The sequence below is a fragment of the Arsenicicoccus dermatophilus genome, from assembly GCF_022568795.1.
Classification (GTDB): domain Bacteria; phylum Actinomycetota; class Actinomycetes; order Actinomycetales; family Dermatophilaceae; genus Arsenicicoccus; species Arsenicicoccus dermatophilus.
In genome coordinates this window covers 2392568-2450238 of record NZ_JAKZHU010000001.1, presented here as the reverse complement: position 1 = coordinate 2450238, position 57671 = coordinate 2392568, and the positions used below count along the sequence as shown (strand labels likewise).

52 protein-coding genes and 4 pseudogenes (2 of these 56 running past the window's edge) are annotated in these 57671 nt (G+C 72.2%); 34 read left to right on the top strand and 22 right to left on the bottom strand.

All coding sequences use genetic code 11. The features are described 5' to 3' along the window. From MM438_RS11320 to secA, 13 genes are all read left to right on the top strand, one after another. On the top strand, positions 1-425 hold the 3' portion of the coding sequence (locus MM438_RS11320) for a DUF3499 domain-containing protein (protein ID WP_241452590.1). The gene continues 118 nt to the left of window position 1, outside the view; the window shows 425 of its 543 coding nt (coding positions 119-543); its start codon lies off the left edge, out of view; it ends in the stop codon at positions 423-425. Between the two features lie 38 nt (positions 426-463). Beyond that, entirely contained in the window at positions 464-1915 is a 1452-nt protein-coding gene (locus MM438_RS11315) for a phosphomannomutase/phosphoglucomutase (protein ID WP_241452589.1), read from the top strand. A 3-nt stretch (positions 1916-1918) separates the two neighbouring features. Further along, on the top strand, positions 1919-2104 hold the full coding sequence (locus MM438_RS11310; protein WP_241452588.1) for a Trm112 family protein: 186 nt from the start codon (positions 1919-1921) through the stop codon (positions 2102-2104). A 20-nt stretch (positions 2105-2124) separates the two neighbouring features. Next, positions 2125-3300, top strand: coding sequence for an SIS domain-containing protein (locus MM438_RS11305; RefSeq protein WP_241452587.1), 1176 nt, complete (start codon positions 2125-2127; stop codon positions 3298-3300). Between the two features lie 110 nt (positions 3301-3410). Beyond that, positions 3411-4868 carry an adenosylhomocysteinase gene (gene ahcY, locus MM438_RS11300; RefSeq protein ID WP_241452585.1) on the top strand — a complete coding sequence of 486 codons (1458 nt, stop codon included), beginning with the start codon at positions 3411-3413 and terminating at the stop codon, positions 4866-4868. Between the two features lie 181 nt (positions 4869-5049). Next, a complete protein-coding gene (gene mtrA / locus MM438_RS11295) occupies positions 5050-5730 on the top strand; it encodes an MtrAB system response regulator MtrA (protein WP_338155546.1) in 681 nt (226 codons plus the stop codon). 17 nt (positions 5731-5747) lie between these two features. Continuing rightward, positions 5748-7547, top strand: a complete 1800-nt coding sequence (gene mtrB / locus MM438_RS11290) for an MtrAB system histidine kinase MtrB (protein WP_241452584.1) — start codon at positions 5748-5750, stop codon at positions 7545-7547. Then, positions 7544-9304: an LpqB family beta-propeller domain-containing protein gene (locus MM438_RS11285; protein ID WP_277627963.1), complete on the top strand. Its 1761-nt coding sequence runs from the start codon at positions 7544-7546 to the stop codon at positions 9302-9304. Before mtrB ends, MM438_RS11285 begins: the two co-directional genes overlap by 4 nt. 164 nt (positions 9305-9468) lie before the next feature. Next, positions 9469-10284 carry a ComF family protein gene (locus MM438_RS11280; protein WP_241452583.1) on the top strand — a complete coding sequence of 272 codons (816 nt, stop codon included), beginning with the start codon at positions 9469-9471 and terminating at the stop codon, positions 10282-10284. Between the two features lie 73 nt (positions 10285-10357). Beyond that, entirely contained in the window at positions 10358-11065 is a 708-nt protein-coding gene (gene hpf, locus MM438_RS11275) for a ribosome hibernation-promoting factor, HPF/YfiA family (protein WP_241452582.1), read from the top strand. Between the two features lie 137 nt (positions 11066-11202). Beyond that, positions 11203-11895, top strand: coding sequence for a response regulator (locus tag MM438_RS11270; RefSeq protein ID WP_241452581.1), 693 nt, complete (start codon positions 11203-11205; stop codon positions 11893-11895). 4 nt (positions 11896-11899) lie between these two features. After that, positions 11900-13102 carry a winged helix-turn-helix domain-containing protein gene (locus MM438_RS11265; RefSeq protein WP_241452580.1) on the top strand — a complete coding sequence of 401 codons (1203 nt, stop codon included), beginning with the start codon at positions 11900-11902 and terminating at the stop codon, positions 13100-13102. A gap of 167 nt (positions 13103-13269) precedes the next feature. Then, on the top strand, positions 13270-15942 hold the full coding sequence (gene secA / locus MM438_RS11260) for a preprotein translocase subunit SecA (RefSeq protein WP_241452579.1): 2673 nt from the start codon (positions 13270-13272) through the stop codon (positions 15940-15942). A 139-nt stretch (positions 15943-16081) separates the two neighbouring features. Here secA and MM438_RS11255 read toward each other — a convergent pair whose 3' ends face one another. Both MM438_RS11255 and MM438_RS11250 read right to left on the bottom strand, forming a co-directional pair. Beyond that, entirely contained in the window at positions 16082-16591 is a 510-nt protein-coding gene (locus tag MM438_RS11255; protein ID WP_241452577.1) for an Rv3235 family protein, read from the bottom strand. Then, positions 16588-17328: a LysM peptidoglycan-binding domain-containing protein gene (locus MM438_RS11250; RefSeq protein ID WP_241452576.1), complete on the bottom strand. Its 741-nt coding sequence runs from the start codon at positions 17326-17328 to the stop codon at positions 16588-16590. The genes MM438_RS11255 and MM438_RS11250 overlap by 4 nt, the downstream gene beginning before the upstream one ends. A 238-nt stretch (positions 17329-17566) precedes the next feature. Here MM438_RS11250 and MM438_RS11245 point away from each other — a divergent pair, with 238 nt between their 5' ends. Then, on the top strand, positions 17567-18109 hold the full coding sequence (locus MM438_RS11245) for a hypothetical protein (RefSeq protein WP_241452575.1): 543 nt from the start codon (positions 17567-17569) through the stop codon (positions 18107-18109). A 15-nt stretch (positions 18110-18124) separates the two neighbouring features. Here MM438_RS11245 and MM438_RS11240 read toward each other — a convergent pair whose 3' ends face one another. Further along, entirely contained in the window at positions 18125-18355 is a 231-nt protein-coding gene (locus MM438_RS11240) for a helix-turn-helix domain-containing protein (protein WP_241452574.1), read from the bottom strand. 203 nt (positions 18356-18558) lie between these two features. On the opposite strand from MM438_RS11240, the gene MM438_RS11235 reads away from it, so the two are divergent. The 5 genes from MM438_RS11235 (at position 18559) to MM438_RS11215 (ending at position 24275) form a co-directional block, all read left to right on the top strand. Then, a complete protein-coding gene (locus MM438_RS11235) occupies positions 18559-19266 on the top strand; it encodes an SAF domain-containing protein (protein WP_241452573.1) in 708 nt (235 codons plus the stop codon). Continuing rightward, complete coding sequence (locus MM438_RS11230; RefSeq protein WP_241452572.1) at positions 19263-20528, top strand: CpaE/TadZ family protein; 1266 nt, start codon at positions 19263-19265, stop codon at positions 20526-20528. The genes MM438_RS11235 and MM438_RS11230 overlap by 4 nt, the downstream gene beginning before the upstream one ends. 227 nt (positions 20529-20755) lie before the next feature. Next, positions 20756-22348, top strand: a complete 1593-nt coding sequence (locus MM438_RS11225) for a sugar transferase (RefSeq protein ID WP_241452571.1) — start codon at positions 20756-20758, stop codon at positions 22346-22348. A 76-nt stretch (positions 22349-22424) separates the two neighbouring features. Further along, positions 22425-23837 carry a WS/DGAT/MGAT family O-acyltransferase gene (locus MM438_RS11220; protein WP_241452570.1) on the top strand — a complete coding sequence of 471 codons (1413 nt, stop codon included), beginning with the start codon at positions 22425-22427 and terminating at the stop codon, positions 23835-23837. 18 nt (positions 23838-23855) lie between these two features. After that, positions 23856-24275, top strand: a complete 420-nt coding sequence (locus tag MM438_RS11215) for a DUF6912 family protein (RefSeq protein WP_241452568.1) — start codon at positions 23856-23858, stop codon at positions 24273-24275. 8 nt (positions 24276-24283) lie between these two features. Here MM438_RS11215 and MM438_RS11210 read toward each other — a convergent pair whose 3' ends face one another. Together MM438_RS11210 and MM438_RS11205 are read right to left on the bottom strand one after the other, a co-directional pair. Further along, entirely contained in the window at positions 24284-24604 is a 321-nt protein-coding gene (locus MM438_RS11210) for a hypothetical protein (RefSeq protein WP_241452567.1), read from the bottom strand. Continuing rightward, positions 24601-24870 (bottom strand): hypothetical protein, encoded by a 270-nt coding sequence (locus MM438_RS11205; RefSeq protein ID WP_241452566.1) that lies wholly within the window; start codon positions 24868-24870, stop codon positions 24601-24603. The genes MM438_RS11210 and MM438_RS11205 overlap by 4 nt, the downstream gene beginning before the upstream one ends. A gap of 244 nt (positions 24871-25114) precedes the next feature. Between MM438_RS11205 and MM438_RS11200 the strand changes: the two genes are divergently transcribed. Then, positions 25115-29989 carry an NAD-glutamate dehydrogenase gene (locus tag MM438_RS11200; RefSeq protein ID WP_241452565.1) on the top strand — a complete coding sequence of 1625 codons (4875 nt, stop codon included), beginning with the start codon at positions 25115-25117 and terminating at the stop codon, positions 29987-29989. Between the two features lie 109 nt (positions 29990-30098). Beyond that, positions 30099-31604, top strand: a complete 1506-nt coding sequence (locus tag MM438_RS11195; protein WP_241452564.1) for a sensor histidine kinase — start codon at positions 30099-30101, stop codon at positions 31602-31604. A 177-nt stretch (positions 31605-31781) separates the two neighbouring features. Here MM438_RS11195 and MM438_RS11190 read toward each other — a convergent pair whose 3' ends face one another. Further along, complete coding sequence (locus MM438_RS11190) at positions 31782-32030, bottom strand: WhiB family transcriptional regulator (RefSeq protein WP_241452563.1); 249 nt, start codon at positions 32028-32030, stop codon at positions 31782-31784. A gap of 346 nt (positions 32031-32376) precedes the next feature. Between MM438_RS11190 and MM438_RS11185 the strand changes: the two genes are divergently transcribed. Further along, entirely contained in the window at positions 32377-32760 is a 384-nt protein-coding gene (locus tag MM438_RS11185; RefSeq protein ID WP_241452562.1) for a hypothetical protein, read from the top strand. 13 nt (positions 32761-32773) lie between these two features. On the opposite strand, the gene MM438_RS11180 is transcribed toward MM438_RS11185, so the two are convergent. From MM438_RS11180 to MM438_RS11170, 3 genes are read right to left on the bottom strand one after another with little or no spacing between them, the layout of a single operon-like run. Next, positions 32774-33151, bottom strand: a complete 378-nt coding sequence (locus tag MM438_RS11180; protein ID WP_241452561.1) for a fluoride efflux transporter FluC — start codon at positions 33149-33151, stop codon at positions 32774-32776. Then, the gene (locus MM438_RS11175; RefSeq protein WP_241452560.1) at positions 33148-33669 is read right to left on the bottom strand and encodes a FluC/FEX family fluoride channel; all 522 of its coding nucleotides are present in this window, start codon (positions 33667-33669) and stop codon (positions 33148-33150) included. Before MM438_RS11175 ends, MM438_RS11180 begins: the two co-directional genes overlap by 4 nt. A 44-nt stretch (positions 33670-33713) precedes the next feature. Next, positions 33714-37814: an FtsK/SpoIIIE domain-containing protein gene (locus MM438_RS11170; protein ID WP_241452559.1), complete on the bottom strand. Its 4101-nt coding sequence runs from the start codon at positions 37812-37814 to the stop codon at positions 33714-33716. 181 nt (positions 37815-37995) lie between these two features. Here MM438_RS11170 and MM438_RS11165 point away from each other — a divergent pair, with 181 nt between their 5' ends. Continuing rightward, the gene (locus tag MM438_RS11165) at positions 37996-38244 is read left to right on the top strand and encodes a hypothetical protein (protein ID WP_241452558.1); all 249 of its coding nucleotides are present in this window, start codon (positions 37996-37998) and stop codon (positions 38242-38244) included. A gap of 1011 nt (positions 38245-39255) precedes the next feature. Here the strand turns inward: MM438_RS11165 and MM438_RS11160 are convergent. The 11 genes and pseudogenes from MM438_RS11160 to MM438_RS11115 form a co-directional block, all read right to left on the bottom strand. Continuing rightward, positions 39256-39882, bottom strand: coding sequence for a hypothetical protein (locus MM438_RS11160; protein ID WP_241452557.1), 627 nt, complete (start codon positions 39880-39882; stop codon positions 39256-39258). Further along, on the bottom strand, positions 39879-40043 hold the full coding sequence (locus MM438_RS11155) for a hypothetical protein (protein ID WP_241452556.1): 165 nt from the start codon (positions 40041-40043) through the stop codon (positions 39879-39881). Before MM438_RS11155 ends, MM438_RS11160 begins: the two co-directional genes overlap by 4 nt. Before the next feature lie 1097 nt (positions 40044-41140). Next, positions 41141-41458: pseudogene (locus tag MM438_RS11150) on the bottom strand (integrase core domain-containing protein); the annotation flags it as partial. Between the two features lies 1 nt (position 41459). Further along, complete coding sequence (locus tag MM438_RS11145; protein ID WP_241450126.1) at positions 41460-42878, bottom strand: IS30 family transposase; 1419 nt, start codon at positions 42876-42878, stop codon at positions 41460-41462. A gap of 67 nt (positions 42879-42945) precedes the next feature. Next, positions 42946-43260, bottom strand: a pseudogene (locus MM438_RS11140) (DDE-type integrase/transposase/recombinase); the annotation flags it as partial. 12 nt (positions 43261-43272) lie between these two features. Next, positions 43273-43461, bottom strand: a pseudogene (locus MM438_RS17105) (IS3 family transposase); the annotation flags it as partial. Between the two features lie 182 nt (positions 43462-43643). Further along, positions 43644-43955: a transposase gene (locus MM438_RS11130; RefSeq protein WP_241450127.1), complete on the bottom strand. Its 312-nt coding sequence runs from the start codon at positions 43953-43955 to the stop codon at positions 43644-43646. An 83-nt stretch (positions 43956-44038) separates the two neighbouring features. Then, positions 44039-44485, bottom strand: a complete 447-nt coding sequence (locus tag MM438_RS16945; protein ID WP_420914033.1) for a helix-turn-helix domain-containing protein — start codon at positions 44483-44485, stop codon at positions 44039-44041. Between the two features lie 297 nt (positions 44486-44782). Then, the gene (locus MM438_RS11125; protein WP_241452555.1) at positions 44783-45157 is read right to left on the bottom strand and encodes a hypothetical protein; all 375 of its coding nucleotides are present in this window, start codon (positions 45155-45157) and stop codon (positions 44783-44785) included. Continuing rightward, complete coding sequence (locus tag MM438_RS11120; protein WP_241452554.1) at positions 45148-45429, bottom strand: hypothetical protein; 282 nt, start codon at positions 45427-45429, stop codon at positions 45148-45150. Before MM438_RS11120 ends, MM438_RS11125 begins: the two co-directional genes overlap by 10 nt. A 295-nt stretch (positions 45430-45724) precedes the next feature. After that, complete coding sequence (locus MM438_RS11115) at positions 45725-45895, bottom strand: helix-turn-helix transcriptional regulator (RefSeq protein WP_241452553.1); 171 nt, start codon at positions 45893-45895, stop codon at positions 45725-45727. Positions 45896-46240: 345 nt separating this feature from the next. Between MM438_RS11115 and MM438_RS11110 the strand changes: the two genes are divergently transcribed. Both MM438_RS11110 and MM438_RS11105 read left to right on the top strand, forming a co-directional pair. Next, positions 46241-47296 carry a hypothetical protein gene (locus MM438_RS11110; RefSeq protein ID WP_241452552.1) on the top strand — a complete coding sequence of 352 codons (1056 nt, stop codon included), beginning with the start codon at positions 46241-46243 and terminating at the stop codon, positions 47294-47296. Positions 47297-48485: 1189 nt separating this feature from the next. Beyond that, positions 48486-49022 carry a phage terminase small subunit gene (locus MM438_RS11105; protein ID WP_455769214.1) on the top strand — a complete coding sequence of 179 codons (537 nt, stop codon included), beginning with the start codon at positions 48486-48488 and terminating at the stop codon, positions 49020-49022. An 845-nt stretch (positions 49023-49867) separates the two neighbouring features. Here the strand turns inward: MM438_RS11105 and MM438_RS11100 are convergent. Further along, on the bottom strand, positions 49868-51391 hold the full coding sequence (locus MM438_RS11100) for a recombinase family protein (protein WP_241452550.1): 1524 nt from the start codon (positions 51389-51391) through the stop codon (positions 49868-49870). Between the two features lie 27 nt (positions 51392-51418). Between MM438_RS11100 and MM438_RS11095 the strand changes: the two are divergent. The 7 genes and pseudogenes from MM438_RS11095 to MM438_RS11065 form a co-directional block, all read left to right on the top strand. Next, positions 51419-52411: pseudogene (locus MM438_RS11095) on the top strand (CpaF family protein); the annotation flags it as partial. After that, positions 52408-53274: a type II secretion system F family protein gene (locus MM438_RS11090; protein ID WP_241452549.1), complete on the top strand. Its 867-nt coding sequence runs from the start codon at positions 52408-52410 to the stop codon at positions 53272-53274. The pseudogene MM438_RS11095 and the gene MM438_RS11090, both read left to right, overlap by 4 nt. Continuing rightward, on the top strand, positions 53271-54206 hold the full coding sequence (locus MM438_RS11085; RefSeq protein WP_241452548.1) for a type II secretion system F family protein: 936 nt from the start codon (positions 53271-53273) through the stop codon (positions 54204-54206). The genes MM438_RS11090 and MM438_RS11085 overlap by 4 nt, the downstream gene beginning before the upstream one ends. 26 nt (positions 54207-54232) lie before the next feature. After that, on the top strand, positions 54233-54469 hold the full coding sequence (locus MM438_RS11080; protein WP_241452547.1) for a hypothetical protein: 237 nt from the start codon (positions 54233-54235) through the stop codon (positions 54467-54469). 1 nt (position 54470) lies between these two features. Then, entirely contained in the window at positions 54471-54860 is a 390-nt protein-coding gene (locus tag MM438_RS11075) for a TadE family protein (RefSeq protein ID WP_338155545.1), read from the top strand. Then, complete coding sequence (locus MM438_RS11070) at positions 54857-55327, top strand: pilus assembly protein (RefSeq protein ID WP_241452546.1); 471 nt, start codon at positions 54857-54859, stop codon at positions 55325-55327. Before MM438_RS11075 ends, MM438_RS11070 begins: the two co-directional genes overlap by 4 nt. Continuing rightward, a complete protein-coding gene (locus MM438_RS11065; RefSeq protein WP_241452545.1) occupies positions 55324-55785 on the top strand; it encodes a pilus assembly protein TadG-related protein in 462 nt (153 codons plus the stop codon). The genes MM438_RS11070 and MM438_RS11065 overlap by 4 nt, the downstream gene beginning before the upstream one ends. Positions 55786-55834: 49 nt before the next feature. Here the strand turns inward: MM438_RS11065 and MM438_RS11060 are convergent, their stop codons facing one another. Beyond that, the gene (locus tag MM438_RS11060) at positions 55835-56614 is read right to left on the bottom strand and encodes a FadR/GntR family transcriptional regulator (RefSeq protein WP_241452544.1); all 780 of its coding nucleotides are present in this window, start codon (positions 56612-56614) and stop codon (positions 55835-55837) included. A gap of 152 nt (positions 56615-56766) precedes the next feature. Here MM438_RS11060 and MM438_RS11055 point away from each other — a divergent pair, with 152 nt between their 5' ends. Continuing rightward, complete coding sequence (locus MM438_RS11055) at positions 56767-57318, top strand: gluconokinase (RefSeq protein ID WP_241452543.1); 552 nt, start codon at positions 56767-56769, stop codon at positions 57316-57318. Positions 57319-57333: 15 nt separating this feature from the next. Then, positions 57334-57671, top strand: the 5' end (the start) of a protein-coding gene (locus MM438_RS11050; RefSeq protein WP_241452542.1) for a GntP family permease. The gene runs 1048 nt beyond the window's last position; only the first 338 of its 1386 coding nucleotides appear in the window; the start codon lies at positions 57334-57336; the stop codon falls past the right edge of the window.

Genomic DNA, 57671 nt, shown 5'->3' with positions numbered 1-57671 from the left:
CGCACTCCTACGACCTGTGCGCGGACCACGCGCGTCGCCTGACCGCCCCGCGCGGCTGGGACGTCGTGCGCCTCGTCCCCGACTTCGCGGACCCGGCGCCCGCGCCGGACGAGCTGGTGGCCATCGCCGACGCCGTCCGTGACCGCCGCGAGCAGGCTGCGCCCCAGCCGGAGCGGCAGACCTCCCCGCCGCGGGGCACCGGCTCCACCCGGCGCACCGACTCCACCCGGCGCACCATCGTCGCCGCCACCGGCGGCCCGACCCAGGGCGCTCGTCCGATCGGGCAGGTGACCTCCGTCGAGGTGGGGCGCCGGGCCCACCTGCGCGTCCTGCGCGAGGAGGCGGACGGCGCCCCCCGGGGCAGGCCGCGCCGGTCCGAGGACGGCGAGGTCGTCACCGATCCGGGTCCAGACGGCCCACGCTGACCGGGCCCCGGCACGGGCTCGCCCGGTAGGGTGAGGTCGTGACCTCTCGCACCGATCTCACCACCTTCGTGAAGGCCTACGACGTGCGTGGCCTCGTCCCCGACCAGCTGGACGCCAGGGTGGCTCACGCCCTCGGGTCCGCCTTCGCCCGCGTGGTGGCCCTGCCCGACGGTGCCGCGGGCATCGTCATCGGGCACGACATGCGACCCTCCTCCCCGGAGCTGGTCCGGGCGTTCGCCGAGGGGGCGGCACAGCACGGCGTCGACGTCATCCTGATCGGCCTGTGCTCGACCGACGGGCTGTACTTCGCGTCCGGCCACCTGGGTCTGCCTGGTGCGATGTTCACGGCCAGCCACAACCCCGCGGCATACAACGGCATCAAGATGTGCCGCTCCGGCGCCCGCCCGGTGGGCCAGGACTCGGGCCTCGCGGCCGTCCGCGACCTCGCGCAGGGCCTCCTCGACGGCGAGCCCGACCAGGCTCCTGCTGCCACCCCCGGCGAGATCCGCGAGCAGGACCTGCTGCGGGCGTATGCCGAGTTCCTGCGCGGGCTGGTCGACCTGTCGGCGCCGCGGCGCAGCACCCCGCTGCGGGTCGTGGTGGACGCCGGCAACGGCATGGGTGGGCTGACCGTCCCCGCCGTGCTCGGCGACGCGGCCGGCCTGGACGCGCTGCCGCTCGAGGTGGTGCCGCTGTACTTCGAGCTGGACGGGTCCTTCCCCCACCACGAGGCCAACCCCCTCGAGCCTGCCAACCTGGTCGACCTGCAGCGCGCGGTCGTCGAGCACGGGGCCGACCTGGGCCTGGCCTTCGACGGCGACGCGGACCGCTGCTTCGCGGTGGACGAACGGGGGGCGGCGATCAGCCCGTCCGCGGTCACCGGCCTGATCGTCGAGCGCGAGACCGCCCGCGCGGTGGCAGGGGGTGCCGATGCGGGCGAGCTGGCCTTCGTGTACAACGTCATCACCTCCCGGGCGGTCCCGGAGGTCATCGCCGAGGCCGGCGCCCGCGCGGTCCGCACCCGGGTGGGTCACTCGTTCATCAAGGCCACGATGGCCGAGCACGACGCGGTCTTCGGCGGCGAGCACTCGGCGCACTACTACTTCAAGGACTTCTGGTTCGCCGACACCGGGATGCTCGCCGCGATGCACCTGCTCGCGGCCCTCGCCGAGACCGACGACCCCGCCTCGCGGCTCGTCGAGCGCTTCGACCGCTACGTCGCCAGCGGAGAGATCAACTCCACCGTGGCCGACCAGGCCGCCCGCAGCGCGCTCGTGCGCGAGTGGGCCGTCGGGCGGGGGCTCGACATCGACGAGCTCGACGGCCTGACCGCCACCCACGAGCCGGGGCAGGACGGCGGCCTGTGGTGGGTCAACGTCCGTCCCAGCAACACCGAGCCGCTGCTGCGGCTCAACGTCGAGGCCGCCGACCGCGCCACCATGGAGCAGGTGCGGGACGAGGTCCTCGCGATCATCCGAGGAGAGGCCTGACCCATGAGCGACACCACCATCCAGCCCTGGCTGCGCGAGATCCTGCGGTCCCCGGGAGGCGAGCACGAGCTCGTCGACGGCACCGCCCCCGACGGCAGCCCCGAGCTGCGCTGTCCCGCGCTCGGCGTGGCCTTCCCGGTCGTGGACGGCATCCCGGTGCTGCTCATGGACGAGGCCCGACAGCTCTGACCCCTGCCGAGGAGGCTCCCATGCCCCAGCTGGACGAGCGGCTGCTCGACGACCTCGACGAGCTGCGCCGGCTCGACTCCCGCGACCACGTCCGGGCCCTGGCCACGGCTGGGGCGCAGGTGCGCGCCGGGATGACGATGGCCGAGGAGGCCGGCGCCACGCGGCTGACGCTGGACGACCGCCCCCGCGCGGTGCTGGTCTGCGCGCTGGGTGGCTCGGCCGTGGTGGCCGAGGCGCTGGGGGTCCTCGCCGAGGACCACGGCCCGGTGCCGGTGGGGCGCCGCTCCACCGCACCGCTGCCCAGCTGGGTGGGTCCCCTGGACGTGGTCGTGGCCGTGTCCCTGTCCGGCCGTGCGCCCGGTCCGGTGACCCTGGCCGCCGAGGCCTCCCGCCGGGGCGCCCAGCTGCTCACCGTCGGGGCCGCCGAGTCGCCCCTGGCCGACGTGTGCCGTCAGGCGCGCGGCGTCCACGTCCCGGTGCCGCCGGAGGTCGTCGCGTCCCGCACCTCCCTGTGGGCCCTGCTCACCCCGGTGCTCGTCGCCTGCCACGCACTCGGGGTCGTGGACTGCGGCCCCGACGTCCTGGCCACGGTCGCCGACGAGCTCGACGCCCAGGCCGAAGCCTGCCGTCCCAGCTCCGAGAGCTTCGTCAACCCCGCCAAGGTCGCGGCCGTCCAGCTCGCCGAGACCGTCCCCGTCGTGCTCGGCGACGGTGCCGCCATGGGGGTCGCCGCCCGCCGCGCGGTCGCGGGGCTCGCCCGCACCGCGCGCATCCCCGCGATGCCCGGCTGGCTGCCCGACGACGCCTCGCAGGTCGTCGCGACCTTCGGCGGGCCGTTCACGGCCGCGGGCGGCCAGGGCGTCGGCGGTCACGCCACCGGCCCGGCCCGGGACATCTTCGCCGACCCCTTCCTCGACGCCGCCCAGACCCCGCCGCTGGGGCTCCTCCTGCTGCGCGAGCAGGGCGCCGACGTCCCGCCGACCCAGACGGCCCTGGCCGAGGCGGTCCTGCAGGAGGCGCGGGACACCGGGGTGCGGGTGCACGAGGTCACCGGCAGCGGCGGCTGCCAGGTGGTCCGGCTCGCCACCGTCGTGGCGCTCACCGACTTCATGGCGGCCTACGCCGCGCTGGGTCTGGGGCTGGACCCTTCCACGAACCCGCACGTCGCCGCCCTGCGCACCGCGACGATCCGCTGACCTGCGCCGGTCGGCGACCCCGCGGATCACCTAGACTCGGGCGGTCGGCCCTTGCCGCCTGCGGGTGGGCGGGCCGTTCTTCTCGCCATACCGATCGAAAGGCTCGTCACGTGACGATCGACCACAAGGTCCGCGACCTCTCCCTGGCCGAGGCTGGGCGGCACCAGATCCGCCTCGCCGAGCACGAGATGCCGGGCCTCATGGCGCTGCGCGAGGAGTATGCCGAGGCCCAGCCCCTCGCGGGCGCGCGGATCGCCGGCTCCCTGCACATGACCGTCCAGACGGCCGTGCTCGTCGAGACCCTGGTGGCGCTGGGCGCGCAGGTGCGCTGGGCGAGCTGCAACATCTACTCCACGCAGGACGAGGCCGCGGCGGCGATCGTGGTCGGGCAGGGGACGCCGGAGGACCCGCAGGGCGTGCCGGTCTTCGCCTGGAAGGGCGAGACGCTGGAGGAGTACTGGGACTGCACCGACCAGATCCTCACCTGGCCCGGTGGCGAGGGCGCCAACATGATCCTGGACGACGGCGGCGACGCGACGATGCTCGTGCACAAGGGCCGCGAGTGGGAGGCCGCGGGCCAGGTGCCGCCCACCACCGACGAGGACTCCGAGGAGCTCGGCGTGTTCAAGGCGCTGGTGCGCCGCACCCTGGGCCAGGACCCGCAGAAGTGGACCCGCGTCGCCGAGCAGATCCAGGGCGTCACCGAGGAGACCACCACCGGCGTCCACCGGCTCTACGAGCTGGCGCGGGCAGGCGAGCTGCTGTTCCCGGCCATCAACGTCAACGACTCGGTCACCAAGTCCAAGTTCGACAACAAGTACGGCTGCCGTCACTCGCTGATCGACGGGATCAACCGGGCCACGGACACCCTCATCGGCGGCAAGGTGGCCGTGGTCTGCGGCTACGGCGACGTCGGCAAGGGCTGCGCCGAGTCGCTGCGCGGCCAGGGGGCACGCGTCGTCGTCACCGAGATCGACCCCATCTGCGCACTGCAGGCGGCGATGGAGGGCTACCAGGTCGCGAGGCTGGAGGACGTGGTCGGCCAGGGCGACATCTTCGTCACCACCACGGGATGCTTCGACGTGATCCGCACCGAGCACATGGTCGCCATGAAGGACAAGGCCATCGTGGGCAACATCGGCCACTTCGACAACGAGATCGACATGGCCGGGCTGGCCAAGGTCGCCGGGATCACCAAGACCGAGATCAAGCCGCAGGTCCACGAGTGGACCTTCACCGAGGCCGGCCCGAACGGTGAGCCTGCAGGCCGGTCGATCATCGTGCTGTCCGAGGGGCGGCTGCTCAACCTCGGCAACGCCACCGGGCACCCGAGCTTCGTGATGAGCAACTCCTTCGCGAACCAGACGATCGCCCAGATCGAGCTGTTCACCAAGCCGGGGGAGTACGCCAAGGACGTCTACGTGCTGCCGAAGCACCTGGACGAGAAGGTCGCCCGCCTGCACCTGGACGCCCTGGGCGTGCGGCTGACCGAGCTGTCCAAGCCGCAGGCGGAGTACCTCGGCGTCGACGTCGCGGGCCCCTACAAGCCCGAGCACTACCGCTACTGACCGACCGCCTGGAGGGCGGCGGCGCCTGCCCGGACGAGGGCAAGGCGTCGCCCTCCGTGGTCCTGCTGAGCCGCGCGGGTGGGCAGGGGCGGACACGCGCAGCCGCCCATGACCCCTGCGTGATGGGGGCTGGCTCGTGTGTGAAGATGACGGACGACGTCCTGCAGTGAGGAGCAGCCCCGTGAAGCACCGGATCCTGGTCGTCGACGACGACCTCGCGCTCGCCGAGATGCTCGGCATCGTGCTGACCAGCGAGGGCTTCGACGTGACGCACGTGGCCACGGGCACGGCAGCGCTCCCGGCCTTCCGCGAGGTCAAGCCCGACCTGGTGCTCCTCGACGTCATGCTCCCCGGCATGGACGGGATCGAGGTATGCCGCCGGCTGCGCGCCGAGTCCGGCGTGCCGGTCGTCATGCTGTCCGCCCGCACCGACACCACCGACGTCGTCGTCGGCCTGGAGTCCGGGGCGGACGACTACATCGTCAAGCCCTTCAAGCCCGCCGAGCTGCTCGCCCGCATGCGGGTCCGGCTACGGCGCGGCGAGGAGGTCGAGCAGGAGCACCTGACCATCGGCGACCTCACCATCGACGTGGCCGGCCACGCGGTCCGCCGTGGCGACGAGACCCTCTCGCTCACCCCGCTGGAGTTCGACCTCCTGGTGGCGCTGGCCCGCAAGCCCTGGCAGGTCTTCACCCGCGAGGTCCTGCTGGAGCAGGTCTGGGGCTACCGTCATGCTGGCGACACCCGCCTGGTCAACGTGCACGTGCAGCGGCTGCGCTCCAAGATCGAGCACGACCCGGAGCACCCGGAGATCGTGGTGACCGTGCGCGGCGTCGGCTACAAGGCCGGAACCAGCTCCTGACCGGCGCCCGGCAGCCCATGGCCCGCACCCTGCGCTCCGACCTCGCCGCGCTGCGGGTCCGGGTCTCGCGTGCGGCGGCCGGCGGGCTGTCGCGCACCTGGCCCTGGCTGCGGGCCGCCGTCACCCGCCTGATCGAGCTGTGGCGGCGCTCGCTGATGATCCGCACCGTCGCCAGCACCATGCTGCTGAGCACGGCCATGCTGCTCATCGTGGGGTCCTACCTGCACGGGCGGGTCGCAGAGGGGCTGACCGACGAGAGGCGCGCGACGGCCGGCAACGACGCCGCGGCCCGGCAGCGGGCGGCGCAGGCGCAGTTCGACCACGCCGACAAGACCGACGAGTCCAACCTGCGGCAGATGGTCACCGACATCGTGCAGCAGGACCACGCCCCGGACCGCTCCCGGGACGTCCTGATCACCCCGGCGGTGGGCAACACCCGGGCGCCGCTGCCCACCGTGGCGGCGGGTGACATCTCCCTGGCCGAGGTGCCGGGGACGCTGCGCACCCAGGTGCGGGCGGACCGCACCCACCAGCAGCTGCAGATCGTCACCCTGCGCCGGGACGGCACCAGCGTGCCCGTGATCCTGGTGGGCGCGCAGGTGCAGCTGCCCCCCGGCGCCGGCAGCTACGACCTCTACTACGCCTATCCCATGCGTGCGGAGGCGCGGGCCCTGGAGATCGTCACCCGCAACCTGCTCCTCGCGGGCGGGCTGCTCGTCGTCCTCATCGGCGGCGTGGCGTATGTCGTGACCCGGCTCGTCGTCGACCCCGTCCGGCGGGCGGCGCAGGTGGCCGAGCGGCTCGCTTCCGGCAAGCTCGACCAGCGGATGGCGGTGCGGGGGACCGACGACCTGGCGGTGCTCGGCCGATCCTTCAACCGGATGGCGTCCAGCCTGCAGACCCAGATCGTGCAGCTCGAGGGACTGTCCACGGTGCAGCAGCAGTTCGTGTCCGACGTGTCCCACGAGCTGCGCACCCCGCTGACCACGGTGCGGATGGCCGCGGACCTGCTCTACGACGCCCGCGAGGGCTTCGACTCCCCGGCGGCCGCCCGCAGCGCCGAGCTGCTCACCGGCCAGCTGGAGAGGTTCGAGAACCTCCTCACCGACCTGCTGGAGATCAGCCGGATCGACGCGGGCGCCGCCAGCCTGGACCCCGAGCCGCTGGACCTGCGCCAGCTGGCGCAGGAGGTCGTGGACGACTCCGCGGCCCTCGCCGCGCACCGCGGCAGCGAGGTGCGCGTGGTGGCTCCCGAGGTGCCCGTCATCGCGGACGGCGACCGCCGCCGGATCACCCGGATCCTGCGCAACCTGGTCGTCAACGCCATCGAGCACGGCGAGGGCGAGCCGATCACCGTGGAGATCGCCCGCAACGTGGACGCCGCGGCCGTGGCCGTCCGGGACAACGGCGTCGGCCTCAAGCCCGGCGAGGCAGCCAAGGTCTTCACCCGCTTCTGGCGCGCGGACCCGGCCCGCGCCCGCACCACCGGAGGCACCGGCCTGGGGCTGTCGATCTCGATGGAGGACGCCCACCTGCACCACGGCTGGCTGGAGGCCTGGGGCCAGCCGGGGGTGGGGTCCTGCTTCCGGCTCACCCTGCCGGTGACCTTCGGCGAGCCCTTCGGCGAGTCGCCGCTGCCGATGCAGCCTCGCGGCGTCCGGGTCAACCCGCCGGTCCTCGCCCGGCCCGCTGACCTCGGGGGCGTCCGCGGGACGGCCGACACGGTGCCGGGCACCGCCCTCGACGTCGGTTTCCTCGGCCTGCAGAAGCGGTCGACGGCAGCCGCCAAGAACCCGACCTGGGCCAACCAGCCATGAGGTGCCGCCTCCTCGGCATACCCCTGACGCTCGCCGCCGCGCTGGCCCTCGGGGGCTGCCAGGGCCTGCCCGGCTCCAGCCCGGTCCAGCAGGGCCAGGTGGTGGGCCGCGGGCCCGCGGAGGGCGTGCGGGTGATCCCCCGCGGACCGGTGCCCGGCTCGACCCCCGAGGCCCTGGTGACGGACTTCCTGCGGGCCGGGGTGGCGTCCGAGGACAGCGGCGTGGCCCGGGACTACCTCAGCGGACGCGGCTCCGAGCAGTGGCACCCCGACGGCTCGGCCTGGATCTACGACGATGCCCGCCGCCCCACGGTCACCCAGGTCAGGCCCGGCGTCGTGACCGTCAGCGGGGTGGTGTCGGCCCAGCTGGACCGTGAGGGGCACTATGTCGAGCTGCCCCCCGGTCAGGTCCGCACCGCGACGGTGACCCTGGCGAGGCAGGGGGACGAGTGGCGGATCGACGGCGGGCTGGGGGCGCTGGCCTCGGCCTGGATCAGCCGCTCGGACCTGGGGCTCTACGCCTCCTCCCCGGTCGCCTACGCCGCCCCCGGCCAGAACGCCCTGATCCTGGACCGCCGCTGGTTCCTCGAGGGCTCGGGGCTGCTGACGAGGGTGGCGCGGGCCCAGCTGGCGGCGCCGCCGGCCTACCTGCAGGGCGCGGCCGAGACCGGCGTCCCGGAGTACACCGACCTCTCGCTCGGCGCCGTCGCCCTCGACCGGGGGCTGGCCCGGGTGGGGCTCACGGCCCGCGCGCTCAACGCCGACGACCGGGGCCGGCGCCTGATGTGGCAGCAGCTGACCACGACCCTCACCTCGGTGCCCGGTGTGGACCGGGTGCAGCTGGAGGCCGACGGGAGCACCCTCACCGCCCCCGGCCTGCCCGAGGGCCCCCTCAGCGCGACCGACGTGTCCCTCGCCGAGGCGGTCCTGCCGAGCTCCCCGGTGCTGCTCCGCCGCCGGACCACGCTGGAGCGCGTGGACCCGGCCTCGCTGAGCGAGCAGGGCGGCCAGCGCGCGACCCGGCGTCCTCTGGAGGGGCCGCCGCTGCCGTCGGTGGGCACCCAGTGGTCCCGCCTGGCGCTGTCCCCCGACGGGGAGGAGCTGGCGGGACTGGACGCCGACCGGCGGGACCTCGTCCGCTGGCGTGGCACCCGGCTGATCCGCCACGAGAAGCTCGCCCAGGACCTGACCCGGCCGGCCTACGACGCCCGCGGCTATCTCTGGGTGGCGGGCCGCACCGGCGCCGGCACGCGGTTGTTCGTCCTGCCCCGCTCGGACACCTCCGCCACACCCCCGACGGCGGTCAACGTGCCCTGGCTGGCCGACCGGACCGTCCTCGCGCTGCGTCCCTCGCCGGAGGGGCAACGTGTCCTCGTCGTCTCCCAGCCCACCGGCGGCGGCCCGGCCACCGTCGGGGTCAGCGGCGTCCTGCGCAAGGACGGGCGCCCGGTGGGCCTCGCCCAGCCGATCGCCGTCGCAGGCGCCCTGGTCTCCGTGGTGGACGCCACCTGGCTGGACGCGGACACGCTCGGCGTCCTCGGCCGGGGACGCGACCTCCCGACCCCCCACGTCGTCGTGGCCCCGATCAGTGGTCCCAGCCAGATCCTCGGACCGGTCCCCGGCGGCACGGCGATCACCAGCATCGGTGGCGCGCGCACCATCGTGGTGCAGACGGACCGCGGCCAGGCGCTGGTGCGGTCCGGCAACGGCTTCCAGCCTCTCGTGACCACCGGCGACTTCGTGGTGCCCGGGCACTGACCTGGCGGGTGGGCCGTGGGTCGGTCCTGGGCCGGGCGCCGGGTCTGGGGACGGCGGCGGGTTCCGGGACCGGTCGTCCACAGGGGAGCGTCGCGTCGGACGGACCCGGGTCGAGCGGGTGGGAGGGTGGGGCCTTCCGGCATACACCTGGCAGGGGAGGGGCCATGCGGGTCCGTGACCTCGCCACCGCCCTCACCGATCTCGCGTTGCCCCGCACCTGCGCGGTCTGCGGTCGCCCCGCGGCATCGCTGTGCGATCCCTGCCGGGCCGACCTGTGGGGCTGGTGCCACGCCGGCGGTCCGCGGCGGGTCCGTCCCGACCCCGAGCCGGCCGGACTGCCCCCGGTGGTCGCGGCGGGCGTCAACGACGGCTCGCTGAGGCGGGCGCTGCACGCCTACAAGGACGAGCAGCGGCGGGACCTGCGCCCGCACCTCGCCGAGCTGCTGGTCCCCGCCCTGGGCCTGGTGATCACCGAGGCGTATGCCGGGGCAGATGACCTCCGCACCCCCGCACGTCCGGTCGTCGTGCCGGTGCCCACCTCCCCGGCCGCGCGTCGGCGCCGGGGCGACCGGCCGCTGGAGGCGCTCGTCGCCGCGGCCGCGGACCGGGTCGGCCTCCCGGTCGACCGACTGCTCGCCACCCGGGGTCCCCGAGCCGACCAGGCGGTCCTCGGCCACCGGGCGCGGGCCGCGAACCTGCACGCCACCATGACGCTCGCCCGCCCCGAGGGAGCCCGTCCGGTCGTGCTCGTGGACGACCTGCTGACCACGGGCGCCACCCTGGTGGAGGCCACCAGGGCGCTGGAGGCCCGCGGGGTGCCCGTGCTGGCCGCGGTGGTCGTGGCGGCGACGCGGCGACGGCCTGGCGCGGTCCGGACGGCGGGACCTGCCGGGAACCCGTGGGCATCGGTCGAACGTTGCGCTAACGTCAGGCAACGGCTCGATGACGAGTCGGGTCCTCCGGTCGTGGGAGGGAGGTGAGAAGCAGCTCGCAGCAGGCCATGCAGGCCTGATCACCCCAGCAGGTCCACGCCCCCCTCCAGGAGGAGATTCCATGGACATCCAGATCACCGGTCGCCACCTTCCCGTCACCGACGCGTTCCGCGAGCACGTGCACGACAGGCTCGGCAAGCTCGAGCCCTTCGTCAGCCGCGATCCTCGCGTGGACGTCATCGTGGCCAAGCAGGCCAGCGCCACCGCCCCGGACGCGATCACCGTGGAGATCACCTGCCGCACCAAGGGCCCGGTCGTGCGGGCCGAGGCGACGGGGGACGACAAGGAGGCCGCCTTCGACACCGCGGCCACCAAGCTCCTCGACCGGCTCAAGAAGGCCGCCGACCGGCGCCGCGGCCAGCGCCGCCGGGTCACCACGTCGACCGCGCCTGACCTCGCCGTCGGTCCCTTCGCCGCCTCCGTGCTGACCGAGGTCCCGGCCCCTGCGCCCGAGGCCGCCGCACCCGCCGAGGCGACGGTGGCCGAGCCGGAGCAGGACCCCGGCCCCGAGGTCGTCGAGCTGCCCGACACCCCGATCGAGGTGCGCGTCAAGCACCACCGGTCCGCGCCGATGACTCTCGAGCAGGCGCTGGACCAGATGGAGCTGGTCGGCCACGACTTCTACCTCTACACCGACGCCGAGACCGGGGCACCCAGCGTGCTCTACCGCCGCCGCGGCTGGTCCTACGGCGTCCTGCACCTGGACACCGAGCAGGGGACGGACGTCGACGAGGAGTCCGCCGTCGAGGCGCAGACCACCACCGCCTGAGGTCGCGGGGCCGACCGGATGCTCCGTGCGGCGCCCGGTCGGCCCCGGCTGCTCCCGTCCCAGCCGACGCGCCGCGGCCCGGCGAGTCGCCCGGGGCTCACCCCGCGGGCGCGGCTGCTGCGTGCCAGGATGCCGCTATGACGGGGAACAACGACGGCGTGTCGCAGGAGCGCATCCGGGTGCTGGTGGCCGACGACCACGTGCTCTACCGGCGGGGGCTGGAGATGGTCCTGGCCCAGGAGCCGGACATCGAGATCGTGGGCGAGGCCGGCGACGGCGCCGAGGCGGTCCAGCTCGCCGAGGAGCTGGTGCCCGACATCGTGCTGATGGACGTGCGGATGCCCCGCCTGTCGGGGTCCGAGGCGACCGCTCGGGTGCGGGCGTCGGTGCCGTCGGTCAAGGTCGTGATGCTGACCATGTCCGACGAGCACCAGGACCTGTACGAGTCGGTCCGCGCCGGCGCGACGGGGTATCTGCTCAAGGACGTGCCCGGCGAGGAGATCGCCAACGGCATCCGCCAGGCCGCCGCCGGTCAGTCGCTGATCTCGCCGCCCATGGCGTCCAAGCTCCTGCAGGAGTTCGCGCACCTGATCAAGCGGGAGGACGAGCGGCCCGCGATGCCGGTGCCCCGGCTCACCGACCGGGAGCTGCAGGTCCTCAAGCTCGTCGCCCGCGGCCTGGCCAACAAGGACATCGCGACCGAGCTGTTCATCTCCGAGAACACCGTCAAGAACCACGTCCGCAACATCCTGGAGAAGCTCCAGCTGCACTCGCGGATGGAGGCCGTGATGTTCGCGGTCCGCGAGAAGATCCTCGACCTGCCCGACTGATCCGGTGGCCGCGCACCCGCCGCTGCGGCGGCTCACCCTGCCCGAGGCCCGGCGTATGACGCTGGCGGCGCAGGGCTTCGCCCGGGCGCGCCCGGAGCGCCCTGCCGCCCGCGATCTGACGCGCGTCCTGCGGACCGTGCAGGTGGTGCAGATCGACTCGGTCAACGTGCTGTCGCGCTCGCACTACCTGCCGTTCTGGTCCCGCCTCGGCGGCTACGACCGGGCGACCCTGGACGGGCTGCGGGACCGGGCCCCGCGCCGGATGGTGGAGTACTGGGCCCACGAGGCGTCGCTGGTGCCGCCGTCGACCTGGCCGCTGCTGGGGTGGCGGATGGCCCGGGCGCACGACGACGCCTGGGACGGGATGCGCCGGGTCGCCCGTGAGCACCCGGACCTGGTGGCGGCGGTGCGCGACGAGGTGTGCGAGCACGGCCCGCTGACGTCCCGCCAGGTCGAGGCCCGGCTGGCGCACGACCCGGTGCGGCCGCGGGACCGATGGGGGTGGAGCTGGTCGCTCGTCAAGGCCGCCCTGGAGCACCTGTTCTGGGCCGGCGAGATCACCAGCGCCGGGCGGACGGCGAGCTTCGAGCGGCGCTACGCCTCGCTCGCCCGGGTGCTCCCGCCGTCGCTGCTGCCGGACGCGCTCGCAGCCGCCCGCACCCCGGAGCGCGACGACGCCCGGGTGCGTGCCCTGGTCGAGCTGTCGGCCCGCGCCCTCGGCGTCGGCACCGCCCGGTGCCTGCGCGACTACTTCCGGCTGCCGACGCCCCGGGCGGCCCCCGCCGTCGACGCCCTGGTCGAGGAGGGCGTGCTCGTCCCGGTCGAGGTCGAGGGCTGGCGCCGCCCGGCCTATGTCCACCGCGACGCCCGGGTGCCGCGCCGGGTCGCGGCGAGCGCGCTGCTCAGCCCCTTCGACTCGCTGATCTGGCAGCGGGACCGCACCCGGGCGCTGTTCGGCTTCGACTACCGGCTCGAGATCTACGTGCCGGCGCACCTGCGCGAGCACGGTTACTACGTCCTGCCCTTCCTGCACGACGAGCGGCTCGTGGCCCGCGTCGACCTCAAGGCGGACCGCGCGACCGGGCGGCTGCTCGTCCAGGCGCGACACCTGGAGGAGCACGCCGGGGCGGACGCCGTGGCCGCCCTCGACGAGGAGCTGGCGGCGCTCGGGGCCTGGCTCGGCTGTCCCGAGGTGACCCCGACGTGACCCCGAGGTGACCTCGGGATGCCCCGGGGTGGCACCGGCACGACCCCGGGGTGAGCCGACGGTGGGCCGGAGGTGACTGCCGACCTCCGGCATACGCACTAGTCTGAGCGGAGCGCGGGCCGGGCGACCGGCCCCGTGAGCCACCGATCACCGCGAGGGAGCACCACGTGTCCGTCATCGACCGTCTGCTGCGCGCCGGCGAGGGCAAGACCCTCCGCCGCCTGCAGGGCATCGCTGTCCAGGTCAACGCCATCGAGGCGAGCTACGAGGCGATGACCGACGCCGAGCTGCGCGCCGAGACCGACCTCTTCCGCGAGCGGCTGCGGAAGGGCGAGACGCTGGACGGCATCCTGCCCGAGGCCTTCGGCGTGGTCCGCGAGGCCTCCCGGCGCACCCTGGGCAAGCGGCACTTCGACGTGCAGCTCATGGGTGGTGCGGCCCTGCACCAGGGCAACGTCGCCGAGATGAAGACCGGTGAGGGCAAGACCCTGGTGGCGACGCTGCCGTCATACCTGAACGCCCTGGAGGGCAAGGGCGTCCACGTCGTCACCACCAACGACTACCTCGCCTCCACCCAGGCCGAGCAGATGGGGCGCGTGCACCGCTTCCTGGGCCTGGAGACCGGCTGCATCATGGCGTCGATGACCCCCGAGCAGCGCCGGGTGGAGTACGCCAAGGACATCACCTACGGCACCAACAACGAGTTCGGCTTCGACTACCTGCGCGACAACATGGCCTGGACGCCGGAGGAGATGGTGCAGCGGCCGCACAACTTCGCCATCGTGGACGAGGTCGACTCGATCCTCATCGACGAGGCCCGCACCCCGCTGATCATCTCCGGCCCCGCGGACCAGGCGACCCGGTGGTACACCGAGTTCGCCAAGCTCGTCATGCGCCTGGAGCGCGGCGAGGACGGCCGCGGCGACTACGAGGTCGACGAGAAGAAGAAGACCGTCGGCATCCTCGAGTCGGGCATCAACAAGGTCGAGGACTACCTCGGCATCGACAACCTCTACGAGTCGGTCAACACCCCGCTCATCGGCTACGTCAACAACGCGATCAAGGCCAAGGAGCTGTTCAAGCGGGACAAGGACTACGTCGTCATCGACGGCGAGGTCCTGATCGTCGACGAGCACACCGGTCGCATGCTGCCGGGGCGGCGCTACAACGAGGGCATGCACCAGGCGATCGAGGCCAAGGAAGGCGTCGAGATCCAGAACGAGAACCAGACCCTCGCGACGATCACGCTGCAGAACTACTTCCGGCTCTACACCAAGCTCTCGGGCATGACGGGCACCGCCCAGACCGAGGCCGCCGAGCTGCACCAGATCTACAAGGTGGGCGTGGTCCCGATCCCCACCAACCGGCCGATGATCCGCAAGGACCAGCCGGACCTGGTCTACCGCACCGAGGTCGCGAAGTTCGAGGCCGTGGCCGACGACCTGGTCGAGCGGCACGCCAAGGGCCAGCCGGTCCTGGTCGGCACCACCTCCGTGGAGAAGTCGGAGTACCTCTCCGAGCTGCTGCGCCGCCGCGGCGTCCCGCACCACGTCCTCAACGCCAAGCACCACGCGTCCGAGGCGGCGATCGTGGCGGAGGCCGGCCGCAAGGGCGCGGTCACCGTGGCCACCAACATGGCCGGCCGAGGCACGGACATCATCCTCGGCGGCAACCCCGAGTTCCGGGCCATGCAGGCGCTGAAGGCCCAGGGCCTGGACCCCGACGAGACGCCGGAGGAGTACGAAGCAGCCTGGGACGTCGCGCTGGCCGAGGCCGAGGCCGGCGCCAAGGAGGCCCACGACGAGGTCGTCGCGCTCGGCGGCTTGTACGTCCTCGGCACCGAGCGTCACGAGTCGCGGCGCATCGACAACCAGCTGCGCGGACGGTCCGGCCGCCAGGGTGACCCCGGCGAGAGCCGGTTCTACCTCTCGCTGCAGGACGAGCTCATGCGGATGTTCAACGGCCAGATGGTCGAGACCTTCATGGCCCGGGCCAACATCGAGGAGTCCGTGCCGATCGAGTCCAAGATGGTGAGCCGCTCGATCGCTAGCGCCCAGACCCAGGTCGAGGGTCGCAACTTCGAGATCCGCAAGAACGTCCTCAAGTACGACGACGTCCTCAACCGCCAGCGCACCGTGATCTACGACGAGCGCCGCAAGGTGCTCGAGGGCGAGGACCTGCAGGAGCAGATCCGGATCTTCCTCAACGACGTCGTCGACGTCTATGTCACCGCCGAGACCGGCGAGGGCTTCCCCGAGCAGTGGGACCTGGAACGCCTGTGGACCGCGCTGCGGCTGATCTGGCCGGTGGGCGTCTCCTGGCAGGAGCTCGAGGACGAGGCCGGTGGCCGCGCCGCCCTGCGCCCCGAGGACCTGGCCCTGGAGCTCAAGTCCGACGCGCAGCACGCCTACGACCGCCGCGAGGCCGAGCTCGGTGAGCACGTCATGCGCGAGGTGGAGCGCCGGGTGATCCTGTCCGTGCTGGACCGCAAGTGGCGCGAGCACCTGTACGAGATGGACTACCTGCAGGAGGGCATCGGCCTGCGGGCCATGGCCCAGCGTGACCCGCTGGTGGAGTACCAGCGCGAGGGCTACCTGCTCTTCGAGGCGATGATGGACGGCATCAAGGAGGAGTCCGTCGCCTACCTGTTCAACCTCGACGTGGAGATCGGCGAGGAGGAGGCGGCGCGGCTGGCCGAGGCGGCGCGCGAGCGTCAGCGGCTGCACTACTCCGCCCCCAGCGAGGACGGCTCGGTCGAGGAGCACGACGAGAGCGCCCAGGCGGCCCAGCCCGCCACGCGGCGCGAGCGCCGCAGCGGCCGCAAGGGTCGCCGTCGCTGAGCCGCCTTCGACACCGACGGGCCCGGCAGGACATCACGTCCTGCCGGGCCCGATCCGACTCCGGCCGTATGCCGCCCGGGGTTCGGCCGACTCGCTCCGAGCCGGACGCCGGGTGAGGTGCTGCCCCCGGAGCGGGGGGTCAGCCGACGGTCATGGCGTCGATGACCCACCGCCCGTCCCGACCCACCATCCGGAAGGCGATCGCGCGGGCGCGGTCCCCGATCATCACCACCGCCGCCACCTCGGCCACCCCGTCGCGGGGCTCGTCGACCCGGACCCGCCGCACCACCGGGCGTCGGCTGCGGCCGGGATGGCGGGTGGGCGCCAGCTGCGCGCCGCGGGCCAGCCGGGCGTAGACCTCCGTCGTGGTCCACCGGACCAGCTGGCTGATCGGGCGGTGGGCAGCCAGGACCTCGACCACGGCCTGGCTCACCTGCTGGGCCCACGCGGAGGCGGAGGGCAGGTCGGCGCTCGCGGTGGGCTGGGGGCCGAAGGCCGCGTCCCGGTGCCGGAAGTCCAGGTCGAGGGTCCCCTGGCCGACGGTCCACCCGTGATGCCCGTCGTCGGGGGAGGACGGGTGGCCGATCGGCTCGGGAACGATCCGGGGCGCGGGCCGCACGTGCGGCCTCGGGGCTGCTGCCAGGCTCATCGAGCGCTGCCGATGCGCTCGGAGGTGGGGACCTGCAGCACCTGGCCGGGCAGGAGCAGGTCCGGGTCCGGACCGATGACGTCGCGATTCGTGCGGTGCCACTCGTGGCAGGCCGCGGCGACCTCGGCGTCGGAGGCGTGAGCCGGCAGGTGCGCCGCGGCGAGGGCCCACAGGGTGTCGCCGCGCAGCACCACCACCTCGTCCTGGCGCGTCAGGTCCGGGGCCCGGTGCGCCGCGGGACGGGGTCGGGCTCCGGCGTCGGGGTCGACCGGCGTGGGGGCTACCGGCTCGGGGAGCAGGTCCGGCTGGACGGGCGAGCTGTCGACCGCGGTCCGGTCCGCCCCCGTCGGAGCGAGGTCGGGCAGCACCGTCGTGCCCGTGCCCAGGGCGGCTGCTGCGGCCGCGGGCGCGGGGTGGATCGCGGCCTGGGCGGGGGTGGTGGTGGTCGCCATACCGACTCCCAGCAGGGCTGCGGCGAGCCGGAGGCGGCGGTCCTGCCCTGCTGCCGCGAGCCTGCTGGCGGAGCCGCGCCGCAGGTCGCGGGCGAGCAGCAGGAGATCGGTCGCCGTGCGCACGAGCCACGAGGCGGCGAGGGCACCCGAGGCTGCCAGTGCGGTCCTGCCGAGCAGGGAGGGGAGGTCTCCTGCCGGCCACGTGCACGCGGCCGCGAAGGTGGCCACGGCGACCGCTCCGGCGAGCAGACCGAGGGCCGCGGCGGTCGCCCAGGTGCGGAGCACCGCGACGTGGGGAGGGGAGGAGTAACGGTCATGGAGCCAACATAGGCAGTTTGCTTATGTTTGCCTATGAGTGTGGCTGAAAGAGCACGACATGGAACTTACGGTGAGTAACCGGCCACCCGAGGTGTCCGAGGGGTGGGCCATTGTGCCTACCGCGACCGGCGGGTCCCGCTGGCTCGTACGCTGGGGCCGAGCGGGCGCCGCCGACCGGGGCGGACGCACGCACCGAAGGGGGACCATGGGGCGCTGGGACGAGCTCTTCGACGACCTGGAGGGGCGCTGGGCGGAGGAGGAGCGAGCCGACGAGCTGGGCTCCGTTCCCGACCGGGTGCGCCGCGACCGCGGGAGCACGACGATCCTGGACCGGGCGTTGGCCGCCGAGGGGCATCCGCTGCAGGTGGCGCTGCCCGGGGGCGAGATGCTCCACGGCGTGCTCGCCGACGCCGGTGTCGGCTGGCTGCGGTTGGAGGCCGACGAGCGGGCCCAGGTGGTGCGTACGGGCGCGGTCCGGCACCTGGCCGGGCTGCCCCGCGCGGCTCGACCGGGTGGTCGGGTCGCGGACCGCCCGGTGGGGGCCGCGGTGCGAGACCTGGCGCGGGACCGGCGGGCGGTCCGGGTGCACCTCGCCGCGGGGGAGGTCCTGGAGGGGATGGTCCAGGCCGTCGGTCAGGACCACCTCGACCTGGCGCTGGTGCCGGCGGACGTCCCCGCCCGGCGTGGCGTGGCCACCCGGCTGGTCACCGTCCCCCTGGACGGGATCGCTGCGATCCGGCAGGTGTGAGGGCGCCGCCCGGGATCAGGCCTCGGGCTCGCTCTGGCCGAAGGGGTGCGACGCCACGAAGGCCCTGGTCTCGGAGTACATCCGCTGGATGTAGTCCTCGAGCTCGCTGCTCTCCACCCGCCACTGCCCCCGGCCGCCGACCTTGATCGCGGGGAGCTCTCCCGAGCGCACGAGGGCATAGGCCTGGGCGGACGAGATGTCCAGCACCTCGGCGACCTCGGCCAGCTGGATGAAGCGCTTGGGCATGCGCAGCTCTCCTCGTGCGATCTGTTGCCGGATGCTCCGGCTGGACCCGAGTGTAGGGCTGCCGTCCGGTCCGCGACCGGGCGCCTGTGGACAGGGGCCGCGTCGAGTCCCTCCCCTGTGGATGACGACCGCCCCGTCCGGCGCCGTCGCGTCACCATGGAGCACAGGAGTGGCCGCGCCCGCGGCCGGTGAGGAGGACCCCCGTGGCACCGTGGCGACCGAGGACAGGACGGGCCGGCACGCCGGCCGCCGGTGAGCCGGCCCGCAGCGCCCGGCGCCTGCGACAGCCTTCGTGGCGTGACGGCCGGCTCCTCGTCGGGCTGCTCCTGGTGCTGGCCAGCGTGGCGCTCGGGGCCCGGCTCGTCGCTGCGGCGCAGGACACCACGGCGGTCTACGTCGCCACCCGCGACCTCGGGGCCGGTGAGGCCCTCTCGGCTGCGGACCTGCGCCCGGTGCAGGTCCGGCTGGGCTCCCTGCAGGGCGACTACCTGCCGGCCGGCGGGCTCCCGGGTGACCGTTCGCACGTCGTGCGCTCCGTCGCGCGGGGTGAGCTGGTGCCGCTCTCGGCGCTGGGCTCGCGCGACCAGGTCGCCCAGCGGCAGGTGTCCGTCCCCGTCCCGGCGGGTTCGACCGGCCCGCTGGTGCGCGGCACGGCCGTGGAGGTCTGGGTGAGCCGGCACAGCTCGCAGGGCGGCACCGACGTCTATGCCGCACCCCGGCTGGTGGTGGGCAACGCCTCGGTCGCGCGGGAGCCGGAGCAGTCGGCCAGCCTCACCGGGGGCGGCAGCACCGTCTCCCTGCAGGTGTGGGTGCCCACCGCGACCGTCCCGGCCCTGCTGGCGGCCGTGGACGCCAAGGACCGGGTCACCGCCGTCCCCCTGCCCGGCGCCGTGCTGCGCAGCGGCTCATGAGCGGGGGGCCACGTCCGTCCGTCCTGACCGCGCTCCCGGACGGGTGGGACGCCGACGTCGTCGTCGCGCTGGGCACGCGGGTGACCGTGGGTCGCCGGTGCGTCGACCTGCCCGACCTGATGGCGGCTGCCGAGGCCGGCCTGGGCGACGTGGTCCTGCTGTCGGCGCGGCTGCGCAGGCTCGACCTCAGCGCGGTCCGGGACCTGCGGCTGCGGTCCGTCGGGGTCGTCGGGCTGGTCGCCCCGGGCGATGAGGCCGAGGAGACCCGGCTGCGCCAGCTGGGGGTGAGCACCCTGGTCCCGGCCGATGCGGCTCCGGCCGATCTGTATGCCGCGGTGGTAGCCGCCCTGGCGCGCACCACGGCGGCGTCGCCGGCGGACCAGCCGGCGGGTGAGGCGGACCCGGCGGACCCGGCGTCGAGGTCGCCCGAGCCGGCGGGTCGTGGGCGGGTGATCGCGGTGTGGGGGCCCCACGGCGCGCCCGGGAGGACCACCCTCGCCGTCAACCTCGCGATCGAGCTCGGGGCGGCGGGGGTGCGGACGCTGCTGGTCGACCTGGACACCCATGCCGCGTCGGTGGCTCAGCACCTGGCCGTGCTGGACGAGGCGCCGGGCCTGGCCGCCGCCTGCCGCGCGGCGGAGCACGGCACCCTCGACCGGCTGTCTCTCGCCCGCTTGGCACCCGAGGTCGCGCCCGGCGTGCGCGTGCTGACCGGAATCCCTGCGGCCGACCGCTGGCCGGAGGTCCGGTCCGCCGCCGTCGAGCGGATCCTGGACGTCGCCAGGCTCGAGCACGACCTGGTCCTGGTGGACTGCGCCGCCTCGTTGGACGACGACGAGGAGCTGAGCTACGACACCCTCGCGCCTCGCCGCAACATGGCCACGCTGACGGCGCTGGAGGTGGCCGACGAGGTCCTGGCGGTGGGGGCGGCGGACCCGGTGGGTCTGCAGCGGCTGGTCCGCGGGCTGCGTGACCTGGGGGACCGGGACGTCGAGCCGAGGGCCGTGGTGGTCAACAAGCTGAGGTCGGCGGCGGTGGGGCCGCGGGCAGGCGAGCGGGTCCGCGTGCTGCTGGAGCGGTTCGCCGGGGTCGCACGGCTCCGGCTGCTCCCCTTCGACCCGGACGCGGCCGACCAGGCGCTGCTGGGGGGTGTCAGCCTCCGGGAGGCGGCCCCCGGCTCCCCGCTTGCGCCGGCCCTGGCCGACGTGGCTAGGCTGCTGTTGTCCTGGCTCGACCTGGGAGACGTGTCGGGCGAGAGCTGAGCCGCGGGGGGTCTGCGGCCGCGCCTGCCCCATCTAGGGGGGCATCCGCCCGATTCGTGCCCTCGTGCGACATTCTGTGCATATAGTGCAATGGTCGTGACTCAGTGTTGCCACCTTGCGCCTGCGGTGCGGGAATGAGGTAACGCCCTGCGCGCCGCTCTCAGGCGCCCGTAGGGTGGTCGAGCCGATACGGAACGAACAGGACGACAGGAAGAGGTAGGGGGGAGATGACGGTCCAGCAGGAGCTCAGGGATGGAGCCGAGCCCCAGGGCGAGGAGCGCCGCCAGCCCACGACCCGGCCCAGGATCTCGTGGACCTCCGACCGGCCGTACGTCGTGCCGGCGGCCGTCGCAGGACGGGAGCGGACGCCCGAGGAGGTCGAGCGCTTCGACCCCGTGGCGCGAGCACGCACGCGGCGCGCCCGGTGGGAGCGTCCGACCATGGGCCAGGCGGTGGTCGGCGACGTGCTGATCGCCATCACCCTGACCTTCGTGCTCATGGTCAACGACCAGCGGACCCTTCACCAGTCCATCGCCGGGGCCGTGGGCACCGGGATCCTGTGGTGCGTGCTGCTGCTGATCCGACGCGGTTATGACCTGCGCCGGATGAGCGAGGTCACCGCCGCCGTCCAGGCCGTCGCGGGAGCGGCGTTCGGCGCCATGGCGGTCCTGGGCTTCCTCTCCTACGCCATGAAGGTGGAGCTGCCGCGGCGCTACGTCCTCGTGGGTGTCCCGGCCATCGCCTTCCTGACGATCGTCCACCGCCTGATGGTGCGCCATACGCTCAAGCGCCGCCGCACCTCCGGCGACGCGATGCTCCGCACGCTGGTCGCCGGTGACGGCTCGACCGCCGGCGCTTTCGCGCACGAGCTCGCCACGACCAAGGACCACGGCATGCAGGTCGTGGGCATGGCCCTGGCCAGCCTGGACGTGGTGCCGATGACTCCCGGCTCCTCGCAGGTCCCGGTCTGGGGCGTGCTGTCCGAGATTCCGCAGATGGTCGTGGACCACGACATCGACGTCGTCGTGGTCACCGGGGGTGGCCTCTCCGGCAATTCCCTGCGGCGCCTGTCCTGGGCGCTGGAGCGCGTGGGTGCCGACCTCGTCGTCGCCCCGGGGATGGTCGACACGACCCCCTCGCTGGTCACGATGCAGCCGACCGCCGGTCTGCAGCTGCTGCACTGGGAGCGCCCGTCGGACAAGCTGGGCCGCGGCATCCTCAAGAACATCCAGGACCGCACCATCGCCCTGCTCGCGATCATCGGGGTCTCGCCGATCCTGGTGATCACGGCCGCGGCCATCAAGCTCACCAGCAGGGGCCCGATCTTCTACACCCAGCAGCGACTCGGTCAGGACGCCCAGCCGTTCACCATGATCAAGTTCCGCAGCATGGTCACCGACTCCGACGCCCTGCGTGCCCAGCTCGTCAAGCAGCACCAGTCCCAGACGGGGCAGGGCAACAAGGTGCTCTTCAAGATGGCGGACGACCCTCGGATCACCAAGGTCGGCAAGATCATCCGCCGCTACAGCATCGACGAGCTGCCGCAGCTGTTCAACGTGCTCCGGGGCGACATGGCGCTCATCGGTCCTCGGCCCCCGCTGGCCGAGGAGGCTGAGAAGTACCACGACAAGGACAACCGTCGGCTGCGCGTCAAGCCGGGCCTGACCGGCCTGTGGCAGGTCAGCGGACGGTCCAACCTGGACTGGGACCAGTCGGTCAACCTCGACCTGCGGTATGTCGACAACTGGTCGCTGGGCATGGACATGCAGATCCTGCTCAAGACGGCACGCGCGGTCCTCAAGGGCGACGGCGCCTACTGAGACCCGCCTCGCAGCCATCACCGGCCGGGCGCTCCGACGAGGGGCGCCCGGCCGGCGCGTCTGGGACGATGTCCCGGTGAGCGAGCGGTTGACCCCCCTGGACGCGTCCTTCCTCTACCTCGAGCGCCCCCACGCGGTGATGCACGTGGGCGCCGTGATGGTCTTCGCGCCGGACGACCAGGCACCCGACCACGCCGACCTGCTCGAGCGGGTGGGGGCTCGCCTCGCGCGGGTGCCCCGCTACCGCCAGCGGGTGCGCACCGTGCCCGGGGGGATCGCCAACCCGGTCTGGGTGGCCGACGAGTCCTTCGACGTGACCTACCACGTCCGTGCCGCGGCCCTGCCCCGCCCTGGCACCCGGGAGCAGCTCGACGAGTTCGTGGCCCGGGTCCTCGCCCGCCCTCTGGACCGGAGCCGCCCGCTGTGGGAGCTCTACCTCGTCCAGGGCCTGGAGGGCGGAGGCTTCGCGGTGGTCACCAAGACCCACCAGGCCCTGGTCGACGGCATCGAGACGGTCGACATCGCGCAGGTGGTGCTCGACGACACCCCGGTCGCGGACGTCCCGCCCCCGGCGCCGTGGGGCCCCGGGCGCGAGCCCAGCGACCTCCAGCTGGTGATGGGCTCGGTCCTCGGGGCGATCCGGCGGCCGGGTCGTCTGCTGGAGGCGGCCGACGCCGGCGTCGGTGAGCTGCGCCGGGCTGCCGCGGACGTCCTGGCCGGGGCGGGTCAGGTGCTCTCCGCGGTCGCCACCACCGCGTCCCGCCCGGCCCACCGCAATGCCCTCAACGGCCCCACCGGCCAGGCCCGCCGCTACGTCACCGTGGCCACCGACCTCGACGACTACCGCGTCGTGCGGGACGGGGTCGACCGGGGCGACGTGGGCCTGACGCCCAGCATCAACGACGTCGTCCTGACCGTCGTGACCGGCGCCATCCGGTCCTGGTTGGAGAGCCGCGGGGAGGTCGTCGGTCGCGCCACCTCGGCCCGGGCCCTGGTTCCCGTCGGCATCCGTCCCGAGGGAGCCGACGTGCACGCGTCCAGTCGCGTGTCGGCCTGCTTCGTCGACCTGCCGGTGGGGGAGCCCAGCCCGGTGGTCCGGCTGCACCAGATCGCCTTCGCCATGTGGCGTCAGGTGGACCGGGGCCGGGCGATGGGTGCCGACACCCTGGCGGGCCTGGCGGGATTCGCATCGCCGACCCTGCACGCCCTGGGCGCCCGGATGGGCGGGCTCGCCTCCCGCACCTTCTTCAACCTCGTCGTCACCAACGTCCCCGGCCCTCAGGAGCCGCGCTACCTGGGCACCACCCCGATGACGGAGACCTATCCTGTGATGCCGGTCGCCGACGGGCAGGCGCTGGCCATCGGCGTGACGTCCTACGACGGACGGGTCTACTACGGCATCAACGCCGATCGTGACCTCGTCCCCGACCTCGCCGTGCTCGCCCAGGCGATCTCCGACTCGCTCGCCGAGCTCGTCGGGCGGGCCTGACCCCCAGGAGCTGATCCCATGGCCGTGCGCCGCACCTACCTCCCCCTCGACATCGACGGTCTGCGGGCCCTGCGCGACCGTGGCGAGGTGACCGCCGCGGCCCTCGACGGTGCCTGCGCGGTGACGGCTGCCGTGGTCCGCGAGCTGCCCGACGACGACGAGGAGGAGCGCGAGTACGACGCGTTGCGGGAGTGCGCCGCGGTCGCCGGGGAGCGGGCGGGCGCACACCGGCGCGTGATCGCCGCCGCCGACCTGCCGCCCGCATCCGTGGTCGACGCCCCGGACGGCTATGCCTTCGTGCGGGTGACCTCGCCCGTCCGGCTCGGGCAGCTGGTGTCCTTCCACGTCGACGAGACGACGGCCCACGAGGACGAGGACCTGCTGTGGTACGACGTCAGCGAGCTGGCGGAGGTCCTGCGGCTCGTCGAGCAGGACTGAGCCCGGGGTCAGGGCGACGTCGGGCCGAGCCGGGCCCGGACCCCGCGCACGACGTCGAGGAGGGCCTGCTCGTCCGTGCGCAGCCGGGCATCCGCGAGCAGGCCCTCGGCGGAGCGGTCCCGGCCGGACCGCACGGCCGCAGCGCCCTGCCAGGTGTCGGCCAGCACGGTGCCGTGGCGGGCCAGCGCCTCGGCCAGGGGAGCCATCGACCCGAGCACCCGGGCGGCCTCGGATCCCTCGGGGGCCGGCAGCTCTCGGTGCAGCCGCGCGAGGGTCGCGGCTGCGGCGCGCACGGAGGCCGGGTCCGGGTCGAGGTGCCCGGCGCTCACCGGGCGGGCCCGGTGGCGGGCAGGCCGGCGAGAGCTGCCGTCGCTGCCGCAGGCTCGGCGGCCAGCTCGCCCGGCGCACGATCCACGCGGTCGAGGGCCTGGCGACCCACGTCCTGGCCCAGCGCGTCCAGCCGGTCCGCCAGGAGCTGGAGGCACGCCACGAGCTCTCGCTGCACGACGGGGGAGGCCGCCACGGTCGCGGTCGTCCAGTCCAGCTCGTCGACGGCATGGGTCAGCGCGGTGGAGGTGGGCGACAGGACAGGCACGTCGGCACTCTAGCCAGCCGGGGCGAACCGGGTCGGCCACCACCCACAGGGATGCATAGGGAAGCGGCTCTATGCATGGCGGTCGCGGGTGATCGGCGACCTGGTGGGTCGACATGAGAGGGATCCTCGGGAGCCCGTCCGGATAGGCCTGGGGTGGCCTGTCGGTCCGCACGGCATACGGCTAGTCTCGGCGCCAGTGCACAAAGTCGTGCACCCGTCGAGATCGATGAGGTACTCACAGGCCATGTCTGCATCCTTCGACCAGCCCCGCGAGAAGCTGCTGACCGCAGCCGCGGAGGTGGCAGGGCGCTCCCGGGACGGCACCACCGCCCAGCTCCTCCACCGCTACTATCGCCACACCGCCACCGAGGATCTGCGCGACAGACCACCGGAGGACCTGCTGGGCGCGGCCCTGGCCCACCGGGACCTGGCGCGCCGACGCGAGCCGGGCACGGCCCTGGTGCGGGCCTTCACGCCCACGGTGGCGGAGAACAAGTGGGCCTCGGGACACACGGTGGTCCAGGTGGTCACCGACGACATGTCCTTCCTGGTCGACTCGGTCACCGCGGCGATCATGCACGACGGGCGCACGATCCACGACGTGGTCCACCCCCGGCTCGTGGTGCGTCGCGACGTCACCGGCCAGCTGGTCGAGATCCTCGACGTCGACCCCGAGGACGCCCCGCGCGGAGCGTTCGACGTGCACGTCGAGTCCTGGATGCACGTCGAGATCGACCGGGAGTCCGACGGCGCCGACCTGCGCGCCCTGGAGCAGCACCTGGTGCGGGTCCTCGGCGACGTCCGCGAGGCCGTCGAGGACTGGCCCAAGATGCGCGAGCGCGCCGAGTCCACGGCCGCGGTCCTGCGCGACCACCCGCCGGCCGACGTGCCGGGCGAGGAGATCGACCAGGCCGTCCGGCTGCTCGACTGGCTCGCGGCGGGAAGCTTCACCTTCATCGGCTCCCGGGACTACGTCCTGGCCGGGGAGGGCGAGGACCTCGCCCTGCGGGCGGTGCCGGGCACGGGCCTGGGCATCCTGCGCTACGACGAGCGGCAGGCCTCGATCGCCCACCTGGAGGGGGCGGTGCGGGCCAAGGCACTCGAGCCCCACCTGCTGATCATCACCAAGGCCGACTCCCGATCCACGGTGCACCGCTCGGTCTACCTCGACTACATCGGCGTCAAGACCTTCGACGCCGAGGGGCGGGTGACCGGGGAGCGGCGCTTCCTGGGCCTGTTCACCTCCGGGGCCTACACCGAGTCCGTCCTGCGCATCCCCGTGGTCTCCGACAAGGTCGCCGAGGCGCTGCGGCTGTCCGGCTACGGACCGGACAGCCACGACGGTCGCGACCTCGTGGGCGTTCTGCAGACCTTCCCCCGTGACGAGATCTTCCAGTCCGACCCGGCCACCCTGGCCGAGGTCGCGACCTCGATCATCCACGCCAAGGTGCGACGGCAGCTGCGCGTGTTCCTCCGGGAGGACGTCTACGGCCGTTTCACCTCCGTCCTGGTCTACCTCCCTCGTGACCGCTACACCACCGAGACCCGGTTGCGGATCGAGGGCCTGCTGCGCGAGACCTTCGGCAGCGACCAGATCGACTACACCACCCGTGTCAACGAGTCGACGCTCGCCCGGCTGCACTTCGTGGTGCGCGGCGAGCAGGGCGCCACCCTGCCCGATGTCGATCGAACAGCCTTGGAGAGCAAGATGATCGAAGTTACCCGCGCCTGGTCCGACGACCTCGGCGAGGCCGTCACCAACGAGCACGGAGAGGAGGCTGCCGCCAGTCTGCTCAAGACCTACGGGCAGGCCTTCTCGGAGTCCTACAAGGAGGAGTTCGGCGCGCGGGTCGCCGTCGTCGACATGGCCCACCTGGAGGGGCTGGCCCCGGGCCAGCTCGGCCTGAACCTCTACCAGCCGCTCGGGGCCGACGCCCGCGTCCGGCGGATGAAGGTCTACACCGACCACGAGCTGTCCCTCTCCCGGGTGCTGCCGATCTTCACCGACCTCGGCGTCGAGGTCACCGACGAGCGGCCCTATGTCGTGGACCGGGCTGGCCGGGCGCCCGCCCATGTCTACGACTTCGGTCTGCGCGCCGCCCGCGACGGCGACTGGGAGGACCACGGCGGTGACGTCCGGGCCCACGTCCAGGAGGCCTTCGCCCAGGCCTGGGCCGGGGAGATCGAGTCGGACCGCCTCAACTCCCTCGTGCTGGCCGCCGGCCTGACCTCGCGTCAGGTCGTGATCCTGCGCTCCATCGCGAAGTACCTCCGTCAGGCGGGGACGACCTTCACCGCGGCATACATCGAGGATGTGCTGGTCGGGAACCCCGAGATCAGCCGGATGCTGGTCGAGCTGTTCGAGACCCGTTTCGGTGTCGGGACCTTCGCCGACGACGAGGAGGGTATGACGCAGCGGCGCGCCGCCGAGGAGGCCGTGGTCGCCCGCATCATGGATGCCCTGGAGCAGGTCGCCTCCCTGGACGCCGACCGGATCCTGCGGTCCTTCCTGGGCATCATCCAGGCGGTGCTGCGCACCAACTACTACCAGCGCACCCAGGAGGGTGCCCTCAAGCCCTACCTGTCGATGAAGCTCGACCCGCACGCGGTGCCCGGCCTGCCGGCGCCCAAGCCGAAGTTCGAGATCTGGGTGTACAGCCCGCGGGTCGAGGGCGTGCACCTGCGCTTCGGCAACGTGGCACGTGGCGGTCTGCGCTGGAGCGACCGGCGCGAGGACTTCCGCACCGAGATCCTGGGCCTGGTCAAGGCCCAGATGGTCAAGAACGCCGTGATCGTGCCGACCGGCTCCAAGGGCGGTTTCTTCGCCAAGCAGCTGCCGGACCCGGCCGCCGACCGTGACGCCTGGCTGGCCGAGGGCATCGAGTCCTACAAGCTGTTCATCTCCGGCCTGCTGGACCTGACGGACAACCGCGTCGGGCAGGACATCGTCCACCCGGTCGACGTGGTGCGGCACGACCCCGACGACCCCTACCTCGTGGTGGCGGCCGACAAGGGCACGGCGAGCTTCAGCGACATCGCCAACGGCGTGGCACAGTCCTACGGCTTCTGGCTGGACGACGCCTTCGCCTCCGGCGGCTCGGCGGGCTACGACCACAAGGGCATGGGCATCACCGCCCGCGGGGCGTGGGAGTCGGTCAAGCGGCACTTCCGCGAGCTGGGTCACGACACCCAGTCCGAGGACTTCACGGTCGTCGGCGTCGGTGACATGAGCGGTGACGTCTTCGGCAACGGCATGCTGCTCTCCGAGCACATCCGTCTGGTCGCGGCCTTCGACCACCGGCACATCTTCGTCGACCCGCAGCCCGTGGCCGCGACGTCGTACGCCGAGCGGCGCCGCCTGTTCGACCGGCCGCGGTCGTCGTGGGCGGACTACGACACCTCGTTGATCAGCGAGGGTGGCGGCGTCTTCCCGCGCAGCGCCAAGTCGATCCCGGTGTCCCCGCAGATGGCCGAGGCGCTGGGCCTGGAGGGTTCTCCGTCGTCGATGACCCCTGCCGAGCTGATGAAGGCCATCCTGCTCGCCCCGGTGGACCTGCTGTGGAACGGCGGTATCGGCACCTACGTCAAGGCGTCCACGGAGTCCAACGCCCAGGTCGGCGACCGGGCCAACGACGCCATCCGCGTCGACGGTCGGGACCTGCGCGTCAAGGTGGTCGGCGAGGGTGGCAACCTGGGCGCGACCCAGCTCGGCCGCATCGAGGCCGCGCACAGCGGCATCCACGTCAACACCGACGCGATCGACAACTCCGCCGGCGTGGACACCTCTGACCACGAGGTCAACATCAAGATCCTGCTCACGGGTCTGATGAAGGAGGGCGACCTCACGCTGAAGCAGCGCAACGAGCTGCTCGCCTCCATGACCGACGCGGTGGCCTACCAGGTGCTGCGCGACAACTACGAGCAGAACGTCCTGCTCGGCAACGCGCGCTACCAGGACGAGATGATGGCGCCGGTCCACCAGCGCCTGATCGCGTGGCTGGAGGAGCGGGGCGAGCTCGACCGCGCCCTGGAGTTCCTGCCCACCGACACCGAGATCGCCGACCGGGTGGCGTCGGGCCACGGGCTCACCTCGCCCGAGGCCTCGGTCCTGCTGGCCTACTCCAAGCTGGCCCTCAAGACCGACCTGGCGACCAGCGGCCTGGCCGACGAGCCGTACTTCCGCCGGACCCTGGCGGAGTACTTCCCCGAGCCGGTCCGGGAGCGGTATGCCGACCAGCTGCAGCAGCACCCGCTGCGCAACGAGATCATCGTCAACTCGGTGGTCAACTCCCTGGTCAACCGTGGTGGGATGACCTTCGCCTTCCGCGCCATGGAGGAGACGGCGGCTCGTCCGGAGCAGATCGCCAAGGCCTTCGTGGTGGCGCGTGAGGTGTTCGACCTCAAGGGCTTCGTCGCGCGGGTCGAGGAGCTGGACAACAAGGTCCCGACCGACACCCAGACCTGGATGTACCTCGAGTTCCGGCGCCTGATGGACCGCGCCACCCGGTGGTTCCTGCAGAACCGCCCGGTGACCCTGGACGTCGAGGCCGAGATCGAGCGCTTCCGGGACGCGGCGGCGCGGTTGCAGCCGCAGATCGCCGACCTGCTCAAGGGCAGCGAGCAGGAACGACTGCTGGGCCAGGCTCGTCAGCTGGAGGACCAGGGCGTGCCCGCCGACCTCGCGGTCAGCGCGGCCGGCATCCTGGACCTCTACTCGGTCCTGGACATCGTGGACATCGCCCGCAGCGCGGGTCGGGAGATCGACGAGGTCGCCCGGCTGTACTTCCAGCTGTCGGAGCACTTCGGCATCGACACGCTGCTCACCCGGGTCTCGGCCCTGCCGCGCGACGACCGCTGGGACGCGCTGGCTCGTGGCTCGATGCGGGACGACCTGTATGCCGCCCTCGGCTCGCTCACCCTCGCGGTGCTGGCGACCGCGGGGGACCTGTCCGACCCGGCCGCGCAGATCGCTCGGTGGGAGGAGCTCAACGCCGACCAGCTCGGTCGGGCCCAGACGGCTCTGTCGGGCATCACGCGGCTGGAGCGGCCGGGCATCGCGCCGCTGTCGGTGGCGCTGCGGACCCTCCGCAGCGTGATCCGCGCGGGTAGCCCCGAGTGATCGGCTGACACCTCGGACCCTCATCCCCGGCCCGGCACCGCCTCCTGCGAGGTGGCTGCCGGGCCGGGTCGCCGCTACGGGCAGGGGGGTGTCACCTAGGGTGGCCCTCGTGGCGACCCTCACCGACACCCTCCGCTCCGAGACCACCCTCGACGCCTCGGACATCAACTGGCTGCGACTGCTCGTCGGCGACTGGCAGCTCCTGTCCGACCTGACCTTCGCCGACATGGTGCTGTGGGTGCCGACGCCGTCGGGGGAGTGGCTGGTGGTCGCGCACGCACGCCCGACCACCGGGCGGATGGTCTTCGTCGAGGACATCGTGGGGACCCGGCGGGTGCGACGTCGCAGGCCGGCGCTCAACGAGGCCTACGCGTCCCGCCGCATCGTGCGGGATCAGGACCCGGGATGGCTGGACGACGAGGGGGTCCGGGTGGACGCCATACCCGTCGTGCACGAGGGTCGGTCGATCGCCGTGATGAGCCGCTGCACCAACCCGGCCTACCTACGGGTCCCCAGCCGCCTCGAGCTGTCGTACATGTCGGCCGGGGACGCGTTGTGCCGGATGACCGCGGCGGGGTCCTTCCCGAGCAGCGAGGTGCCGACCGGCCAGCGTCGGGGCGCTCCGCGCATCGGGGACGGCATGGTGCGCCTGGACGTGGACGGGGTGATCACCTACGCCAGCCCCAACGCCATCTCGGCCCTGCACCGCATCGGGCACGTCGGCCCGGTCATCGGGGTGACGCTCGCCGAGATCACCACCGAGGTGCTGCGCGACCACGCGCCCGTGGACGAGACCCTCGCCCTGGTGGTGACCGGGCGGGCGCCGTGGCGCACGGAGGTGGAGACCCGGGCCGGGCACGTGACCATGCGCGCGATCCCCCTGGTGGAGCGTCAGGACCGGGTGGGCGCCGTCATCGTCATGCGGGACGTGAGCGAGCTGCGTCGGCGCGAGCGCGAGCTGATGACCAAGGACGCGACGATCCGCGAGATCCACCACCGGGTCAAGAACAACCTGCAGACGGTGGCCGCGGTGCTGCGGCTGCAGGCACGACGGCTGCCGGAGGGCGAGGCCCGGGTCGCGCTGGACGAGGCGGTCCGGCGGGTGGGCACCATCGCGATGGTGCACGAGACGTTGAGCAAGGGTTTCGACGAGATGGTCGACTTCGACGAGGTCGTCAAGCGGTCCATCAACAACGTCGTCGAGGTGGCGCGGACCGAGGAGCCGGTCCGCGCCCAGCTGCAGGGGTCCTTCGGGCGGCTGCGGGCCGAGGACGCCACGTCGTTGTCGATGGTGGTGGCGGAGCTGGTGTCCAACGCCGTGGAGCACGGGCTGGCGCCGGCCGGTGGTGAGCTGGTCATCGAGGCTCGCCGGGGGCCGGACCCGCGGGGGAGCGAGGAGGACCGCGGTGAGCTGCTCACCGTGACGGTCGCGGACGACGGGGTCGGCCTGCCGGAGGGCTTCACGCCTCAGGGGGAGAGCCTGGGGACGCAGATCGTGTCGAGCCTGGTGCAGGACCTGCGTGGGCACATCAGCTGGGCGCGGCGTGAGCCACGGGGCACGCTGGTGTCCTTCACGGCGAAGCTGCGGGACCCGGCGACCGGCGAGGGCCGGTGATCCTGGCCCCGTCGCGGTGTCGCGCCGGCTGCGGGTCGGCGCCGAAGGCGGCCCGCCGACCTGGTCGCTCGACACGTGGTGCCGGGACGACCGCGGCGCCGTCGTCACGGGAGACGGCGGCGCCGTGAGGGTCGACCTGGTGGGCCGCGGGTCCCGGAACGGGGCCGCAGCCGGGGATCAGCTGGCTCGGCGGGCGCGGGCGTTGCGTCGCTTGAGAGCGCGGCGCTCGTCCTCGGACATGCCGCCCCAGACGCCGGCGTCCTGTCCGGACTCGATGGCCCACTTGAGACAGGTATCCATCACCGAGCATCGGCGGCAGACGGCCTTGGCCTCCTCGATCTGCATGATCGCCGGGCCGGTGTTGCCGATCGGGAAGAAGAGCTCGGGGTCTTCCTCGAGGCAGGCTGCGCGGTCGCGCCAGTCCATCGTTGTGCTCCTTGCCATGGCGATGCGGCCTGGGTGCGAGGGGAGCGCCCAGGTCCCGTACCCTGGTCCAGGGACGGGTGTCGTACGTCGATCCAACGACGGTCCGCAGCGCCGGGTTCCGCGCGTTACCGGACCGTGTCCCCTTGTGCGGTCGCACAAGGGGTCGGACGGCATGCTGCCGCTGCTCCCCCGGAAACGGGACGCTCTTCGATCGAGCGAAACGAGTAGCACACCGACAGTCAAGTCTAGGTTTGACAGGATCCTTTGCCTAGACGTATGCCGAAGATAAGGGCCAGATGTGCTAACGCCATCATCGGTGCGTGACGGTAGTCTGGGAGTATTCACTGTGAGTAGTCTAAGGTCCGACATTTCTGCCGGGTCCCAGCTCTGGTCGGCCGGCGTCCTCGCGGCCGAGGCGCTGGTGGCTCTCGAGGCGGCCCTGTGGTGGGGTTGGCAGCTCGCCCGGGGGGCCTCGCCCGAGGTCGCCCGGGTCCTCGTCGAGCTGGTGATCTTCGTGCTGGGGGCGGCCTTCTTCGTCGCGCTGGCGCGCGGTCTGGCGCGGGGCCGTCGCTGGCCGCGGACCCCCACCGTGGTGTGGCACGGACTGCTCGTCCCGGTCGCGGTGAGCCTGTGGCAGAGCGGGGAGATGCTCACCGCCGCGCTGGTCACCCTCGGCGTCACCGTGGCCGTGCTCGGCATCCTGCTCTCCCGGCCGGCGGCCGAGGGATGAGCACGTCGGGCGGTCAGCTCGACGCGACCGACCAGCCGACCGACGCGGCGATCACCCCACCCAGGACGTTGGTGGCGAGATAGGCGCTGAGCATGGGCCACTCCCTGCGGTGCATGAGCTCGGCGCAGCCCACGGCGAGGGCGGACCAGCTGCCGAGGCTGCCCGCGAAGCCCATGCCGACCAGGGCGTAGAGCGGCTCGGCCAGCGTCCCGGACGCCCACCACTGCAACGCCAGGCCGATGACGGTCGACGCCGCCAGGTTGGTGGTCGTCGTCGCGACCGCGCCGCGCGGGAGATCGTCCCGGGAGGGGGCCTTGAGGGCGACGGCATACCGCAGCATGGAGCCGAGGGCCGCGCCGATCGCGAGGCCGAGGGTGTCGAGGAGGTTCACGAGCGCCAGCCGCGGTGGTGCCGGACCGGGTTGTCGCCGGCCTCCGTCCCGCCGGTGATCGGCCCGGTGTCCGTGGGCCCGACGGAGGCCTCGTAGGCCGCAGGTCCCCGCCGGTGCGACACCGCCAGGGCCGACAGCGACGTGATCTCCCCCATGGAGATCTGCAGCCCGACGACGGCAGCGCCGACGCCGAGGACGGTGCTGGAGGCGAGGTAGAGCGCAGCGCCGGCCAGGTGGTGAGGTGCGAGCGCGAGCACCTCGCCGGTGAACAGGCCGAAGGTGGTGAACGACGCCAGGCCCCCGGTGAGGAAGGTCAGGGACCACAGCGGACCGCGGCGCAGCAGCCAGGGCGTGAGCAGGCCCGCCAGCAGGCAGCCGAGGGTCTGGGTGAGCAGCAGCCCGGTGGGGAACTCGCTGGGGGGGAAGGTCTGGCTCAGCGCGGCGCGTGCCAGCGCCCCGCCGAGACCCCCCGCCCCGACGGCGAGGAAGCGCGTGCCGGTGGTGGGAGCGGAGGACATGTCCCGATTGTGCCCCCTGGGCCGCCGTGGCCGCGCGGGCTCGCTCAGTCGGTGGATGGCCGGGCGACCTGTATGGCGAGACACCGTCCGTGGTCGACGAGGATCGCGCGTCCGGGCGGCGGCGCGTGCAGGCGGGGCACGCGCGTGCCGAGGAGCTCGCCGTCGGTGGGGTGGTGCGGCTGCAGGACGATCCCGGTGCCGCAGCGACGCAGCTCGGTCGCCAGGCCCCGGAAGGTCGCGGTGAGCTGGCTGCCCGACCCGGCGACGGCGACCGTGGGTGCGCCGGGCTCCTGGCGGCCGGCCCGCTGGGCGGCGGCCACGCAGACAGCCTCGGCAGGGGAGTCGAGGAGCAGCTCCGCATCGTCCACGAGCAGGACGACGCCCGGGCCCTGCAGAGCGACGCCGAGACGATCGGCGTCGTCGCGACCATGCACCAGGACGCCGTGGGCAGCGGCCCAGGCGGTGAGCGGGGACCGTCGGGTGGCGACGACCACCACGGGTCGCGGCCCTGGCGCCAGGGCACGCGTGGCCTGGGTGGCCGCGCCCGGGTCCTGGGTGGCCGTGCGCGGGCCTGCCGAGCCCGGGTCCGCCGAGACCTGGGACGCGGCGCCCTCGGCCGCATCCTCCAGAGCCGCCGCACCGAGGGCGGCGAGCGCGGTCGACCGGCCGCTGCCCGGTGGTCCCAGGACGGCGATGACCGGTGCGGTCGCCAGCGGCGTGGGAACGGGCTGCGCGGCGTCCCCGCCCAGGGCGAACGCCGCCGTGCCGCCCGGCCGCGACGCAGCCACGGTGTCGAGGGACACGTTGGTGGGCAGGCTGCGCAGCCGCAGCACCGGGCCGCTCGGGGCGCCGGCGCGAGCCCCGACCCGCTGCAGGTCGTCCGCGGTGACCAGGGCCAGCTGCACCTCGACGTGGTCGGGCGTGCGCAGGGCGCGGCCGGACGGCTGGACGTCAGGGCGGGCTGCGGCGGGCACCCCGGCGAGGGCCAGGTCGGTGGGGTCCGGCATACGCAGCAGGAGCCGGTCGCCGAGGTGCGTGGCGAGGGAGGAGGTGAGCAGCGTCCGGTCGCCCGCCATGGCGACCAGCAGCCCGCCACCGGGACCGTCGCGCAGCAGCGCCACGAGGGCGTCCTGCAGGGTCGCGGCGAGGACCGGGTCCACGGTTCCGACGACGGCGTCCCACCGGTCCACGAGGAGGAGGACGCGCCTGGCAGGCGTCTCTCGGCACCCGGCCGCGAGCAGCTGCAGCAGCCGCAGGACCTGCAGCGGATCCTCGGCGCCGACGACCGTCCCGCAGCAGGGGATCCGGGTGAGGTCGCCCAGCTGCCCGCCGCCGTCGACGGCGTGCAGGTGCACCTCAGGCTCGGCGAGGGCCGCCGCGGCGACGGCGCGCAGGGCGGTGGTGCGGCCGGTCCGGTGGGTGCCGACGACCGCGAGGTGACGGCCGCCCGCGAGGTCCAGCAGGTGCGGCACCTGCCGCTGCTCGTGGGGCAGGTCGGCGAGCCCGAGGGCGCCGCAGGGCAGCTCCTCCGGCCGGATCACGTCGGGCAGCGGCGGCAGCCAGGGGCGGCGCACCGCGGGTCGGCCCTGGGCGGCTGCCGTCACCGTGTCGACGAGGACGTCCAGCTCGGTCCGCCCGGTCGCCGGTGGTGGCGGAGGTTCCCCTGCCACGAGCACCTCGACGAGCGAGGTGCCGGGCTCCGCCGCGGGTGCGCCCGCCCAGGCCACCTGCAGCAGCCGAGGTGGACCGCCCGCGGTGCGCCACAGCGCCCGGCCGGGACGCCGGTCGCCGAGCCGGGCCGCGTCAGGGGCCTCGAGGATGTCCTGGGAGTCGGCGGCGTCGCGCATGCGCAGCGCGATGCGGGCGTTGACGTTGGCGCGGATGTCCGGGGTGACCACGCCGGCCGGCCGCTGGGTGGCGAGCACCAGGTGGACCCCCAGGGAGCGGCCGACGGTGGCGACGGCGAGCAGCCCGTCGACGAAGCCGGGCACCTCCTGCGCCAGCACCCGGAACTCGTCGACCACGACGACGAGGCGGGGCAGCGGCTCCGCGTCGCAGCCACGACGGGCGAGGTAGGCGTCCAGGTCCGCCGCCCCCGCGTCGCGCAGCAGGCGCTCACGGCGGGTCAGCTCGGCACGCAGGGAGACCAGGGCGCGCTCGGCGAGGTGCTCGTCCAGGTCGGTGAGCAGCCCGGTGGTGTGGGGCAGGTCGGCGCACCGGTCGAAGGCTGCGCCGCCCTTGTAGTCCACGAGCAGGAAGGTCAGCTCCTGCGGCGACAGCGTGGTCGCGAGCCCGGCGACGAGGGTCTGGAGCAGCTCGGACTTCCCGGAGCCCGTGGTGCCCCCGACCAGGACGTGCGGCCCGTCGGTGACCAGGTCGAGCACCACCGGTGCCGATCCGTCGTGACCGATGACGGCGGCCGGTCCCCGCCGCTCCGCGGCCCAGCGTGCGGCGACGGCGTCCGGGTCGTGGACCTCGAGGCCGAGCGCCTCGGAGAGCGGCAGCCGGTCCGGAGGCGCCTGATGCCGGCTGGGTCCGGAGCCGGTCACCAGCGGCGCGAGAGCCGCTGCCAGCGCCTGGGGCCATCCCGCCGCTGCACGGTCCGGGACCACTGCGGGCACGAGGGTCCCGTCCGGCATCCCCGCGGACCCGCGGCCTCGCCCGTCGAGGGCGAGCCAGGCGCGGGCCGTGGCGGGCAGGCGGTCGGCCTGCTCGGTCGCGGCGAGCACGACGCCGGCCCGCAGCCGGTCGAGCAGCGCCACGCACGCCGGGTGCTCGGCCTGCACGACGACCACCAGGTGGCCGTCGGGGTCTGCCGCCAGCGCCGCCACGAGGGCTGCTGCCTCGTCGGCCGGGAGCGGAGGTGACCCACCTGGGAGCCACCGGACCCAGTCCCAGCGCCGGGCCGCGCGGGCGGTGGGTGCCACGAGGTGCACGTGCGCCGGGCCGCTCCAGCGCGTCATACCCCCGCCGAGGGCGGCGGCCAGCACCTCGTGTGCACCCGGCCCGGCGATCGCCGTGCACCCGGCCGCGCGCAGGTCGACCTCGAGGGGTGCGTCCTCGAGGACCGGGGTCGTGGGTGGGCGGTCGGCGGCGCGCACGGTCACCAGGGAGGGTTGCCGGGCGCGACCGAGCCGCACCAGCCAGGAGCCCGGCGCCGGGTCCCGCCACAGTCCCGCGCCGCGGGCGGAGACCGCCAGGAGGGCGCGGGCCGGGTCGGCGGTACGCCCCTCCCGCAGCTCGACCTCGGCGGCGAGCGCCTCGGCGACCTGGCGCTCGCAGACCCGGGTGGCCTCCTCGTGCCGCGCCTGCTCCGTGGCCCCGCGCAGACGTCGCCGGCGGCTCTCGGTCAGGTGCGTGGCGAGCACGACGAGGGGTCCGAGCAGGCCGAGGACCAGCAGGTATGGCGCCCGGACCACCGCCGCCAGGAACGCGGCACCGGCGAGCGGCAGCAGGAGCGTCACCCAGGGGAAGGCCGGCGGGTCGGCCTGGGCCGGAGGCCGAGGCAGCTCCACCGTCACCTCCCTCCGGGTGGCGGCCGGCGTCGGGCCGGGGTGCACGACGAGGTGGCCCTCGCCGTCGGCCCGGACCCGCCCGGGGCGCGGGGGACGGGTGACCACGAGGGTCGAGTCGCCCAGCCGGAACCTCACCCCGGGCGCGACCGGGGTGCTGCCGCTCGCCGTCACCCCGTCGACGCGCGAGCCGTTGGTCGAGCCGACGTCCAGCAGCCGCACGCCGTCCTCGCGCACCGCCAGGACGGCGTGGTGGCGGGACAGGGCGGGGTCGGGGATGACCAGGTCGCACCCGCGGTCGCGGCCGACGACGTGGTCGCCGCTGGCCAGCGGGAGGACGAGTCCGGCGGCCGGCCCGCCGACGGCGCACAGGAGGAGGCGGTGACCCCGGGAGGTGGTGGGCGCGGGAGCGGCGCCGGGCTCCAGGCGGGCTCCGCGCAGCAGGGGCGGGTGGCCGAGGGCGGCGTCGTCGGGCAGGGGGAGCGCAGCGACCCGCCATACCGCGGCGTCGTCCAGACCCAGGCGCTCGCACAGGTGCGGGCGGAGCTCGGCCCAGGTCGTCCCTGCGGGCGCGGCGACGGTCACGACGGATCCGCCCGTCGGTGTCATCACCTCGAGCTCCACGCGCACCATCGGTCCTCCTGCTGCCTCGACAGGTTCCAGGCTGCCGGGCGGCAGGTCGCCGCCGGGCCCGTCGTCCACAGGTCACCCGCGCACGGCGGGCACGCACCGTGATGTCCACACCCATTGGGCGTCAGCTCGGCGGCGGGGCCCGAGAAGTTCCTACCGTGGTGTGACCGACGAAGGAGCCACCATGACCCCCGCCACCCTGCACGCCGAGATCACCGAGCTGATCCGGCGCGACGGCGTGGACCCCGTCGTCGACCGGCCCCGGGTCACGGCGCTGGTGGCGCGAGCGGTCGAGGACTACGACGAGCGCGCGGTCGCCGCCGGGCTGCCGCCGCTGGACGACCCCGCCGGCACCGCGCGCGAGATCGTCGACGAGATGGCGGGCTTCGGCCCGTTGCAGCCCTATCTCGACGACCCCGTGGTCAAGTGCTAAAGATGTGGACGAAGGATAGGGCCGGACCGGGATGCCCACACGACGACCCCCCGTGGATGATCCGTAGGTGCTCGCGGAGTAGGTGACGGCCCCGGCCCACGCCGCGCGACGGGGGGCATGCAGGAACGAGCGAACGAGCCGCGAGAGGGACGGACCTACGGGGCAGTGATCGCCTCGGAGGTCCGGGCATCCAAAGCGGCAAACGGGGCGTAATCCTCGGGATAGATCGTCCGAGACCTACCCATGTCGTAGAGCGTGGCTTGGATACGGAAGCGACGGCCCTTAGCGGGCAGGGGCACCCAACAACGCCACGCCGTATCCAACTCGACAAGGGTTGTCCTAGCCGTCTCGCAAACCCCCACCCCGTCGACATAGGCGCGGGTAGCATCATCCACCGTGAGAGCCCTAACCGAGTAGGGCCGATCGCGTCCGGGCCATAGGTGCGTCTTGACGGTCACGATGGCGCCCCTCCCGGCCGACACCTTGCCGTAGGGGTTGCGCCCCAACTCGCGCCAGTAGGCAGACTCCGGCAACCCCGTGACCACAGAGATGGAGTCAATCTGCCCACCGGACCGGACGCGCGGTCGCAGGTCTGGGAAGTAGTCCCACGACAAAGCCGTAAGGGAAGCGATCAATGCGATGACCGCCGTCACCCCCGTGAGTGACGGGCGGGGCAGCCTCCAGTCGCGTTCGCCGGAACGTGAGGACCGGACCACCGGGCGCCGTGCCCACCTCGGGACATGCCGTCTCGCCACCACGGAGGCAGTATGCGCCCGACAGGGACTGTGCGCCCCTTGGGGCGAACGTGGGGCCAGAACGCTCTGTACGGCTCCCTAACGGCCTGATATCCCTTCCGAGTGCCCACATCCAGGGTGGATGTGAAAGGCCGCCAGAATGGCTCACAGAGCATTCCAGGGGCATGCCTGCTCCCCACAACGCAGAAAGGCCGCCCCCGACCGGCTCCAGGGAGAGGGAGCACAGCCGGGGGCGGCAGGAGTCGAACGGGTCGGGTCAGGCAGTCGGGCCAGTCGCGGCAGCCTTAGCCCGCGCACGAGCCTTGGACGCCCGTTCGGCTTCACGCTGACACTCCCGACAACGACGGCCAGGCAACCCATCCTTACGGCGCGAACGGGTCAAGATCCACGACGACGGGTCCGACAGGTCGTGGCCCTTGCCGCACGTCTCGCCGGTCGAGCCTCGGGGGCGGGCCACGGCATGCCACGGGTTGATACACCAGGACGTGCCACAGGCGGGAACGCAGGCCATGTCCCAGGCGAGACCATGCCGGAGGTGAGCGTGAAGGACGCGACGTAGGGACCGCTTCCGCTGGTGCAGCGTGAGCCTCGGCCTACCGGCGCTGTCGTGCTCGCCTATCCACTCCCAGCACGCGGCCTTGGCGCCGGGCAGGGTGTAGATCTCGCGGATGGTCCTCGGCATCACGGGACCGTCCGCGAGATGGATCACCGTCCGCTCACCCAGCGACTCCTCAAACTCTCGCAAAGTCCAGTTGTGGCCGTTCTCGGACGGAGGCTTGACTTCCCACGGGCGGTCCTGCGTGAACTCGACGTGAAAGCCATCGGCCAGCAACTCCGCCTCAAAGCCCCGTTGCAGGTCGAGCCGGGTGACCCTGACGGTCATCGGTGCTCCAGGAGCCGGGTGGTCACCAAGGCGAGCGCGTAGGCTAGCCGGTCGCAGATGTCAGCCCCCTCGGCAGGCTTTACCGGGCGCATGTCCTCGTCTCCGTCGACCTCTCGGACGGGCGGCAGGTAGGGGATGGTCGGGTATTCAATGGTGGTCATCGGGTGTTTTCCTTCCTTGTTCGTGGGTGTTGGGGTGAGACAGGCCCAGGAAGGCCCCCAGGAGGCCCAGAGAGCGACTTTCTGGCCTTCCGGGTGTCCCGGGCAAGGGAGAGGGGGTTCTAGGGCCTCAGAGAGCCGTACAGGAGATGCCTCCCCCTAGGGGCTCTGTAAGCGGCAGGCAAGACGTTCCGGGCCACTTCCGGCAGTAGGTGACGGCAGACGGAAGGAGACGGGCCCAGGAAGGCCCCTAGGCGGGGATCTGAGCGACTTTCTGGCCTTCCGGGTGTCCCGGTAAGGGAGGACCTGTTTCGGAGCCTCCAGACGGCGTACAGGAGCGATTCCATCCGGCGGTCGAAAGATGACCGGCGAATGGAGTTACCGGCGGGAGGGGCGAAGCCCCGACCGGCAGGACAGGAGACCGGCGAATGGAGACCGAGGACCGTAGGGAGCGGCGGGAGGGGCGAAGCCCCGACCAGAGCGACCGGAGGTCCGAGGGAACCGAGGACTCCAGGAACGCGACTCCCTGTCCCTGCTCTGGGTCACGGTCCGCCGCCCGGCCGATTGAAGGGCCGGGCAGCAGACAGGGACGGCGAGCCCAGACGGCGAAGGAGGAGACCGGAAGACCTCCCCTCTTCCCTCGCCTCCGATTGCCGGGGGCAGGTCGGCGGAAGCCGGAAGCCGGAGGCCCAGTTACCGGCGAAGGGACGGAGGGACGAAGTCCCGGAGTCCCGGAGTCGGTCTAAGGATCCCCGGAAGCGGAAGCCATCTACCGGCTACCGGAGGCCCAGTTACCGGCGAAGGGACGGAGGGACGAAGTCCCGGAGTCCCGGAGTCGGTCTAGGAGGCAACCTCCTGCCTCCGCTTCCCCTCCGCCCGGTAGAACCATTCGGCATCGACGGGTGGGACTAGGTGGCGGATCGGGATGACGAGGTTCGCTACGTCCAACTCGGAGCGACACTCGGCTAGCCGTTCCGTCACCCAGTCTCGGAAGGGGCGACTACCCCACGGCGGTCCCTCTGCCGGACCGGAGGGGATTCGCTCAGTTGAGGTACTTCGCTCAGTTACTACTTTGAAGCGTTCGGGCGCGGTGGCCGGGGCTATGCGAGTGCTTCTTGGGGCTGGTTGAGGGTGTAGTAGTCGTTCTCGTACTCGACCGGGGGTCGGTGTCCCAGGCTTGAGTGCAGGCGGTCGTTGTTGTACCAGAAGACCCATCCGGCGGTCGCGTACTCGACGTCGGCCAGGGTGCGGTATGGGCCGTCGTGGAACACGTCGGTGGCGATGCACTCAGTCTTGTACAGGCCGATCTCGCATTCCATGAGGGCGTTGTCGTAGGCGTCGCCCACAGTGCCGATCGATGCGGCGATCCCTTCGAGGGCGAGGTGCTCGGTGAAGGCCAGGCTTGTGTACTGGGCGGGTTCAACCGGTCGATGCAACACCGGCTTGTTCCAGCGATCGTAAGTGCTCGCCGAGCACTTCTGCGGGTGTCTTCCATCCGAGGACCTTGCGGGGCCGGTTGTTCAGGGTGTACGCGATGGCCTGTAGGTCGGTCGCGGTCCAGCGGGACAGGTCGGTGCCCTTGGGGAAGTACTGGCGCAGCAGCCCGTTGGTGTTCTCGTTCGTGGGCCGCTGCCAGGGCGAGTGTGGGTCGGCGAAGAACACCCGGGTGCCGGTCGCCATCGTGAACGCGGCGTGCCCGGACAGCTCCTTGCCGCGGTCCCAGGTGATCGTCGTGCGCAGCTGCTGCGGCAGGTCGCTGATCGCGGCCGTGAGGGCCTGGTTCATCGCGACGGCGCCGTACCCGCCCAGTGAGGTGCCGTTCTTGGCCGGGGGCTGCTCGCCCCACCCTTCCAGCCGGGGTAGGTGGACCAGGATCGTGGCGCGACTGTGCCGCTCGACCAGCGTCCCGATCGCCGAGCGGCCCGTCCCGATGATCAGGTCGCCTTCCCAGTGCCCCGGCACGGCCCGGTCGGCGGCCTCAGGCGGCCGCTGGCTGAGGACGACGTCGGGGGTGACGTGTCCCTGGGCCTTGTTCCGGGACCGCTCGCGCGGGTGACGCAGCGCTCGGCCGGTACGCAGGCAGGCCACCAGCTCGCGTCTGAGCGCGCCACGACCCTCGATGTACAACGCCTGGTAGATCGCCTCGTGGCTGATGCGCATGCCTTCATCATCGGGGAAGTCGATCGACAACCGTTGGCTGATCTGCTCGGGGCTCCACGCCCTCGACCAGCGCCGGTCAGCGCGTCGGGGCTTGTTCAACCCTTTCCACTCGCCGGCGTCCGGGCCGGCCACGACCGTGCCGTCCGGGTGGCAGACCTGCCCGGCGAGCCGGTCCTGGACGTAGGCGCGCAGCCGCGGGTTCGTGACCATCTTCGCGACCTTCGGCCGCTTGGCCGCTTCCTGAGCCTTCCACTGCGCCACGACAGCCCGGTACTCCAACCGATGACCACGGGTAACGGCGTTGCGGCGCAGCTCACGACTGATCGTGCCCGGGTCGCGCTGAAGCTGTCGGGCGATCGAGCGCACCCCCGCCCCCTGGGCACGCAGGATCGCGATCTCCTCACGTTCCTCGAACGACAGATACCGCCCGGACGGGGCACCAAGACTCAGCGGTGGCATCCCCCCAGCGTGACGAAACCACCGCATCCCCACCGGCACGGACACGCCCACCACCAACGCGGCCTGCGCGGTCGTGACCCCCGTCGCGATCACCCGCCAGAACTCCCGCTGCACCGCCCGCGACGGCTGCGGACGGCCCGGGGAACGCATCGGCGGCCGCAACGCCCGATCAGCACGCCACTGCCGACGCACCCCCTCGGGCACATCGCCGGTCCTCATGCTCCAATGCCCGGTCGCCACGACCCGCACCACCCTCCTGCTCAGGGTGTTGCGACGACCAGTTGAATCCGCCCTGCGAGCCGGCGTCGCTGTGCGAGACCAGCTGCCCGGGCGCGACGGGGTGGCCCTGGCGTTCGCGTTCCCACACCGCCATCCGCAAGGGCGTCATGACCAGCGGAGTCGTCTTGGTGGATGCGACGTGCCAGCCGACGATCCGCAGCGAGTAGCAGTCCAGGACGAACGCGACGTAGCAGAACCCGGCCCACGTGCGGACATACGTGAAGTCCATGACCCACTTCGTGTTCGGCGCGTCGGCGGTGAAGTCCCGGTTGAGCAGGTCACCGGCACGGTGACCGTCCTTGCCCGGGATCGTGGTCCTGACCTTCTTGCCGCGTCGCACCCCGGCCAGGCCCAATGCGCTCATCGCGGTGTGGACCCGCCCGTAGGACACGTCATGCCCAGCGCGCAGGAGCAGGGCGTGCATCTTGCGGCGCCCGTACAAGCCTTCGGGCGTCAGGACCCACCGGCCCCGCTCACCGGCGCGTGCCTCGAACCGGTAGGCGCTGCAATGGATCTCGTTCATGAGATAGGCCAGGTCCAGGGCCCGGCTCGAGATGATTCGTGCCCGGGCGGCGTCGTCACGGGTCGCTGCTGACCAGCGACGGTAGGAGCGCGCGGCGACCTGACAGCCCTGAGAGGTCAGGACCTGACAGACCGACTCGACCGCGTACCCCTTGGCCCTCATGGAGTCGATGAAGTCCATGATCAGCGCTTGCGGGAGTCGAGCGCTCCCGCGAAGAAAGTCGTTGCGGCCGAGAGGATCTCGACCTGCTCGCGGAGCTTCTTCACCTCAGCACGTAGGCGAGCGTTCTCAGCGTGTTCCTCACTGGTGACCCCCGCCTTGGCGCCGGTGTCGACGTCGTCCTGGGCGACCCAGCGGCGCAGGGTTTCCTTCGCGACGCCTTCCTGTTTCGCGACAGCCTCACAGGCCTCGGTCCGCGACCGGTAGTGAGCCCGCTGCTCACGCACCAACCTGACCGCCCGCGCGCGGGTGTGCTCGTCGTACTTCTTCGGCATGGATCCGATCCTTCCGGTTCAGACCCGCAAACCCCCGGCCACGCCACCCGAACGCTTCACTTCGCTCAGTTGAGGTACTTCGCTCAGTTGGGGGAACTCAGTTCCCTTAAAGATCCTCCAGTAGGGGAACTCAGTTCCCTTAAAGATCCTCCAGTAGGGGAACTCAGTTCCCTTAAAGATCCTCCAGTAGGGGAACTCAGTTCCCTTAAAGACGGGGTGTCCCTGCCCCAGCCGTCCGGGGTCTGCCCTCGGTCGAGCGGAGGCAGTGCCCAGACGGTCGCGTGTCCAGACCGTCGTTTCGCGGGTCGTCGCTCCGTCAGCCATCCCGACTCACGGGCCATGCGTCGGGCCTTCCTGACGGTCCGGTCCGTCACGCCGGTTTCCGCGGCCACCGTCTCTGACGATACGAACGTCTCGCCGGTCGCGTTGTTGACGTGCGTCGCGTGGCAGATCAGGACCAGCCGCTCACTGGGTGTCAAGCCGTTGTCCGGTGAGCAGACGGCGTTGATGTAGCGCAGGACTTGCAGCATCCCGGTCGACGTTCCCCTGGACCGGGGTGGCGTCGTGGGGCTGGTCGTCGTTGTGGGTGCCGGGGTCGGCGCCTCGGGTCCCCCGCCAGTCACGTCGACGGGCACGAACTTAGCGAGGGGACTCAACGTCGGCCTCCCTTGCGGCCACGGCGGGCAGCGCCACGACGGCGGCCCTGCAAGCCACGGATAGCGGCGTCAACCTCGGCGGGAGTCATACGGCCCCCGTTGCTCGGCGTGTACTTCTTCACTTCTCTTCGCTCCTTCCTTGTGGATGCTTCTCGGGTGTGAGAGGTCTTGTCAGTCGCTCTCGGTAGGCAGGGTGAGTCGGCGGCAGGTCACTACGCCGTGACGGCGGTACGAGCCGTCCAGGAAGCCGAGGTTGCGTAGTTGGTTGATCGCCTTCGCCGTCACCAGCGGCGCGGCCCCAAGGGTTCGTTCCAACTGTGCGACGGAAATGCACACCTCGTTGTCCTCGTCGGCGTAATGGGTCAGCGCATAGGCCACCGTCGCCGTGAACCCGCCTCTAGACCTGCGGCTCGCCTCCGTGGCCCAGCGTTCCGCAAAGGGGGTGGTCCTGCGGCCCCCTAGTACGTAGTCAAGGTAGGCCAGCGTTGAGCGGTCGATAGCGGGCATGTTCATCTGTCCTTTCAGTCGTCGGGTGTTCAGTCGCACTCGGGGATCGTCAGTCGCCTTCGGGTCACCCCCTCGCGGCTGCCAAGGTTGGCGAGCAGGCCGAGGTCGTGCAGTCGGCCTACGGCTTGAGACGTACCCCTCGGGCTACTCCCCAGGTCGCGAGCCACCTCCCCGACCGAGACAGCCAGAACGCCCTCGGCATCGGCGTAATGGGCCAGCCTCCAGGCCACGGCCCTCGTGAACCTGCGGGTCGCTAGACGGTCGGCCTCGGCCAGCCAGCGGTCGGCGTAGGTGGTGTCCATTTCGGTCATGCCCCCTCCTCCCAATAGCCGCGTGAGGTAGCACAGCAATACGCGGTCCTGTCCAGGTCAACGTCACGCAAGACGCGGCCGCAGTGCTCGCAGGGTCGTCCCGGCTGGTCCGGAGAATCGGTCATGGGAATTGGCCCCCCTTCGATAGGTCGAGCGCAGGACCCCTGACGATCCCGCTCAATTCCATTCCTAGCGGCGCACCTGAGCAGAATCGTTTTCGGACGGCCCTCTCGGTACGTCACGGCAGGTCGGGCGTAGTCGGGGCTGTGCGGGCCGACAGACCCATACGCGACGGTCACTGGTCGTCGTCCTCAGTCACGCCGAGGTAGGCCTTGAGGTCGGCCAGGCGGTAACGGCAATGGCCTCCGGGCATCTTGGAGTAGGCCGGTCCCTTCCCCTGGGATCGCAGGTTGCAGAGGTGTCCGACGGACAGGCCCAGGAATGCGGCAGCCTCCCGCGTGGTCATGGGCCGGTCTGCGAGGGCGGGGTGGAGACAGGAAAGGGGCGAAGTGGGCCGTAGCGGTTCACCTCCTACGGCAAGCACCGGAAACCCCCACACGGATAGATAGAGGGGCGAAAGCAGACCGGCTCTTTCGGGTGTGGCTGGTCCACGCTCCCCCTCACGCGGCAGGTGATCGTTGGGGCCTGTCGCGACCCCCGCTAGTGCGTCCTCCGCTCCCTTGGCTGCCTTCTTCCTCGGCCAGGGTCGAGCGAGACGACTAGCGGGGGTCACCAACACCCACCCCCGTTCCCCCCGCTCCGCGTGACACCCATCCCCAAACCCATCCTCAAGAAACGAAGGAAACACCCGATGACCACCAAGACCAAGACCAAGACCGACCCGATCGCTGAGGCCCGCGCGAAGGTCGCGGACCTCACCACCAAGCGTGACGATGCGGAGTTGGCGGCCGAAGCCCTAGACGCCCGCCTCGCCTCCGGAGACGAGACCGTGACGGCGGCCGAGATGGTCCAGGCACGCACCGAGGTCGAGCGGCTTACGACCCTCCTGACGGCGGCCGAGCGAGCCCACGAGCGGGCAGTCCAGTCCGCCCCGTTCGACGGTCCGATCCCGCTAGCCGAGGCCGTCGCTGACCTGCTCCGGACAGCCTGGGACGGACTCCAGGTCGAAACCACCCGTGAGCGTCCCGCCGTTCCGGCTGAGGCTCCGACCGTCCCTGTCGCCTACGTGGTGCAGGACAAGCCGTGTGCCCAGGATCTCCAGGAGGGCTGCGTCTCCGGCTCCGTGCGCGTCATCATCCACCGTGGCGCCTTCCACGCGACTCTCGATCTGGACCCCCGGCTTGACGACACGGCGGCAGACTGCCAGGCGCGAACCACCTCCTACGCCCAGGGAGAGCGGGTCGAAGGAGCCACCACGGTGAGCGAGTGGCGTGTTGACGTCGCCCGAGCCTGGGAGGCCCTGCCGGTGATCACGGCGACCCCAGAGGACTGGATGGCCCAGTACGGGTTGCTTGGGCTGACGCGCGCCGTCGAAGCCCTCGGGCGTCCCACGGGCATGATGACCTCCTTCGTGCGGGACGTGCGAGAGGTCCCGACGGGTGAGGTCGAGATCACCGAGACGGACGGCGTGCGCACCATCACCCGGCAGGTCATGGTCAACGCGATCCTCTCCGCAGACCACCCGTTCATGGACTCCGCCGCCTTCGTGAAGGCCATCGGCCGGGCAGCCGAGGACACGATCGGGGAGGTCCGCACCTACCACGGCCGGATCACCGAGGCAGCCCTCGTGCGCTCCGACGTCCGACCAGGGACAGTCATCACCGGCCGCACAGTCAGTAGCACGAACGATCGGGACGTTGCGGTCCTCATCACCTACACGATGCAGGCCCGCACGACGGCTGCCTGACACCGGCAAGAACGGTAGGGGGAGGCTCCAGGAAGGCCGCTAATCGGCATTAAGGCCAACATGGACCTTGGCCGAGACGCGCAATTTCCTGGAGCCTCCCCTCTGCCAATTCCCTTCCTGGCCTGCGGGAACGTCTCCAGGGAGACCGGACACCCCTCTCGCGGGCAGGCATAGGGCCTCTCCGGGAAATGGCCTCTAATCGCCGTTAGGACATCTGCCGAGACGCGCAATTTTCCCGACCGAGGTTCGCATCGTTTCCCTTGTCGGCCCTTGCGATTGGCAGAGTCAGGGGGCGGGTGGCAGACCGTAGTGGGGCGGCTCAACAAGGACCTGAGATCTCGTTGACACCGTGCTCTCAATGGACACCCCGTACTCCGCTGCGCGGGCTCCCCTGGGTCACCCCCCCCGTATCCCTCGGCCGACCCATTCGCTCTCACCGATCGCTGATCTGCCGATCAGAATCACGTCGTTCTGTTCTGTCTCGCGCCTCGATGAATAACGGAGCGCGAATCGCATTGGCTTAATGGCTCGGCAGTCAACGGTCAGCAGCCAACAGTTGACGGCTCAGGGCTCGGCAACTCCACGGCTCACGGCTCAGGGCTCACAGCCAACGGCTACAGCCTCCAGCCTCACGGCCTCCAGCCTCACGGCCTGCCCCTAGCCCTAGCCCTAGCCCTGTCTACACCCCCTAGGCTCCAGGCTCTAGGCGCCAAGACAGGCGGCACGTCACCTCGACCACCTCGGGCAGGGCTAGGGGCAGGGGAAGGGGCAGGGGAAGACCGGCTCGCCTACGGCCGGTAGTCCGACTCCACCCCTGCCCCTGCCCGACCTAGCCCGGCTCGGGCGGGTGTCACGGCCCGACCACCTCGGCAGGCTCCAACCCGTCAGGTCATGGCCTGCCCCACCTGCCCACGGTCTGGCCGTCACCACCACAGGCCCCCACCTCGGCAGGCAGGACCGGCAGGGCAGACAGCCGGCCTATTCGGCCCGTGCGTCACAGGCCCGACCACCTGCCCCACCTCGACCACCTCAGGGCAGGGCTACCCCCGCATCGACCGGGCGGGGCAGGGGGGCGCCTGAGGCGGAGGGGTGCCTGAGGTGAGGGGGCAGCCGTGCCTGAGACCCACCCCGCCTGAGACCTGCCGTGCCTGATACCACCACCCGACCCGACCTTGGAGGTCCACCAACGATGCCCACCACCCCGCTCCCGCCGTCCGATCTACAGCGGCCCCGCTCTGCCTCCGCCATGCCCGACAAGGTGCTCACGAAGCGAGGCAAAGTCTCCTGGCCCCGTGCCGGGAAGGACTGGGACCCGACAGCAAAACTCCTCTACAAGGCTGCTCGCGAGTCTGCGCAGGCAGATCTGTTTGAGCCGACCGACGTTGCGATGACGTACTCGCTTTGCGAGGACGTGAGCCGGTTCAAGCGCCAGAACGGCCGCATCTCAGCCGAGGCAATGCGCGTCGTGTACGCCACCCTCGGACAATTGATGTTCTCGGAGGCAGACAGGCGGAAGGTCCACCTGTTCATCGAGCAGCCCGCACCCGAGGACACGTCTGCACAGGACGCCGTGAACGAGTACCGGGCGATGCTCGGGCTCGTCCCCGGTGGCAAGTCCTCGACCGTTTCCGGACCGGCCCCCATTCACGACGGCAAGCCCTCACGTAAGGCGAAGTCCGCCAAGCCCTCGACCGAGGGAGATCACGACGACGCCGAGTCCGCCTAATCACCACCGACACATAAAGAGGCCCCCACAATCCATCCCCGCTCACGGTCGGGATCGGATTGTGGGGGCCTCTTTCGCGTACCCTGGGGCCTTTCCCAGCGCGCCCCAGAGAGAGTGTCCCTAGCGCACCTCCAGGAAGGGGTCTAGGAGGCTCTGTGAGCCGCTTTCAGCCCCTCCAGGTATTCGGATACCGGAAGGGCCTCACAGGCCGTTCTGGAGCGTCCTGGAAAGGAGCCATGCCGGAAGGGTGACAGGCGCACTCCCTCCCAAGGTTCGCCCGGATACTCCCAGCCATGCGCACGATGATCGGCCTCGGGATCGCAGGCACAGTCGGTATCGGGATCGTCGCCCCCGACGAAGCACCCACCCCCAAGGGAACAGCCACGCCGGTAGCAGCCGGGGCGAGCACCAGCGCCACGACGACAACCGCCACCGTCACTGCCGCTGCCACGCCTACCCCCAGGGCTACCAGCACGCCTGCCCCCAGCGAGACGAGGACGGCTCCCACGGCGACGGAACGGGCAGCGGCAACGCCCGAGACGGCCGTACCCTCGGGGACCCCGACGACAGCAGACAGGCGAGCACCCGTGCCGCTCGTGGCAGCCGTACCCACCCCCTCACCCACCCCGACCGAGGCGAGCGGGGGCAGCACCGTCCGAGGGGGATCGTTCTGCTCCGACGCCGGAAGCACGGGCACCTCCCCAGCCAGACGCACCCTCGCCTGCCGAGCCGCCAAGGACGAGCGCCTGCGACCGAGAGGGACAGGGGTAGGGCAGGCCCAGGAAGCGGGGGAGGGCAGGGGGGACCCACCTCAGCCCAACCGACAGGCTCCCACCAGGGCCTAGTCAGGACGACCGAGACAGGCTCAGTGCACCCTCGGCCCACGCCACAGCAGCCGCATCAAGACGAGCCGCCACCTCATCATCCGAACCACCCTCGGCAAGGATGCGCGCAGCCACCTCCGCAGGCTCCGACAGGCTCGACGCGCTCACCACCGGCACAGGGTTGCCGTCGTGGTCCACCAGACGAAGGTGCCTGCGAGGGTCGAAGCGAGTACCGGCCGACTTAGGCAGCAGTTCCACGGACCGGAAGTGCTGCCGAATCAACGCCTGTTGACCCACCAGCGGCAAGGTGCCCCGACCCAACATCTCCAACATGTGCTCAAGAGGGACCGCAGCCCACGGGTCGGCAGAATGTGCCGTCTCCGCCACAGCCTCCAAGCGAGCCACCTCAGATCGAAGGTGAGCCGTCGCCCGACGATACTCGGCACGGTCAATGTCTCCATCCGCGAGCATGTCCGTCATCGTCTGGACACGAGCCCGCAACGCCTCGGCCCGCTCGCCAGCCTCAGCAGCCTCGGCCGAAACCGTCTCAGCCCCCAGATCACGACGGCGAGTCAACGCAGCCAACACCAGGGACATCCGCACCGAGGCATCCAACACCTCCAGCGGAGCCGTCACATGCGCACAGGCCGCCGAGTAGATGGGACGCCCCGTCCGAGGCTGAGTCGACTTCCGCATAGAGCCACCACACCTGCCGCACGTGACCACACCCGACAGGAGCGCCTTCCGCTTCCCCTGACCCCTACCCGTCAAAGCCCTATGAGCAGACCGACCCATGATTCTGCGCCACTCCGCGGCCGACACAATCCCCTCCCACGCGGCCGGAATCAACGTCTCAGGATCGTCACCCTCGGCAGGAATGACCATCAGGCCACCATTCCGGGGGTGACGGAGGACGGAGAGGATCGAAGAGTGTCGCCACGGATTCCCCTTCGGCGTGAGCGAGCCCTGAGCGTTCATCCACTGGCGAATCGCCTCCACCGTCTCCCCACGATCCAACATCCCGTAAGCATGACGGAGCAGAGCAGCCTCATCCTCACGATGCGAACCGTCCCGGTTGAAGCCGAAGGGCCGGACAGACCACGCAGGACGCCCCTGCTCCCGACGCTGACGAGACGCCAGCCGCTGCCGCTCCGCCTTCATCTCACCCTCAAAGGTCGCGACCGACACCAGCAGCCGGGCGTTCAAACGACCCGAGGCCGTGGCTAGATCCATCGGCCCCGCCTGACACGAGTGAACCGGCACCCCCAAGTCAATGAGACGCTCCAGGTCCGGCCCCTTACGCACCAGCCGGTCAACCGACCACATGACGATCCGGGCAGGACGGGCAGCCAGCATGGCCTCAAAAGCGGGCCGAGGCTTACGGCTCGTAGCGGACACGGAGTTATCCCGGTACACCTCTGCGACCGTCCACCCCATACGCTCCGCCAACTCCAGGCAGGCACGCTCCTGCCGGTCAACGCCCAACTCAAGACCCGTCTTGTCCAGGCTGATACGGCAGTAGACGACGCAGGACGACTCGCTCATGCCCCACACCTTACGTCGCAAACGCGGCCGCGGGTCGAGGAGCTGTGGATCAACGAGCCGGGCAAGGTGTTCGTCGCCCGGGACGGGGTCAGCGAGCTCACGCCCGTCATCCTCACCGCCGACGCCGTGCGTGACCTGGTGGAGCGGATGCTCAAGACGAGCGGTCGCCGGGTCGACCTGAGCACCCCCTTCGTGGACGCGGCCCTCGCGGACGGCAGCCGGCTGCACGTGGTGATCCCGGACGTCTCTCGGCGCCACTGGCTGGTCAACGTGCGCAAGTTCGTCGCCCGCGCCGACCACCTGGACGACCTGGTGCGCCTCGGCGCGCTGACCCAGCACGCCGCGGACTTCCTCGCGGCCGCCGTCGCGTCCGGGCTCAACGTGCTGGTCAGCGGAGGGACCCAGGCGGGGAAGACGACCACGCTCAACTGCCTCGCGGCCGCGATCCCCCCGCGCGAGCGGGTGGTGACGTGCGAGGAGGTCTTCGAGATGAAGCTGCCGCTGCGCGACGTCGCGGCGATGCAGTGCCGCCAGGCCAGCCTGGAGGGCACCGGGGAGATCCCGCTGCGGGCGCTCGTCAAGGAGGCGCTGCGCATGCGCCCCTCGCGGATCATCGTCGGCGAGGTCCGTCAGGCCGAGAGCCTGGACCTGCTCATCGCCCTCAACTCCGGCCTGCCCGGGATGGCGACCATCCACGCCAACTCCGCCCGCGAGGCGATCACCAAGATGTGCACCCTGCCGCTTCTCGCGGGGGAGAACGTCGGCTCCCGCTTCGTGGTCCCCACGGTGGCGTCGAGCATCGACGTCGTCGTCCAGATCGCCCTGGAGGCGGACGGGCGGCGCCGGGTCCGCGAGATCGTCGGGGTCCCGGGCCGCGTCGAGGACGACGTCATCGAGGTGGCCGACCTCTTCGTGCGCCGCGGGGGCGACCTGGTGCGGGCCGACGGCTTCCCGCCGCACGCCGACCGGTTCGAGCGGGCAGGCCACGACCTCGCCGCGCTGCTGAGGCCGCGGTCGTGAGCGGCCTCGCCGTCGGGCTGCTCCTCGGCCTCGGGCTCTTCTGCGTCTGGTGGTCCTGCTGGGTGCCGGACGAGGCCGAGCGCCCGGTCGAGCGGGAAGGCCGCCTCGCTCACCTGTCCGACGAGCTGTTGCAGGCCGACCTGCGCTCGGTGAGCGCGTGGCAGCTCCTGGGGGCCTGCGGCGTGCTGGGCCTGCTCACCCTGCTCCTCGTCTGGGGCATGACGGACGTCGCACCCGTCGCCCTCTGCTTCGCCGGGCTGGTGGGCTACCTCCCGCTGGGCCTGGTCCGGGCCCGCGCTCGCCGTCGCCGTCTGCTGCTGCGGGACCTGTGGCCGGACGCTGTCGACAACATCGCCTCCGGCGTGCGGGCCGGGCTCGCGCTGCCCGAGGCGCTCGGCCAGCTCGCGGTCCGCGGCCCCGAGCCCCTGCGGCCGGCGTTCGCGAGGTTCGCCGACGGCTACCGCGTGACCGGTCGCTTCGGGGACTGCCTGGACACCCTCAAGGCCGACCTCGCCGACCCGGTCGGCGACCGCCTCGTGGAGTCCATGCGGATCGCCCGTGAGGTGGGCGGCAGCGACCTGGGCCGGCTGCTGCGCACCTTGTCGAGCTTCCTGCGCGAGGACGCCCGCACCCGCGCCGAGATGGAGGCCCGGCAGTCCTGGACCGTCAACGCCGCCCGCCTGGCGCTCGCCGCCCCCTGGCTGGTGCTCGCGTCGATGGTCACCAGACCGGCGTCCCTGCAGGCCTACGCCACTCCGCTCGGGGCCGTGGTCCTGGGCTGCGGCGCGGCCCTGTCCGGGTTCGCCTACTGGCTGATGACGCGGGTCGGACGGCTGCCCGAGGAGCAGCGGGTGCTGCGATGAGCGCGGCTGCCGGCTGGTCCTGGACGGGCGCCCTGCTGGGGCTCGCCTGGGCCTGCGGCGTGCTCCTCGTCTGGACCCGCCTGCCCGCGCGACGCCGCCCCTCGCTGGAGGACCGTGTGGCGCCCTACCTGCAGGACCTGACGCTTCCCGCGGGCACGGGCGTCCGACCCGCCGACCGCGGGCTGACCAGCCGCCTGCAGCCTCTCCTGACCGGCCTCGCCGCCCGGCTCGACCGGCTCCTCGGGGGACGGGAGTCGGTGGCGCGTCGGCTGGTGCGGGCCGGCCAGGCGCCCGACGTCGACGGCTTCCGGGCCCGTCAGGTCGTGTGGGGAGCGGTGGGAGCCGCGCTCGGCGGGCTCGGCGCCGCCGCGGCCGTCGCGCACGACCCCGCCGCCGTCCTGCCCGGCCTGGTCCTCGTCCTGGCGGGCGCCGCGGCCGGGGTCACCGTGCGCGACCACCTGCTCTCCCGGGCCGTGGCAGGCCGGGAGCAGCGGATCCTCACCGAGTTCCCCACCGTGGCCGAGCTGCTGGCGCTGTCGGTCACCGCGGGGGAGGGCGCGGCCGGAGCCCTCGAGCGGGTGTGCCGCCTGTCCGGCGGAGACCTGGCGCAGGAGCTGCGGATCTGCCTGGCGCAGGCCCGTGCCGGGTCCTCGCTGCCCGCCGCGCTGCAGACCCTCGCCGACCGCACCGGCCTGCCCAGCCTCGCCCGCTTCGTCGACGGGATCGTGATCGCGCTCGAGCGCGGCACCCCGCTCGCCGACGTGATGCGCGCCCAGGCCCAGGACGTCCGCGAGCAGGGCCGACGGGCGGTGATGGAGGAGGGCGGCCGCCGCGAGATCGCGATGATGGTGCCCGTCGTCTTCCTGATCCTCCCGGTGACGGTCGTGTTCGCGGTGTTCCCCGGGCTCCAGCTCCTGACCCTGACCGTCTAGCACCACCGGATCCCTTGGAGGACAGCATGACCCACCTCGACCACCTCACCCAGACCGTGGCCACCCGCACCGCGGCGACCCTGCACGTCCTCGGCGTGCGACTGCGCGAGCACGCGGCCGGCGACGACCTCGAGCGCGGCGACGTGCCTGGCTGGGTGATGATCACCCTGATGACCGCCGGGCTGGTGGCGGCCCTGGCGCTCGTGGCCAAGCCCGCCCTCACCGGCCTGTTCCAGAAGGCCATGCAGACGATCGGCGGCTGAGGTGCCCACCCGTGAGGCCGAGCGCGGCTCGGCCGTCGCGGAGTTCACCATGGTCACGGTGCTGCTCATGGCGCTCGTCGTCGGCGTGCTGCAGGTGGCGCTCGCGCTCCACGTCCGCAACTCGCTGGTCCAGAGCGCCGTCGAGGGCGCTCGGTACGGCGCCCGCGCCGACGTGGACCCGGCTGCCGCCGTGCCCCGGACCCGCGCCCTGATCACCGGGTTCGCCTCCGCAGGCTATGCCCAGGACGTCTCGGCCACCCTCGCCGGCGAGGACGGGGTCCAGGTCGTCCAGGTCACGGTCCGCGCCCCGCTGCCCGTCATCGGCACCCTCGGCCCCGGCGGCCTGCTCACCGTCTCCGGGCGGGCCTACCGCGAGGGGCAGACCTCGTGACCGTCGTGCGGGAGCGGCTGCGCCGGCAGGATGCTCGGCGCCAGGAGAGCGAGCGGGGCTCGGCGAGCCTGGAGCTCGTCGGCGTCTCCCTCGTGCTCCTCGTGCCGCTCGTCTATCTCGTGATGACCCTGTCCCGGCTGCAGGCCGGGGCGTATGCCGTGTCCGGCACCGCCCGGGACGCCGGCCGGATCTTCGCCGCGGCCCAGGACGAGGCGGTCGCGCACGGGCGGGCCGCCACCGCGGCGCGGATCATCTTCCGGGACTACGGCTTCGCCGCGGGCGACGTACAGGTCACCTGCCTGGACGACCCCTGCCTGTCGCCCGACGCCCGGGTGCGAGCCACCACCTCGTTGCGGGTGCCGCTGCCGCTCGTCCCGGACCTGGTGCGCGCCGTCGTGCCCACCGAGATCACCGTGCGCGGCGAGCACCTCGACACCGTCGACCGCTTCCGCGGGGAGGCGCGATGACCTCCGGCCTCCCTGCTCGCGAGGGCGAGCGCGGCTCGATCTCGTTGCTGTCCTTGGGCTTCACCCTCGTCGCGGCCCTGCTGATCGTGGTCGGCATCGACGTCACCGCCGTGCAGCTCGCACGCACCCAGCTGTGGGACGTGGCGGACGCGGCCGCCCTGGACGCGGCCGACCGGGTCGACGAGGCTCGGGTGTATGCCGGCGGCCTCGGCCGGGAGATCCCGATCACCGCTGCTGGCGTCGGGGCCACGGCACAGCAGCACCTCGGCGCGCAGAGCCGACCGGCCGACGTGGACCGCTGGTCGCTCGGCGGCGCTACCGGCAGCCCGGACGGCCGGACGGCGGTCGTGCAGGTGGTGGGGCACGTCCGGCTGCCGGTCGTGGGCAGCGTGGTGGAGGCCTTCGGCGGGGGAATGACCGTCGTCGTGGAGTCGCGTGCCCGGTCCAGGGTCCGCTGACGGCCGGTGGTGTGCCTCGGCCCACCGCGAGCGGTCGAGGGACGGGCGGTCAGGAGCCGACGACGGCGGCGACGGCCTGCGTGGCCTCGTCGATGATGCCCTGCATCGCCTGGGTGGCCCCGGCCGCGTCGCCGGACTGGATCGCCTGGGCCACGTCGCCGTGCAGCCGAATCGCGTCCGGGTTGGGGTTGATCGGCATCAGGTCGTGATGGGTGCGTCCCGCCAGCACCTCGGCGACGACCTGGTCGAGGGCGGCCAGCATCTCGTTGCCGGACGCCTGCAGCACGGTGGTGTGGAAGACCACGTCCGCGTCCAGGTAGGCCTCCAGGTCCTGGGCCTTGGCCCAGCGCGCCATCTCCATGACGGCCCCCACGAGGGTGGCAGCCTGCTCCGGCGTCGCGTGCTGGGCGGCCAGGCCGGCGGCGAGCGGCTCGACACCGGCGCGCAGCTGGTTGAGCGTGCGCAGCTGCTCGCTGCGCTCGGCCTCGGTGCCGTCCAGGCGCCAGCGGATGACCCGGGGGTCGTACACCTGCCACGCCGACCGGGGCTGCACGGTGATGCCCACCCGGCGACGGGTGGCGATCAGGCCCATGGCCTCCAGCACCCGGGCGGCCTCGCGGACGACCGAGCGCGAGGCGCCGGTGGCCGACTCGATCTGCTCCGCGCGCAGCACCGTCCCCGGGGGGTGCTCGCCGGACACGATGGCCCGGCCGACCTGCGCCACCACGGTGTCGTGCAGGCTCAGGCGGGTGGCGGTGCGTGAGATCGGGGAGCCTCCGGCGCTCGTCCCGCCGGCGGTGAGGGCGGTGGCGCTGAGTCCAGGCGTCATGCCCTGATCGTGCCATAGTCGTCGTAGGTTGAGCCGTCCGGGTGTTAAGTCATACGAATCCAGGCTGTTTAGTTGAAAACGTCCGTTCACTGAGCGCATCCTGAACGAACCCGTCACGCAACGATGCGTGCATCGACCTTGGAGGCACGACGATGAGCTCCGAGCTCCGCCCCCACCCGCCGCGGGTGGTCGTCATGGGCGTCACCGGCTGCGGCAAGACCACGGTGGGAGCGGCCCTGGCCCAGCGGCTGCGCGTGCCCTTCGCGGATGCGGACGACTTCCACCCGCAGGCCAACATCGACAAGATGTCCGCCGGCATCCCCCTGGACGACGACGACCGCGCCCCCTGGTTGTTCACCCTCGCCGGATGGCTGCGCGAGCACGCCGGCACCGGCGCCATCCTCGGCTGCTCGGCCCTCAAGGTGCGCTACCGCGACATCCTGCGCGGCGGAGCGCCCGACCTGACCTTCCTCCACCTGGCCGGCGACCGCGAGGTCGTCACCGCCCGCGTGGCAGGACGACCGGGCCACTTCATGCCCGCGTCGCTGGTCGACTCGCAGTACGCCACGCTCGAGCCCCTCGAGGGCACCGAGCGCGGGGTCGCGATCGACTTCTCCCTCAGCGTCGACGAGATCGTCGACACCTACGTCCGCTCCTTCCCGGAGCAGGCCCTCCCCGGCGATCCCGCCCTCCCCATCCGCTGAACCAAGGAAAGACCCATGACCACCACCCTGTACTCGCTGTTCGCGGCGGGCGACGCGGCGGCCGCGATCCCGGCGGCACGGCTCGTCCCGGCCGTGCTGCTCGGTATGGCGCTGATCGTCCTGCTGATCACCAAGTTCCGCTTCCACCCCTTCCTCGGCCTGATCCTCGGGTCGCTCACCGTGGCCGCCGTCGCGGGCTTCGACATGAACAAGGCGGTCGAGTCCTTCACCAAGGGCTTCGGCTCCACGGCCGCGAGCGTCGGCACCCTGATCGCCCTCGGTGCGATCTTCGGCAAGCTGATGGCGGACTCGGGCGCCGCCGACGAGATCGTCGACACCATCGTCGGTCGCTC

Bases quoted from the DNA above. Each gene is read 5' to 3' on its own strand.
- MM438_RS11310 (WP_241452588.1), top strand. From the start codon at position 1,919: ATGAGCGACACCACCATCCAGCCCTGGCTGCGCGAGATCCTGCGGTCC.
- MM438_RS11305 (WP_241452587.1), top strand. From the start codon at position 2,125: ATGCCCCAGCTGGACGAGCGGCTGCTCGACGACCTCGACGAGCTGCGC.
- mtrB (WP_241452584.1), top strand. From the start codon at position 5,748: ATGGCCCGCACCCTGCGCTCCGACCTCGCCGCGCTGCGGGTCCGGGTC.
- MM438_RS11285 (WP_277627963.1), top strand. From the start codon at position 7,544: ATGAGGTGCCGCCTCCTCGGCATACCCCTGACGCTCGCCGCCGCGCTG.
- MM438_RS11280 (WP_241452583.1), top strand. From the start codon at position 9,469: ATGCGGGTCCGTGACCTCGCCACCGCCCTCACCGATCTCGCGTTGCCC.
- hpf (WP_241452582.1), top strand. From the start codon at position 10,358: ATGGACATCCAGATCACCGGTCGCCACCTTCCCGTCACCGACGCGTTC.
- MM438_RS11270 (WP_241452581.1), top strand. From the start codon at position 11,203: ATGACGGGGAACAACGACGGCGTGTCGCAGGAGCGCATCCGGGTGCTG.
- MM438_RS11255 (WP_241452577.1), bottom strand. From the start codon at position 16,591: ATGAGCCTGGCAGCAGCCCCGAGGCCGCACGTGCGGCCCGCGCCCCGG.
- MM438_RS11245 (WP_241452575.1), top strand. From the start codon at position 17,567: ATGGGGCGCTGGGACGAGCTCTTCGACGACCTGGAGGGGCGCTGGGCG.
- MM438_RS11240 (WP_241452574.1), bottom strand. From the start codon at position 18,355: ATGCCCAAGCGCTTCATCCAGCTGGCCGAGGTCGCCGAGGTGCTGGAC.
- MM438_RS11230 (WP_241452572.1), top strand. From the start codon at position 19,263: ATGAGCGGGGGGCCACGTCCGTCCGTCCTGACCGCGCTCCCGGACGGG.
- MM438_RS11225 (WP_241452571.1), top strand. From the start codon at position 20,756: ATGACGGTCCAGCAGGAGCTCAGGGATGGAGCCGAGCCCCAGGGCGAG.
- MM438_RS11215 (WP_241452568.1), top strand. From the start codon at position 23,856: ATGGCCGTGCGCCGCACCTACCTCCCCCTCGACATCGACGGTCTGCGG.
- MM438_RS11200 (WP_241452565.1), top strand. From the start codon at position 25,115: ATGTCTGCATCCTTCGACCAGCCCCGCGAGAAGCTGCTGACCGCAGCC.
- MM438_RS11190 (WP_241452563.1), bottom strand. From the start codon at position 32,030: ATGGACTGGCGCGACCGCGCAGCCTGCCTCGAGGAAGACCCCGAGCTC.
- MM438_RS11175 (WP_241452560.1), bottom strand. From the start codon at position 33,669: ATGTCCTCCGCTCCCACCACCGGCACGCGCTTCCTCGCCGTCGGGGCG.
- MM438_RS11170 (WP_241452559.1), bottom strand. From the start codon at position 37,814: ATGGTGCGCGTGGAGCTCGAGGTGATGACACCGACGGGCGGATCCGTC.
- MM438_RS11165 (WP_241452558.1), top strand. From the start codon at position 37,996: ATGACCCCCGCCACCCTGCACGCCGAGATCACCGAGCTGATCCGGCGC.
- MM438_RS11160 (WP_241452557.1), bottom strand. From the start codon at position 39,882: ATGACCGTCAGGGTCACCCGGCTCGACCTGCAACGGGGCTTTGAGGCG.
- MM438_RS11155 (WP_241452556.1), bottom strand. From the start codon at position 40,043: ATGACCACCATTGAATACCCGACCATCCCCTACCTGCCGCCCGTCCGA.
- MM438_RS11145 (WP_241450126.1), bottom strand. From the start codon at position 42,878: ATGAGGACCGGCGATGTGCCCGAGGGGGTGCGTCGGCAGTGGCGTGCT.
- MM438_RS11130 (WP_241450127.1), bottom strand. From the start codon at position 43,955: ATGCCGAAGAAGTACGACGAGCACACCCGCGCGCGGGCGGTCAGGTTG.
- MM438_RS16945 (WP_420914033.1), bottom strand. From the start codon at position 44,485: ATGCTGCAAGTCCTGCGCTACATCAACGCCGTCTGCTCACCGGACAAC.
- MM438_RS11120 (WP_241452554.1), bottom strand. From the start codon at position 45,429: ATGACCGAAATGGACACCACCTACGCCGACCGCTGGCTGGCCGAGGCC.
- MM438_RS11115 (WP_241452553.1), bottom strand. From the start codon at position 45,895: ATGACCACGCGGGAGGCTGCCGCATTCCTGGGCCTGTCCGTCGGACAC.
- MM438_RS11110 (WP_241452552.1), top strand. From the start codon at position 46,241: ATGACCACCAAGACCAAGACCAAGACCGACCCGATCGCTGAGGCCCGC.
- MM438_RS11105 (WP_455769214.1), top strand. From the start codon at position 48,486: ATGCCCACCACCCCGCTCCCGCCGTCCGATCTACAGCGGCCCCGCTCT.
- MM438_RS11100 (WP_241452550.1), bottom strand. From the start codon at position 51,391: ATGAGCGAGTCGTCCTGCGTCGTCTACTGCCGTATCAGCCTGGACAAG.
- MM438_RS11085 (WP_241452548.1), top strand. From the start codon at position 53,271: ATGAGCGCGGCTGCCGGCTGGTCCTGGACGGGCGCCCTGCTGGGGCTC.
- MM438_RS11080 (WP_241452547.1), top strand. From the start codon at position 54,233: ATGACCCACCTCGACCACCTCACCCAGACCGTGGCCACCCGCACCGCG.
- MM438_RS11065 (WP_241452545.1), top strand. From the start codon at position 55,324: ATGACCTCCGGCCTCCCTGCTCGCGAGGGCGAGCGCGGCTCGATCTCG.
- MM438_RS11060 (WP_241452544.1), bottom strand. From the start codon at position 56,614: ATGACGCCTGGACTCAGCGCCACCGCCCTCACCGCCGGCGGGACGAGC.
- MM438_RS11055 (WP_241452543.1), top strand. From the start codon at position 56,767: ATGAGCTCCGAGCTCCGCCCCCACCCGCCGCGGGTGGTCGTCATGGGC.